The organism is Centipeda noxia ATCC 43541, from assembly GCF_000160555.1.
Taxonomy (GTDB): domain Bacteria; phylum Bacillota; class Negativicutes; order Selenomonadales; family Selenomonadaceae; genus Centipeda; species Centipeda noxia.
Map to the genome: position 1 here is coordinate 57,240 of NZ_GG749280.1, position 56,600 is coordinate 113,839.

The following is a 56,600-nucleotide window of genomic DNA, read 5'->3' on the forward strand; positions in this document are numbered from 1 at the left end:
AATGCTCGCACAAGGGCGTGACGTCTCCGGCGCACTGACGTTGACGCTTGAACGCGTTGATGCGCTCGATCCGTTTTTTCATATGGTCCTGCCGACAGTGATCGCAGGCGCAGTTCTCATCCCCCTCATCCTGATTGTATCCGCATTTGCAGATCCTCTCTCGGCGCTTCTTTTTCTGGCAACGCTCCCGATTGCTCCTTTTTTGCTCTTCCTGATCGGGCGCGCCACACGCCGTGCGAGCGAACGTCAATGGGACAAGATGCAGGCGCTGACGGACGGCTTCGGCGAGCTTATCCGCGCGGCAATGACCCTCAAAATCTTCCGCCGCACAGAGAGCGAGGGCGCGCATCTCGCACAGATGAGCCGCTCTTTCGCCGAGGCCTCCCTTTCTGTCCTCCGCCTTGCCTTTGTCTCGGCATTTGCGCTCGAGCTGATCACGACACTCTCGATTGCTCTCATCGCCGTCTCGATCGGCCTGCGCCTGCTCGAGGGGATGATGGACTTTCAAACGGCATTCTTTGTGCTCATTCTCGCACCGCTCTTCTACCAGCCTCTGCGCGAAGGCGGCATGGCCTTTCATGCAGCAATGGATGCAAAGACGGCGGAGTCAGCACTTCTGCCCTATCTGGATCTCTCTTCTCCTGCGAACGGAGCATGCGATCGCATTCTCACACCACCCGCCGTCCATACGGAACATCTCGGCTATCGCTACCCAATGACGAATGAGGCCGTACTGATTGACCTGAGTCTTTCATTTCCCGCAGGAAAAGTCACTGTTCTTGCGGGTGCAAGCGGTATCGGAAAGTCCACGCTGCTGCTCCTGCTTGCAGGGCAGATTGCACCGACAGAAGGAAGTATTTTTCTGGCCGACGGTGCAGGCACAGGGAATGCCTTCGATCTCGCACATCTCTCGGAAGGGACGAGGCAGTCGCTCATCACCTATGTGCCGCAGGAACCGCATATATTTACAGCAACACTTGCAGAGAACGTCAGTCTCTGGCTGGAAGATGCTTCGGATGCATCTGTCACAGCCGCCCTCGAGGCCGCGGCGCTCGGCGACTTCCTGCGCGCTCTGCCCGAGGGAATTCGAACGCCCCTCGGTGCAGGCGGCCATCCCCTCTCTGCGGGGGAACGGCACCGCCTCGGTCTTGCACGTGCATTTTTCCAAAACCGTCCCGTCGTTCTCCTTGATGAGATCACTGCAGGCCTCGACGGCGAGACGGAGACATGCGTCATCGAGGCGCTGACCGCATTTGCTCATCACCGCACGCTGATCCTGACATCGCATCGTCCGGCGCTGATTGCATGGGCAGATCATGTCATTGAATTAGGAGGTGATGTTTGATGACAGGAACACTTGCTCGCCTTCTTGCAATTGCTGCCCCGGCAAAGGCACTCCCTGCCCTCCTTGCGGGAGTGCTTGCGGCAGCATTCGGCATTGCGCTGATCGCTGCAGCAGCATGGATCATCGCGAGTGCGGCCCTGCAGCCGCCGCTCTCAGCACTTGCCCTTGCGATTACAATGGTGCGTGCCTGCGGCATTGGACGTGCCGTCTTCCGCTACCTCGACCGCCTTCTTTCCCATCGTCTTGCATTCTCCTGCTATGAGAAGCTGCAGCTGGCAACATACCGCCGCTCTGCCGCGGCGATTCCCCTGCGCGAGGGTAATGTCCGCGAGGGCGAGTTCCTGCACGATCTCCTAACCGGCTGCGAGGCTCTGCGCGATTTCTATCTGCGCGCCGTACCGCAGCCGTTGATCGCAGGTGCTTTGATGCTTGCGGCCTGCGCCGCGCTTCTCCCCCTTGCGCCCTTTGGCGCTGCTCTTATCCTTGTGCTCTATCTTCTCCATCTTTCCCTACCCCGTCTCCTCCAAGAAAAAGATCTGCGCATAGAGAGTGCAGCCTATCGGGGCAGCCTGCTCGATCAATTGGACGGACGTGCGGAACTCAGAGCCGCCGGCAGCATTTCCCATGCGATCCACTTTCTCGATCGGGCAGCGGCGGACTTTCAGCGGGAGCAGGCCGCCAGACGCCAACGGTGTGAAAGGCTCTTCACGTTGCTCGATATTCTGCGCGTAGCGGTCTGGATCGTGCTGATTGTTCTGCTGACACCTCTTGTCAGGGACGGTGCATTGACCGGCGTACAGTATGCCGTCTGGGTGCTCACCCTCGAAGCGCTGCTCAGCGAGTTCCGTCCGCTCCCTGCTGCAAGCATCAGTGCAGCGGAAGCAATGCAGGCGGCATCAAACATACTGCCGAAGGAGTTCAAGGCTGCCCCAGAAACAGCTTCGTCGCCTGCTGCAAAAGTACCGGAGGAAGGCGCACCTCTGATCGAAGCAAAGCAGGTTTCCTTCGGCTATCATACCTCCGTTCCCATTCTGGACAAACTCTCGTTCACGGTCCGCCGTGGTCAGCACACGGCGATCATTGGCGAGAGCGGTGCAGGCAAGACGACGCTCGCCGGTCTGCTTCTGCGTCTCTGGGAGCCGGACAGCGGTGAGATTCGCTTCGGCGGCATCCCGCATACGAGTCTCACCCCTGTGGAAACGCGTGCCCTCTTCGGGGCAGCCCTTCAGGGAAGCTATCTCTTCAGCACGTCGATCCGGGACAACTTCCTGCGTCTGCATGACGAGATAAGCGAGCAACAAATCTGGCAGGCCCTTGAAACGGCACAACTTGCCGATGTCGTGCGCGCCCTGCCTGCAGGACTCGACGAGCCGCTCGGCAAGAATGCTTCGCGTCTTTCGGGCGGCCAGCGCAGCCGACTCCTCACAGCGCTTGCCCTCGCCTCCGGCGCACCGATACTGCTCCTCGACGAGCCGACGGCAGGCCTCGATGCTGCGCGCGGTGCACGCCTGATCGAACGTGTTCTTGCTGCGCTCGACGCGCGCGGTGCGACACTCATCGTCATCACGCACGATCTCCCCCTTTTAGACCGCATGAAACAGGTGATAGAACTATGACGCAGGAACAATTTCACGAACGAATCCATGTTGTTCTGGACCGCCTCGGCGCAGCAGCACCGCCCCATGAGCTTTTTGCGGGCGGTGCAGAGGACTGGCATGCCCGCGCACGGCTCGCACATTTCCTCGCACAGATGCCGGAGCATCGGGCAGAGGCGATGGAGCTCTTTCAGAGCATCATAGACACCGATCCGAACGAGGAGCTGGCGCAGGATGTAGAGGAAAAAGTCTACGCTCTTCAAGGACTGAGTGCATTGGAAGCCCGTGAAAAGGAAACGCAGGCAGCAGCGCTCGATCATATCAATATGGCAATCGAATGCGCGGAGGCCACAGATTTTCTCTACAAATATATTCTGCGCGGCGAACTCTGGGCAGACCGCTGGAACCTCATGCACAAGCTTGGCATGACCGAGGAAGCAGAGGCAGAGGCGGATGAACGCATTGCCGTCTTTGACGGTCTTGAAGATACGGTTCCGCACAACAGCTATCTCTACTACGGCTACCGGTTCAAGGCCCATCTCGCTGCGGAACGCGGCGTCGTACTCATCGCAAAGGACTACATGCACATGGCGCTCCACGCCATGGAGATTCCCCCCGCATATGAACAGGGCCTTGCCGATGCCTTTGCGGCATCGCACGAAAATGCCTCTTGGATCCTGTGCGAAATTGACCGCGCCACGCCGAATCCCGAGCAGCTGCATTGGGATATATAAAATATTTCTTTTCGTATGATCGCGCACAAAACGGGTCAGCCGTACCCAAAATTTGGTTCGTACGGCTGACCCGTTTTTGTTGTCTATCTCTCTGCGTTCAGGGTGTTTTGCGATAACTTTCGTCCATCAAGCCAAAGAGCGCAGGATAGTTTCCCTGCGTAATAAGAGAGAAACCCGGAGCATCGATCTCTTTTCCCTCGAAGGATGCAGATTTTCCTTCCTGCTCCATGCGTTCGGCAGTCATATTGGGCGCATGAATCTTGGGCATCACTGAGATATCGTGTTCCGTCCCATTCGCCCGCCTAATGTGGAAGACAGTGTTTCCCTGTTTCTGCAGGAGCAGAAGGCGCAGTTCGTTTGGCTTGTACCAAGCAACAGATGCACCGTCAATGTGCAGGATCTCATCTCCCTCTGAAAAGGCAGCATCGCTTGATGTTTTGATAAAGAAATGATTCCCCTCATCTTTCTTATACAAATAACTGATCTCGAAGGGAAACACTGCATACGGGCTCATTTCGCGATACAGATCGTTCAGGAAGCCATCCCATTGATCCGCAAGACTTCGCCATATTCCGGTCGAAGTGACGACAAATCCTTCCGGTGTCATCATGCCGACTGTATAATATGATTTTGCAAATGACAGATATCCTTGCTGATCCTTCATCATCGCAAGAAGAGTCCCGCCATGATATGGAATCGTTTCAAACGTGACCAGAGGCCATTGGTCGCCGATACTGTCCCCTATAACGCTGACGATGTGTTCGTTCGTATTCGGAAAGAAGTGAAAGCCCCTCCACTCCGACTTCATTTCTTTGTCTTTCTTGAGTTCCTCCAAATGCCCATAGATTCGACCTTGAACCACCTCAGGCGAAACATCAGGGAGGAATACACGCGGTCTGGAATCCTCCTGTACAGAATCATCTGCATTCTGTGCACGTATATTGCCTTCCCGGAGATACTGCGACGGATCTGCGGCAGCGAGCTTCTGCATCGCCTCTGCCGTTTTTAGCTTTCCCTTTTTCTCCCATAGAATTTTGTCCCCATCGACAAGCTGGAACGAAAATTCCGCAGCTTTTCCCATTCGCGCAATATCCTCTGCCGATAGACGGTACCATCCGGAGAACCACTTGCTGTCATGCATATCGGCTTCGGAGCCGACCGGCTCCAGTGCGATCGGCTGACCATCGGCATAGGCACGCGCATGGACCGCATTTGCTTTTTTGAACGAACTCTTTTCTGCGTCAAATCGGATGTAGTACACAGGTGCCGCTCCATCGGGCGCAAATGCTTTCAGCACGGGAAGATCCGGTCCTGCGACAAAGCCGATACTGCCGTCGGGTGCACGATGTGCGAGCACCGCGTTCTTATACGGGAACTCTCCGGATGCCTCTGCACAGCTCCCCATAAAAAGAAGTCCGCACAGGAGAATGCCTGCGATTCTGATCCCCATTAAAGTATCCGCCTTTCTGAATGGAACAGCAAGAATAAATTCTCTCTCATCATACCTGCAGACGTTCTTAAATACAAGCCCTGCTGTCGGAAAATATCGCCGTGCGCTTCAAAATAAAACGGCAGAGACTCTTTTATGACGAACCTCAATTCTCTCAGCCGCGTCATTTGAAAGAATCCCTTTTTCCTGCTATAATCGTAGCTGACAGAGGAGGATCGTCGTTTGCATCAGCAGCAGATTCTCCGACCCAAAGGAGTTATTTTCAGAATGCTGTTACACCGTAAATCCGTCGAACTGCTTGCACCTGCCGGCACATGGGACGCCATGACCGCAGGCATTGCAGCCGGTGCGGATGCCGTCTACCTCGGCGGCAAACATTTCAATATGCGTCTGCATGAAGGCGACTTCAATTTCAATGACGAACTCCTCAAAGAGGCTGTTGATTATGCGCACGCGCGCAACGTCGAACTCTATGTCACGCTCAACAACCTCATCAGCAATGAGGAACTGCCGGCACTGCGGGACTACCTTTCGTATCTCAACGAGATTCGCCCGGATGCAATTCTCGTGCAGGACTTCGCCGTGCTCGAGCTTGTCCACGAGATGGGCATTACCGTCCCCCTGCATACCTCCGTCATGATGAACACGCACAATGAGCACGCCATCGAAAAGCTCAAGGAGTACGGCATCACGCGCATTGTTGTCGGCCGGGAGATGACCCTCTCCGAGCTCGCCCTCTTCCGTGCGCGCACGGGCATCGAGGTCGAGTACTTCATGCACGGCGATATGTGCATCTCGGAGAGCGGTCAGTGCATTCACTCGGGCGTACTCTTCGGACAGAGCGGCAACCGCGGGCGCTGCATGAAGATCTGCCGCTGGCCGTTTGCACTCATCAATGAGGAGACGGGCGCCGTGCTCGACGAGGACAGCCCCGGTCCGTACAAGCTTGCGCTGAAGGACATGTGTATGTACCGCTCCATTCCGGAGCTGATTCAGGCGGGCGTCTACTCGTTCAAGATCGAGGGGCGCATGCGCTCGCCCGAGTTCATCGGGCGTCTTGTCTCTACCTACCGCAGGGCAATCGACGCCTACATCGCAGACCCGAACGGCTATGCGACGGATGAGGACGGCTGGCGCACGCTCTATGACAATCGCGTACGCGACTACACGACAACGTTTGCATTCGGGCAGCCCACGGCGGTCGACATCGGCATGACGGGCGAGCGTGAACCACGCTTCTTCAGCCAGGCCGTCGAGGAAGCGGGCTTTGCCGACGAGGTTCTGCGCGCGGAGCGTCCGATTGAGAAGGAAAACGCCCCCAGCCGCCATCTGAGTGTGCGCGTCGGCACGGTCGAAGCGGCGCGTGCAGCAATCGATGCTGGTGCCGATACGATCTATGCAGGCGGCGAGGCTTTTCGTCCCAACCGTCCGTGGAAGCGCGCAGATTATGAGGACATCATCCGCTATGCAGCGGGTCGGACACGCATTGTCATCAATACGCCGCGCACGACCATGCGGCGCGCGTGCGGCGAACTGGAGCAGTTCTTTACGGAGTTGGAGAGCCTCGGAGCAGACGGCATCATGGTCGGAAACCTCGGTGCCCTGAAGCTTGCCCGTACGTGCACGAAGCTGCCCGTACAGGCCGATCACTCCTTCAACATCTTCAACCATCTCGCCGTGACCTTTCTGCGGGAAAACGGGCTCACGATGGCGGCTGCCTCCTACGAGCTTTCGTTTCAACAGCTGCGAGAAATTGTCGAAAATGCGGTACTGCCGATCGAGGCAGTCATCCACGGCTCCTACGAATCCATGATCTGCGACTACAACTTCCCCGCAATGTCGCTGCCGAATTATAGCGATCTCTCCGCGCCGGAGCTGCTCGATATACACTATGCATTCCGCGACGAGGCCGACGGGGTGCATCCGATCCGCATTGACCAGTACGGGCGCAATCACATCTACTTTGCGAAGGATCTCTGCCTCTATCCCTATCTTGAAAAATTCAACGGACTCGGTTCCTATCGCATTGAGGCACAGGATTATACCGCAGAGCAGACGGCAGAGATCGTCCGCATCTACCGTGCCGCGCTCGACCGCCTTGCAGCCGGCGGAGACGGATATCGGGCGGCGGATTTCGATCATCTCACAGAGGTATCTCCGCGTCCGCTCGGCATCGGCACCTACCGTTTCCGCCAGAGCCGTAATTCCATCTGAGTCAGAAAGCATAATTTTATGGAAACACCTTCTGCAAACGCACCGTCATACATCGGCGCTGCCGCCATCCTGGAGAAAAAGAAGAAATACATCATGCCCTGTCTCGGGCATTTTTACAGCGAGCCGCGCCAGATCGTGCGCGGGGAGATGCAGTATCTCTACGACAGCGAGGGACGGCAGTATCTCGACTGCTTCGCCGGTGTCTCCGTCATCAACTGCGGCCACTGCAATCCGGAGATCAACGCCGCCGTCACAGAGCAGCTGAATACCCTCCAGCATGTCTGCAACATCTACCTCACGGAGAATTTTGTCAACCTCGCGGAACAGCTGGCGCGCATCACGCCCGGGCACCTGCAGAAGAGTTTTTTCTGCTCCACGGGCACAGAGGCGAACGAAGGAGCCGCACTCCTCGCTCAGATTGCGACGGGCAGCAGTGAGTTCATTGCGCTGCGCGGCGGACTGCACGGCAGAACCAAGCTCACAATGAGCCTCACGGGCATCTCCATGTGGCGGACGGACCCGAATCCCGTCGGCGGCATCCACTTCGTCAAGAATCCCTACTGCTACCGCTGCCCGCATCAGCACTCCCCCGAGGAGTGCGGAATTGACTGCACGTATGAGCTTGAGGAGACGATCAAAAGCGCGACTGCGGGACGCCCGGCGGCATTCATCGCCGAAACGATTCAGGGCAACGCCGGCATCATCGTCCCGCCGAAGAACTATTTCAAGCGCGTCAAGGAAATCCTCGACCACTACGGTGTTCTCTTCATCGCGGACGAGGTGCAGACGGGCTTTGCCCGCACGGGCAGGATGTTCGCCATCGAGCATTTCGGCGTTGCGCCCGACATCATGACGATGGCAAAGGCGCTCGGCAACGGCGCACCGATCAGTGCATTCATCGCCACGCCCGAGATTGCCGACACCTACACGAAACCCGGTGCCTCGACACTCGGCGGCAATCCGGTCTCCACGACGGCGGGACTCGAGGTCATCCGTTACATCGAGGAGCATGATCTGATCGGAAATGCCGACCGGCGCGGTGCACAGCTGCGTGCAGGACTGGAGGAGATTCAGCAGCGTCATCCCATCATCGGTGATATCCGAGGCCTCGGCCTCATGGTCGGCGCCGAGTTTGTCCATGCGGACAAGTCTCCCGCCGCCGCCGAGCTTGACATCGTGATCGAAGAACTCAAGAACCGCGGCTTCATCGTCGGCAAGAACGGCATCAGCCGCAATGTTATGGCATTCCAGCCGCCTCTTGTTGTCACGGAGGAGAACATCAGCGACGTGCTGAATGCCCTCGAACTCGTCCTCACAGAGAAAGGATTCTAAAAGGTGCACTATGGCAAAACGATTCTATGATCTCACCGTCGCGGGATGCACGCGCAGACTCACAATCCTCAACCTCAACGAGAACCTCGCGATTGCCGGCTTCATCATGCTCGGCGATGTCGAACTCTGTGAAAACTGCGCGCGGGCACTCGCAAAAAAAATCCCTGCGGATACGGAGATCATCATGACTGCCGAAACCAAGGGCATTCCCCTTGCCGCCGAGCTCTCACGCCAGCTTGGCATCCACTACTATGTTACTGCACGCAAATCCGTCAAGGCATATATGGAGGACCCCATCTGGGTCGAGGACGAGTCCATCACAACCATGGGCAAACAGCGCCTCTATCTCATGAACAGTGACATTGAGCGCATTGAGGGCCGCAAGGTCCTGCTCCTCGACGATGTCATCAGCACGGGCGGCTCCATGACCGCACTCGCCCATCTCGCGGAGAAGGCAGGTGCCCACGTCATCGGACAGGCTGCCGTCCTCGCTGAAGGCGACGCCGCAAAGCGGACGGACATCATTTTCCTCGAGGCCCTTCCGCTCTTTGAAGCAGAGTAGATTATTCGTCTTTCCTAGAGAGGCAGGCTTCCTTGCATCAGTATCTCTTCTACATCGGGGACTTCCCCATCCGCTCCTATGGTATTGTCATCTCTCTCTCCATCCTGCTCGCGACAGGTGTCGGTTATTTCCTCGCAAAGGCGGACGGACGCGGCTATGAGAAATACATCCCCGACCTTGGCATCTACTGCGGCATCGCAGGACTCCTCGGTGCGCGTCTCTGGGATGTGTTCTTCTTTGACTGGGACTACTACCAGCACCATCTGACCGAGATTCTGAACGTCTGGCAGGGCGGCATGGCGATCCAGGGCGGTGTTTTCCTCGGCGTACTGGTCGGCATTCTGTACAGCAGAAAGCACAAGCTCGACACCGTTCACTTCCTCGACATTGCTGCGCCCGCGATTGTCCTCGGACAGGCGCTCGGCCGCTGCGCGAACCTTCTCAACGGCGATGCATTCGGTGCACCGACCGGCAGCAGCTTCGGCATTCTCTATCCGGAGAGCACCCTCGCCCACCACACCTACGGTGCACAGCCGCTCTGGCCGGCAGAGGTCTGGGAGGGGCAGCTGGATATTGTCATCTTCGCGCTCCTCCTCATCTTCCGTGCACGCGGGCATGCGCGCGGTCAATGCTTCGCTCTCTACGTCATGCTGTACAGCCTCGTGCGCTTTGCCCTCGAGTATCTGCGCGGCGACTACACAGAGAAATATCTTGGTCTCTTTACAAGTGCCCAGATGACCAGCCTTGGCTTTGGCCTTACTGCACTCGCCGTCTTCCTCTGGCTCGGACTGCGGGCCGTTCCTGCGCCCGTGAAGGACAACATGCCTCCGCAGGGAGACGATCGGCGCAAAAAGGGAAGACGCGGAACATAACAGCTCAAACTATCGCCCCCAAGGACACAGTGCAAATGATCAATGTATAATAAAAATCCACCCGCTATACGGGTGGATTTTTATTATTCTCCCTGCAACTCCTCAATATGTATCATACGCGTACAGATCCGCTGTGCCAGCGCCTCATTGTGCGTGATGGCAATCAGGATCATATTGTGTTTTTCAACTTCCTGCAAAATAACGGACCAGATCTGCGCCTGTGTGATCGGATCGAGACTTGCCGTGATCTCGTCGGCAATGAGCACGCGCGTCTTCGGACTGAGCGCCCGCAGGATCGAGAGGCGCTGCAGCTGCCCTCCGGACAGCTCATGCGGCCAGCGCGTCAGCCATCCCGGTTCCGCACCGATCGCCGCAAGCAGTTCCTCCGGTACATCCCACGCCTCACGCAGCGTATCACCGACCTTCCAGCGCGGATCCATCGCCTTTTCCGGGTGCTGATAAACAAGCTGAACGGGATTGTAGCAGTCCTTTGGCAGAGGTGCGCCGTCCAGCGTAATCGCCCCCTTTTGCAGCGGCAGATACCCCGCAAGGAGAAGTGCCAATGTGCTCTTGCCGCGGCCGCTCGGTCCGAGAAGCGCGAGACGTTCCCCGTCCGCAGCGCGCAGCGACACATTGCGCAGAACAGAACTGCCCTCCCCATAGCGATAGGACAGGGCCTTTGCTTCCAGCATCTCACGCACCTCCCGCCGCAGTCATCCGCGCCACCTCTGCCGCCGTGTAAACGGTAAAGTCATTCTGGGGCAGCGCATGATAGAGCGCCTTTGTATAGGGGTGCACGAGCGCAGCGCCGTCGCCGCGAAATGCAGCAGCCGGTGCCATATCCACCGTCCGCCCCTCATAGAAAACGGCAACGGTGTCTGCAACCTCAACGGCAAGATCAATGTCATGCGTAATGAGCAGAACGCCCTTGCCTGCATCGGCAAGCTCACGCAGCAGGTGCAGTGCCTCGACAGCGCTCTTCACATCCATGCCGGGCGTCGGCTCGTCAGCGATGATGAGCGAAGCGTCCGTAATGACGGCAGTCGAGAAGAGGACGCGCCGCGCCATTCCGCCTGAGAGCTGGAACGGGTACAGATGCTGCACCTTCTCCTCCAAATGCAGACGGCGGAGTGTCGCCGCCATATCGGCAGGCGCGCCGTAGATCCCGCAGACCTCTCTGCCGATACGCATGAGCGGATCGAGATAGGTCACAGACTGCGGAATCAGCGCCATCTCCCGCCCGCGCAGCTGCTCCTGGAGCGCAGCGTCGAGCGGCGCCCCGCGGTAACGCATTTCACCGCCCATCACGGCATTGTAGGGCAGGATGCCGAGCACTGCATGCGCGAGGAGACTCTTGCCGGAGCCGCTTGCGCCGACGACAGCAAGGATCTCGCCGCAGTTCAGACGCAGGTTGACATCGTGCATTCCTGCCACCATCGTATGGGTCAGTGCACTCTGATACATCCGGAAGGAGACCGACAAATTCGTTACACGAAGAAGTTCTTTTGCCATCGTCCTACTCCTGTCCGAACTGCGGATCAAACAGATCGCGCAGTGCCGCGCCGAGACGGTCAAAGATCAGCACAACGAGCAGCAGCAAAAATCCCGGGAAGAAGGCAAGCCACCACATGCCGAGCGCGAGATAGCGCATCGACTCCGAGAGGATGATGCCGATCGCCGGCATGTCAAGCGGCAGGCCGTACCCGAGAAAGCTGATTCCTGCTTCGTGCATGATCGCATGGGGAAAGAGCAGCACCAGTCCGATGATGTACTGCGGCAGCACATGCGGCACAAAATGCCGCCGTGCCACAGTCATCCACGAGTACCCGTACTGCCGTGCCGCCAGAATGTAGGGCTGCGTGCGCAGCTGCATGACCTCTGCGCGGATGATACGGGTCAGCCGCGGCCAGTGCGTGACGATGACGCCGACGGACACACCCATGATGCCGCCGCCCATCATGACCGAGATCATGAGAATGAGCAGAATGTGCGGAACCCCCATGCAGAGATCCACGAGCCAGAGTACAAACTGATCCACCTTGCCGCCGAACGCAGCCGACAGCGTCCCAAGGACGAGCGCGATGCAGGAGCTGACAAATGCCGCAGCAATTCCAATCTGCAGACTGATCGACATCCCCTTAACCGAGCGCAGGAGCATATCACGCCCCATATGATCCGTCCCAAACAGGTGTGCAGCGGACGGCACAAGGTTTTTCTGCCCATAGTCGACCGCATACGCGCTCTCCGGCATCGTCGTTCCCCAGACGAGTATGCCGAAGATAAAACAGCCCGCTATAACGGCAAAGATCAGCTGCCGCTGCCGGACGCTCATGCCGCTGTGCAGGGAAAGTGTCTCTTTCATCAAGCATCTCCCCTCCCCTCACGCAGCTGCGGATCGACAATGCCGTACAGAATATTGGCAATGAAATTTCCGACAAAGACAAACACAGCACTGAAAACCGCAATGCCAAGCAGGAGCGACAGATCACCGCGCAGTCCCGCCATCGTGACTGTACTGCCAAGCCCCGGATAGGAAAAGACTGTCTCCGCAAGCACCGCTCCGCCGAACAATTCGTTAAAGGAAGCGAACTGCAGCGTGACCACGGGCATCAGAACGTTGCGCAAACCATGCCGCCGCACGCGCTGCCAAAGATTTTCGCCGCGCGCCTTGGCAAAGAGCATATAGTTCGTCCCCATCACCTCGATCATCTTCTCCCGCGTCTGGAGCGTCATTGCGGAGATTCCCGTAACGCTCAGCGTCAGTGCCGGCAGGATCAGATGATGAATCTGCTCTGCCAGTGTAACCTCCTCATGCAGCTTCCCGATCGGAGCGGCAAGAGCAAGCGGGAACCACTGCAGTTTGACCGCGAAGATCATCAGAAAGAGCAGCCCCAGCCAGAACACCGGCACAGAGACGCACAGCAGAGAAAAGCCCTGAATCGCCTTGTCGAGACGGCTCCCGCGGTACATTCCCGCGAGCACGCCCAGCACGAAGCCGATCACGCCTGACAGCGTCCACGACGTCATCATCAAGAGAAGCGTCAGTCGGAACTTCTCTCCGATGACTTCGAGTACGGGGGCACGATAGATGAACGACGTGCCGAAATCACCATGCAGAATATTCCCCGCCCAAAACAGGAAGCGCTCAAGCGGCGGCTTGTCAAAGCCCCAGTAAGAGGCGATGAGCGCGTGCTGCTCCGCTGACGCGGCCTTATTGATGAAGTACGCATCGATGGGATCGATGGGCGAGTTGGCAAGCAGAATAAAACTGATGCCGCTCACCGCAGCAAGGAGGAGCACAAGTCGAAACAGATTGCCCCCGAGAAAGTATAATACTCCCTTATCCATTTACTTCTTCCACTGCCATTGGTCAAGCGTTATGAGGATCCCCATGCCCTGTCCGCGCTCACCCACGCGCAGCCGGCCGAGATCAAGCTGATCGTTGACGAAATACGGCACCTGAACCGTCGCGATCCAAAGATAAGGGACATCGGCCTTCGGGCCCGTCACGCCATCCCACTGCGCCGCACGGAACTCTTTCAGCATCTCCTCATCCGTCACAGCAGCAAGCGCCCGATCGATATGCGCATCGACCGTCGGATTGCGGTAGATCGCAGGATTGTGGATGACATTCACCCCAACCTGTGAGGAGTGGTAGTAATTGTAGAACATTTGCGGTGTATAGTCGCCAAACGCCCATACCGTCGGGATATTCCGCGCGATCTTGCGCGCCTCCGACCACGGCGTCGACTTTGCAATGATATTGATGCCGAGCTTCTTCGCATCCTGCGCAAGTGCCACCGCGGTATTATAGCGCTGCAGATCATTCGCCCGCCCATTGATGACAAACTCAGCCTTTACGCCGTTCTTCTCGCGGATGCCGTCACCGTCCATATCCTTCCAGCCTGCCGTCTCAAGGATCTTTACCGCTTCGTCCACGCGGTTGTCCGATTCCTGCAAATCGCTATTCGCCCATGGAAGATCTTTCGCCCAGTTCATGGTTGGCTTTCCGAAACCGCCGAGTGCATTCTCAATGATCGTCTTACGATTGATGCCGATGTTCAGCGCTGTGCGGATGGCAGGATCGCTCGTCACATTGTTGCCGACCAGCATGCCATTTTCGTCATGCTCCGGTTCCTGCGGCATATTGACGCAGAAGCTATCAATGCTGTCCATCAATACCAACTTCATATTCGGTACACTTGCCCCTGCATACTCCGTCGGGGTAAACACGAGATCCACCTGTCCCGACTGCGCTGCAGCAAGAATCGCATCATCACCGAGGTTCAGCACCGTCACCTTTTTCAGCTTCGGCTTCTCTCCGTAATAATATTCGTTCGGTTCCATCACAACCTGCTGTTCCTTTTGGAACGAGACTACTTTCCACGGGCCGCTGCCGACCGGTGCCGTCGCATATCCTTCTTTATATGCATGCTTCGGCACAATGCCCAGAGCTGCCGCCGTATCGAGGAAGACCGACCACGGCTTGGAGAGTGTGAACTCCACCTGCGTCGGGGACAGTGCGCGCACCGACTCCATTATGGTCAAATCCACAACGCTGCCCGCCTTCTTGGCCGTTTCATAGGTAAAGACGACATCCTCTGCCGTCAGCGGCTGACCATCTGAGAACTTGGCATCGCTGCGGATCGTAAAGGTATATTTCAGCCCGTCCGCCGAGCGCTGCACATCCGTCGCCAGCTCCTTGACGAGCTGATTCTTCTCATCACGTCCCATCAATGCGCTGTGGAACGGGTCAGGTCCCCAAAAACCCCAGCCCATCGTCGGATCGAACCCCTCGCCGACCATGTACTTGCCCACCGAGATCACGATCTCACCCTTCTCGGCACGTTCATTCTTCGGCTGATCCGTGCCGCCGCACCCGGCAGTGAGCAGCAGCATTGCAGCCAACAGATACATACAGAATTTCTTCACTGTCATACCTCCCTATGATTACTCTACCGTCCTTACATGCATTTGTTCACAGCCGCCCTGCACCGGCGCAAATAAAAAGCCTCTTTGCGAAAAAGCGCAAAAAGGCACACAAATCCAATGATTGATCGCGCCTTCCTGTCTCTCGCAGGGGTGATGCGGCGTTCCGATCAGGCAGTTCTTCTGGCTCTGCATCATCGCCCCTCCCTGCCTTCCCGGTTGCCCAGTGACATATTAGGGAGGGGCTCTGCATTACAGCTGCGGGACAGCGCAGGTCTCTCACCTGCTTCTCTATTAAGCGCAGCGCGCACCTCATCGGCAAATGATGTAATTGACAAAATCTTGATGTAGATTATCATATTCCAAATTAAGCGTTAAGTCAAACTCTTTCATGTGTCATTGTCTTTTAACGTACTTCCGGCAAAGGGTTAAAGAGACCCAAGAGCAATCCCTCCGCCGGTCTCCGACCTCTCTCCGGAACACGGATCCGGAGGCATGCATCTGCACAACAGAATAAGACGGGGCATGAAAAATCCGCCTCCCAAGCGAGAGGCGGATTTCCCCTTTTTAACAAATTGAAGATCAATCTTTATCGGAATACCAGAAGGGGCGCAGAAGGTGCACTGCGCAGTTCTCGCCCTCATTCGGCCCGGGCGCGCGGCGGCCCTTCTGGACGCGGAGGAACTGCTCGCCAATCCGAATCTGATAGTCGATGATCTCGCCAAGGTATGACTTGCGCGTCACAACGCCGCGCAGGACATCGGATGCCCCCTCCTCTGCGAAGTCGATCTCGGACGGACGGCTGGCGAGCGAAATTGCGGGCTCGCTGCGCAGATCCTCGGGAGGCTGGAAAGATGCATCGAGAGCCGTTCCTTCGAGCACAGGACGACCATCCTGCCATGAGGCCCTGAGGAAGTTCGACAGACCGATGAAGCTGAACACAAACTTGTTGACCGGATGGTTGTAGATGTTGAGCGGCGTATCAATTTGCTGCATGACGCCGTTCTTCATGACGAGGATGTTGTCCGAGAGCGCCATTGCCTCCGACTGGTCATGCGTAACATAGATGATCGAGAAGCCGTACTTCATCTGCAGCTCCTTGATCTCGAAACGCATCTCTTCGCGCAGATGCGGATCGAGACTGGAGAGGGGCTCATCGAGCAGCATCACATCAGGATTGATGGCAAGGGCCCGCGCAAGCGCAACGCGCTGCTTGCCGCCGCCCGAGAGGAAGTCCGGACTCTGATCTGCCGCCGAGAGGAGATTAGTCGCCTTGAGCGCCTCCGTCGAGCGCTGCTTGATCTCCTCCTCAGGGAGCTTGCGGATGCGCAGAGGGAACGCAACATTCTCATAGACCGAGAGGTGCGGCCAGACGGCAAACGCCTGGAACACCATTCCGAAGTTGCGCTTCTCCGGCGGAAGGTAATGGTTCTTCTTCGGCGAAGAGAGCAGACGGTCGCCAACCCAAACCTCACCGTCGGAGAGATCCTCAAACCCGGCGACCATGCGCAGGGTCGTTGTCTTGCCGCAGCCCGACGGGCCGAGCATGGAGAAGCAGCTGCCCTTTTCGATCTCAAAATTCAGATGGTCGACGGCAGTCACGTCGCCGAACCGCTTTGTAACATTGACTAAACGTACATACGACATGACTCACATCCCCGCCTTCTTCGTAAAGTGATTGATAATGCTCTGACCGACAATGATGATGATGAGCGCAATGCCCGCAAGCGCTGCGGACATAACGGTCTCACCGTCCTCGTTGAGTGTGTAGATCGCAACGCCAATCGTTCGCGTCGTCGGCGCATAGAGCATGATGGAGACCGTCAGCTCGCGCAGCGACGGCAGGAAGATGAGAAAGAACGCAGCGAACATGCCCGGCCGCACAAGAGGCAGAACGACGTCGCGCAGCGACTGCCACATCGTCGCACCGCAGGCACGGGATGCCTCGACAAGCGAGTCGTGCACCTGCTCGAGTGCGGCAGAGTTCGCCTTCAGAGAGAATGCCATGTAGCGCGCGATGTAGGCAACGAGGATGATCCATACCGTATTGTAAAGATTGATGCCGAACTGCCCGCTCCACGCGAGGATTACGCCGAGTGCAATGACCGAGCCGGGGACGGAGAACGGCAGCATGCCGAGGAACTCGAGAATCCCCTTCCCGCGCACCTTCATCTTGACGATGACGTAGGAGATCATGACACCGGCAAACATCGTAATGATCGCCGCGGTGAATCCCAGCGTCACGCTGTTGAAGATCGCGTCACGCGTAACCTTGTAGTCAAAGAGGATGAACTTATAGTTATCCAGCGACAGATTGCTGAGTGCAAACGAGAGCCCATACGTCTTGAGGCTGCCGACGAGGAAGATGACCGCCGTCGGAAGCAAAATTGTAAAGGCGATATACGCCAGGCAGAAAATAAGGAGTGGATAGCGCAGGCCGCGCAGTTTCAGCTCCATCGGGCGGAAGCTCTTGCCGCCGATGATCTGATAGTGCCCCGACCCGAGAATCTTCCGCTGCAGCCAGATGATAAACGCCGCCGTAACAACGAGCACCGTTGCGAGTACCGTACCCGTGCGGATCGCGTCAAAGCTGCCGCCGCTCTGATGAATGCGCTCGTAAATGAGCGTCGGAATGTTGTAGATGCCGTTCTCGATGCCGAGGACGGCAACTGTCCCGAAATGTGCCATCGAATAGAGCATGATGAGCAGCGCGCCTGAGAGAATACTCGGCAGCACCAGCGGAATCGTGATCTTGCGCGTGATCGTAAAGAGCCCAGCCCCCGAGATGCGCGCCGACTCCTCGAGCGTCGGGTCCATGCGCTCGAGCGCACCGCATACCTGAATGAATACGAACGGGAAGAGATACATGATCTCCACGCCGCTGATGCCGTAATAGCTGTAGATATTGAAGATCGGCCCCGTAAAGCCGAAATGATCAATGAAGAACTGATTAATAAATCCGGCATTCGGCGAGAGCAGCATCTTCCACGCGAGCGCGCCGATAAAGGAGGGCAGCATAAAGGGCACGAGGAACATGCTCTTCATGAAGGTCTTGTGCGGCAGATCCGTACGCGTGACAAGCCATGCGAAGAATGTGCCGACAATCGTGCTCCCGACCGTCGTGCAGGTCGCGATGATCAGCGAGTTGAGCAGCGCCTGGAATGTCTCCGGTTCCTTGAGGATATCGACCACACTCGCAAAATTAAACTCACCGTTCACCCAGAATGCATTGAATAGAATGAGCAGAACCGGGAATGCGACGACGATGACAAGAATGGCAATCGCAAGGAATAAGATCAGCTGTGCCATTCCGAAACTCTTTGGCTTGCTCATGGAGCTCATTCGATCACCCCTCTCTTCAGTGCATCTGCCTCAAACCAGAGCAGGTTGAGGAAACGAACCTTGCAGGCATCGCCCGCCTGGAACATCAGATTTTTACTGAGTGCAATGTGTGTCTCAACGCTCGTCCGGAGATGCGTGCCGTCGATCTCAATGAGATAGTCCATCATCGCACCGAGGAAGTTCGCACGCTTGACCGTTCCGGTCAGGCCCTCGCCCTCACGTGCGAGCACGACATCCGACGGCCGGAATCCGCCTGCCCAGCGCTCCGCATCCCCCTCCGGGGTCTCCCAATGGATGGGCTGGCTGCCGCTGCCGACGAGGAACGCACCGTTCTCGCGGCGCACGTCGATGAAATTCGCAATCCCCATGAAGTTGAATACGAACGGGTTCACCGGCTGCTCAAAGATTTCCCACGGCGTGCCGATCTGCTGTATCGCTCCAACCTCGTCCATGATCGCCACACGGTCCGAGATCGCAAGGCCGATCTCCTGATCGTGCGTAACGTAGAGCACCGTGACATTCAGTTTGCGCTGCAGCTCCTTGATCTCAAAGCGCATCTCCTCGCGCAGATTCGCATCCAGATTCGAAAGCGGCTCATCCAGAAGGAGGAGAGCAGGCTTGCCGACCAGCGCACGGGCCAGCGCAACACGCTGCTGCTGTCCGCCGGACAGCTCCGACGGCAGACGCTTCTCAAGGCCCTTCATGCCGACGATCTCGACCATCTCTATAACCCGTTCGCGAATCTCCTCTTTCGGGCGCTTTGCGATCTTCAGAGGATATCCGACATTATCAAATACCGTCATGTGCGGCCATACGGCATAGTCCTGGAACACAAGCCCGATGCCGCGGTTCTCCGGCGGCACCTCAACCTGCGCAGCAGGATCCGTGACAAGTGTATCGTCGAGATAAATCCTGCCTGCATCCGGCGACTCAAATCCAGCGATCAGACGAAGGAGAACGGTCTTGCCGCAGCCGGACGGGCCGAGCAGCGTAAAGCACTCCCCTTTCTTGATCGTCAGCGACAGATTGTTTAGTATGCTGCGGCTTCCATAGCTCTTGCTGACATCCTCCACACGGATAATATCCATACAGACCTCCCCCAGCCCGCGAGGCACGCGCTGTGCCGGCGGGCAGCCTTTGGCACGGCGCAGTTGCCGGCCTCCACTCAAAAGGCGACGGAACGAACGAGTTCATTCCGCCGCCTCCTTGCTTCCAAGTTTATGCGCTTATTTCTTGCCGATGATCTCCGTGAACTTCTTGATGGTCTCCTCTTTCTGCGGGAGAATTTCCGTATAGTTCACCTTGATCGCACGCCGGAGCGCCTCCTCAGGTTTTGGCAGTCCGAATTTCTCAGGAATCTCAACATCGCTGCGCACCGGCAGCGTCCCCTCATTTGCAATCATTGTCTGTGCCTCCTGACTCAGGAGGTAGTCGACGAATTTCTTCGCAGCGTCAATGTTGTTGGACTCCTTGAAGATTGCAACCGGGCTCGGGACAACGAGCAGTTCGGGCGGATATGCGAGCGCCACATGCGCGCCCTTCTTTACCTTGTTGTTCGTGATGTAGTCAACGGCAAGGCAGGCAGAGAGCTCGCCCGAAGACGTATCGTCAATGACCTGTCCGGCGCCCTTGCCGATGCGCGTCTGATTCGCGCTCAGCTTCTCAAAGAACTCCCAGCCGAACTGCTTCTGCAGGAGTGCAATGCTCATGTAGGAGGTTCCGGAGAGTGCGGGGTCAGCGATACCGAATGCATTCGTAAATGCAGGCTGCGCAAGATCGGCCCACTGCGTCGGTGCTGACTGGATCTTGTCCGTATTGTACGCAATGCCGAGCGTGCCGAGACGTGCCGCCGTGAACGTACCGTCGTAGTCATCGAACGGATTCAGCAGCTCGCCGAACACCGGCGTCTTGTAGTTCTCGAGAACACCGTCCGCCTTCATCTTGTAGAAGTCAGGCACTTCGCTCGTCCAGATGACATCGGCGAGGATGTGGCCGCTCTGCTTCTCTGCAGCGATCTTTGCCATCAGTTTTCCTGCACCTGCCGACTGGTAGTCGACTTCGATGTCGGGATACTTCTTCTTGAAGCCCTCGACAATGCCGCCGATCAACGATTCTTTCATGGATGTGTAGATCACCAGCTTGTTCTTGCCGCCGTCGGCGCCGCTCTGCTGCGGACCGCCGCCGCATCCTGCCAGCATCACTGCACACAGAAGCACGGCAAAGATTGCGAGAATGCCTTGTTTTCTCATACGCTCACCTCATCTAAAAACCTGCCATGTTCTCGTCACCGGTTCCCGCATCGTAATCAATCAATAGAAAACGCGTAAAGAATCGAACACGACAACAATACTCACAGATTTATTATAACAATCTGTATTTATATCGTCAATCACAATTGCTAATGATCCTATATCATTTTTTTATTGTAAAACTACATGACGATAAATATGCCGATTCATCTTCCACACTTGAAAATAAAATCTAAATCTCCAAAAGGTGCTGGCCTTTGCCCCCTCACTTTTCTAGGCTTCCCATCGATACCTCTTCAGATCGGCATGATGCTCGTCCTTTAGTTCAACACCTTCACCGCGCAGGAGCTCCCCCTGCTCCTGCCAGCCGGGAACCAGTCTCCCCGCATGATTCACGACGCGATGGCAGGGGTAGGCGCCGTAGTAGTATTCCGCACGGCTGAGCACCTTGCCCACGAGTCGGGCATTCCGCTCGCGTCCGATGAGACGCGCAATCTGCCCGTAGGTTGCGACTCGTCCGCGCGGAATCTCCGCGACGACGGACAGGATCTCATAGGCGAGCTCGTCCGTCAGGACGCGATCATTCCGCTCCTCCTGCGCGCCGTACCGACGGACAAAATCAAAAAACTCTATGCGGCTCATGCGAGATTCCCTCCGATCACAGCACTCCGCTCAATATCCTGCAGACTGTTTCACAAGCAGCAAAGTGCTCTCACCCTCGGATTCATTCTAACACCTTTTGAGAAAACGGCAAAGAGAAAGGCGCAATCCAATCACCGTGATTTCGAAAATACAGGTTGACAATTCGTCAATTCATCTGTTATAATCCATCTTGTCGTTTGAATATAGGCGGCAGGTTCGGGGGTTATAGCTCAGTTGGTTAGAGTGTCTCGTTGACATCGAGGAGGTCACAAGTTCGAATCTTGTTAACCCCACCATTTTTTCTTGTCCGCAGTCGTGCGGATTTTTTTATCAGTGCTTCCCTTAGGCTCACTTAGCTCAGTTGGTAGAGCATCTCCGTCACATGGAGGGGGTCGGGGGTTCGAATCCCTCAGTGAGCACCATTCGGCACAGCATCCGCCCGTTCGGGCGGTTTTTTTGTGCTCTGTTTGCACCGTGTGTTATAATGGAAGAAACTTTGGAGCATCGTAAAGGAGGCAGCATCATGAGTGTCAAAGAGATTCGTCCAACAGACATCAAAGACAATGTATTCCGGCTGATCGGTCAGGACTGGATACTGGTCAGCGCGTCACATAACGGAAAGACCAATGGAATGACGGCATCATGGGGTGGGCTCGGCATTCTCTGGGGGCGGCCGGTTGCCTACATTTTTATCCGCCCTACACGTTATACAAAGGAGTTCGTTGACGCCTCGGATCACATGACGCTGTCGGTCTTTGATGTGAAATACAAACCGATGCTGCAGTATTTCGGTACAGTATCGGGACGCGATGAGGACAAGATCGCAAAGAATGCGCTGACTTTGGAGAAGGACGGCGCTTATACGTACTTTGCCGAAGCACGCCTCACCCTGCTCGCGAAAAAACTATATGCACAGCAGCTGGAGGAACAGTTCTTCACAGCAGCTGCGGCCGACCCTGCAGATGGTCCCCGCAGCCACTACCCCAAGCAGGACTATCATACGATGTATGTCGCGGAGATTGAAAAGGTCCTTGTAAAGGAGTAAGCATGGCAACCAGCGACGAGAAAAGCGCTGCCCAGATTCTTGCAGGGACCTCCCTCGCACAGGGGATGAATGAGGAGGATCTGAAGGAGCTGCTTGCTTCCAGCGAGGTGACGCTGCGCACCTATCCGAAGGGCGCGATTGTCTTTCACGACGGAGATATGCCCCACTCGCTTTACATCCTGCTCAAAGGCGAAGTACACATCCTCAAGGATACGTATTCGGGCCGACAAATCTTCATCTCGGAGATCGATCGTCCGGGCGATATGTTCGGCGAGGTCTATGAAGTACTGCAACGGCCCTATGATATGTATGTGCGTGCCGTAACAGAGGTAAAGCTCCTCGAAGTCTCAAGCCATCTCTTTACGCTCGATATCGGCGATAAGCCGCGCCGCAGTGCGCTCATCGTGCAGAAGAATCTCATGAAAATCTTTGCGGGCAAAGCATATGGAATGCATACAAAGCTCAAAATCTTGGCGAGCGGCACGCTGCGCGAGAAAATTGTCCGCTATCTCTACCCGCATGTTGATGCCGAGGGACATGTAACTCTCACAGTCAGCCGCGCGTTCATCGCCGCCTACCTCGCCGTCAGTCGCCCGTCCCTCTCACGCGAACTCGGTGCAATGCAGCGTGACGGCATCATTCAGGCGACCGGCCGCAGCATCCGCATCACCGACATGGATCTCTTTGAATCGTATCTGTAAGAAATGACAAAACAGGGCTGTCGAACGAAGTAAACCTTCGTCCGACAGCCCTGTTTTTATATAATGTTGGGGAATTACCTTGCGCCGCAGGTGCCTGTCGATACGCTGCAGTCTTCATTCCTGTTCGTAAAGCCAAGCTCCTTGATGAGCTCCATGTCCTCGGCGATCGTCGTGCCAGAGGTCGTGAGCATATTGCCGGTGATGGACGCGGATGCGCCCGCGAGGAACGCCGTTGCACCGTTCTCGGGCAGGAGTTTGCGCCCCGCACCGAGACGGATGTTCGCCGTCGGATTGATGAAGCGGAAAATTGCGATTGTCCGCAGAATTTCATCGCCTGAAAGCGGAGTAAGATGCTCCAGAGGAGTCCCCGGAATCGCCATCAGCGAGTTAAGCGGGATGGATTCGATGCCGAGTTCCTGAAGAGCGAACGCCATATCGAAGCGATCCTCCCAGGTCTCGCCCATTCCGATGATGCCGCCGGAGCAGACGCACAGGCCCTCCGCCTGTGCCATCTTGATCGTCCGGATACGGTCGGCATAGCTGTGTGTCGTGCAGATCTCGGGGAAATAGCGCTCCGATGTCTCGATATTATGATGATAGCTTGTTACGCCGACCTCGCGCAGCCGACGAAACTGACTCCGCGTGAGGAGTCCGTGCGATGCGCAGAGATCAATGGAAAGTGTCCGACGCATTTCCTTGTAGACATCAATCGCCATCTCGAACTCCTTGCCCGAGAGTGCTCCGCCGGAGGTGACGATGGAGAAGCGGTTCGCCCCTGCATCCTGATTCGCCTTCGCATGTGCCATGATCTGCTCCTGCGGGAGGAATCCGTAGGTATCGACGCCCGTCTTATGGCAGGCTGCCTGCGCGCAGTATTTGCAGTTCTCTCCGCAGCGCCCGCTGCGTCCGTTGACGATCGTACACAGATCGATATGATTCCCGCAGAACTGCTTTTGCAGACGATATGCCTCCTCGCTCAACTCTTCGAGCGGCGTGTCCATAAAGATGGAACGATCATCTGTGGGACTGAGACGATAGCCTGCAATGATCTTGTTGGTAAGTTCTGCCACACGACTTTTTCGCATAAAAAAATCCCTGCCTCGCAATAGATTATATTTATATCGTCTATTATAAGGCAGAACTCTCTTTACGTCAACTAAATATTTATTTTATGGTTTACCTTTATATTTCTGCGAACAGATCCTTTAGGGCACGGGCCACAGAATCTCTGTGCACGCAGATTTCATCGGCAAAGTCAGCCAAATAATCATGAAATATTCCCTCGCGCATGCAAAGTGCGCGCAGAGCATCAATGCTCTCTGCCGGCGAGATACCGTATTCGATGCGATGCAGGAGACGAGCGGTCTCGCCCCTTACCTCCCGAGAAAAAAACATCTTGAGATTTGCCGCTGCAGCCGTGCTTCGCTCCGCGCGAATGAGCCACGTGCGCGTCATGAGGTCGTTGCTGACATTGGCAAAGCCCGCGCTGCTCCACGCGGCTGCCTCCGCAGGATCATCATCACGCTCTCCCGCAAAGAAGTGAATCTCCTTGTAGAGCGTATCGTTCAACAGGCGTACAATTTCGGGCTTTGCATAGAGATGACGATCACCGCGCACAGGAAAAGCCCCTCTCTTCAGCTCTCTGAGTACACGATGATAGCGGATATTCGTGTAGCCGGTATAGAGCGTGCCGGTCTCCTTCAGACAGCGGTTGAGGGTCATCAGCGCATCATATGGCTCATAGGCAGACTCAACAGCGAACGGCGAGAGAATACGATCAAACGTCCCCTCTGCAAACGGCAGCAGATCGCGCCGCCAGTCAAGCACATGGAAGTGAACGCCGAGGGACGCCGTCTCCGCATGTGCCGCGATCTCCTCATAGGGCGTGACTGCGTGGATCTCCGCATTCGGACAAAGAGCGCGCAGCTCTCGCAGCTGTGCCGAGCCGTCAATGACAAGGATCATCAGGCACTCTGTACTTCCTGGCATAAGCTCCAGGAGGGTCGTCTTCACTGCTTAGCATCTCCATATTTCGCCCATGCGGATTCAATTGCCGACCATACATTATCCGTATAGGAAGACACATCCATCAAGGGACTCTTTTCAAGCGCAGTTCGCAGCGCGCTCCGACCGCTCCGCACAGCCGCGATATCTTCCGCCAAACCAACTGCGATACGCTCATAGGCGCGCGTATCAGCAGCAATCCACTCGGTCTGTCGGGCCGCCGTCAGGATACTCGCCCCGAGCCGTCCTGCATGGGTCGTGCCTTCAAGCGTAACGATGGGAACGCCCATATAGAGGGCCGTCGCGGTGGATGCTGCTCCCGCATAGGGGAATGTATCCAGCATGATGTCGACATCTCCATAGCTGCCGAGGTAATCATTCTTCCCCTGCCGCACATAGATACGCTTCATCGGCAGCTTCAAGCCTTCGAGCATCTCGAGAATCGTCGTTACACGCAGCGGACTCTCTACCGTATCCTGCAGGATGAGCTGCGCCTTCGGCAGCTTTTTCAAAATCTGCCCCCAGACCTTCAGAACCTCCTCGTTGATCTTCATAAAATTCACAAACGCACCAAATGTGACAGGCGCATCGGCGGGGCGTGCAGAAACCGGCGCTGCACGCATATCTGCGCGCGGCCCAAAGGCAAATGCATACGGAAGACACATGACCTCTTCGCTGTAAAAGTCATCCGTGCCTTCGGGAGTCAGGATCTCATCGGTCAAAATCCCATCGACAAAGGATACGCCGGTTGTTGCAAACCATCCGATTGCCGAGAGTTGTACCGGCGCAGGACGCCGGGCGAGAATCATAAGCGTCATACCCCCCTCTGTGTGACCGCCGAGGTCGATGAGCACATCCACTTCATCGGTGCGAATCGCCTGTGCCTGCTCCTCGATAGAGAGATTAGCGAGTACATTGTAGCGAACCGAGCCGCCGCGCATTTCTTCGGTAAAATCATCCGTACGGTCGCTGAGAGAATAGGCATAGACATCACAGCTCTTCGTGAGCCCGCGCAAAAGCGGTGCGTAGAACAGCGCAGACGAAGAGGAAAGGAAATGCGGCGCAAGAAAGCCGACGCGCAGCCGCTCATGATGAACCTTTGTGCGCGGCGGAAGAGGCTCCTCGCTGCGATAAAGCGTGGCATACATATCAAACTGTGCCTTGAGCTCCTTCGGGGTCAGATTCGGAACGGCATGGCAGAGATAGAGATAGTTCGAGAAATGCTGTCGCTGGCTGCGCAGGAATTTATCCTCCGTCGCAGCTTCAAAGTAGGCCGCGAGCGCGCCCTCTGTATCCGCAAGTGCACCGCAGCATGCGCCCATCATCTCAGAGAAACGCCACTGTTCATCATCAGGAATTTCCTCGTGGGCACGCAGATACAGAATCGCCTCAATTGCTTCGTAGATGTAGCCCGTATGAATATCCTCGCGAATTGCGCTGTAATCCTCCATCCAACTCATTATGCTTTTCTCTCCAATCTAAAATATGCGATTTCGGGCGGACACCCGATCCGAAGAGGGAACCAGCTGCCGTTCCCCGTATGCACGTAACCGTAATTCTCTCCGATGCGCACCATCCCGCGCGTATACTTAAAAACGGGGAACAACGGCTGACCGAAGATACCGAACTGGCTGCCGTGCGTATGCCCCGACAGCGTCAAAGGGACTCTGCCGTGCGCAGCCGCATCGTCGATGAACTCGGGATGATGCGCGAGCAGTATAGTCACGGCATCATCCGGAACATCCTGCATCGCCGCAGCGAAATAGGATTCCTTTTGTGCGTAGAAGGCATCGCCGCGTCCAAACGGGTAATCAACGCCTGCGATATAGAGGCTGCCGCGCCCCTCGACATGCTGTGCCCCATTCAGTACGACGCGCACCTTCTTCTCACGCTGCATGCGCTCTGCGATGAGGCGTCCGTTGTGATAGTATTCATGATTGCCGATACAGTACCAAATGCCGTTCGGATAGTCCTCCGCATGGGATACAAGCACCTTCTCCGCGGCTTCGTTCAGTCGTTCATCATCAAAGATATCGCCGGTCACCGCGAGAAGGTCCGCACCGCTGCCTGCAACCTCCGAGAGCAGCGCCTCAAATTCCTCCACAGAGAAATATGCGCCCAGATGCACATCGCTGATCTGCGCGATCAGCATCCCGTCCGCCTCGTCGGGCAGGCCGCGTACAGGGATTTCATAGTCTCTGCGCACGGTATGATGCCGCTCGACAAATGCGCCGTAGCTGCTGAGCAAAAGTCCTGCCGCAGGATAAAGCGCCGCATTTTTGAGAATGCGCCGCCGCACGGGATCGTACGGAATCTGCCTCGTTTTTCGCATGAGGAAACGCAGCCCAGCTGCAGTCATCACGGCAGCGAGTGCGATCAGCTGCCCGACAAAGAGCAGGATGATCGGCAGTATGAGTTCCCCTGCCCAGCCGTCTGTCCGATGCGTACTGAACAAAAAGAATAGGCCCCCGATGCTGCCGATGTCAAAGGCGGCAATGCCGGTGCGCACTGCAATCAGGCGCCGTCCTTCTGTCAGATACCGCAGGAAATAGACGGACAGTCCGAGGATCAAACCGACTGTACCAAAAACGATCAGGATGAAACCGGGCAAAGGAACCTCCCTTCGGGCACAAGCATCATATCAAAGCCCTGTAATCATAGAAACAAATGGAATTGTCGCCACCGAGATCAGTGTCGAGAGCGCGATGATCTCCGTCATCAGAGGATAGGCGACCTTATTGTAGAGCAGCGCTACCATCGCCACCATACCGCCCGTCGGCGCAGCGACAATGACAAGACTGCAGCCGAGGATGTAGGGGTTTGTGACAAACATCTTCATCGCAAACAGAATTGGAATCGGCAGCACGACCGCCTTGAGGAATGTATAGACCAAGAGTTTGCGGTCCGTGAGCATGTGACGCACATGGATATCCTTGAGCGATGCGCCGATCATCATCATCGCAAGCGGAGCCGTCAGTGCGCCGATCATCGTAAATGCCTGCATGACGAGAGGATGCGTAGGGATCTCGCCGAAGTAGATGACGCAGGCGATCAGCGACGCGATGATGCCGGGGTTGAGCAGCATGCGGAACATCTCGCGTCCGCGGCGCTTATGAATGCTGATGGAAGAAACGCCGTAGACAAAGAACAGCAGGTTGGCCGGAATGAAGAACAGCGTCATGTAGACAACCGCCTGATCGCCGTAGACCCCTTGAACAAGCGGCAGCCCCATAAAGAGGGAATTGTTGAACCAGAACGACAGATTTACAGCGCCGCGCAGGCGTCCGCGAAAACGCAGAATGAGCGGCAGGAGGAATCCGACAAAACACATCATGGCGAGCAGCGCAGCGTATGCCGCATAGGTCTCGATAACCTGCGTCAGCCCCATATGTTCCTCCGCATGCATGGCCGCAGAGATGATGAGCGACGGGCATGCAATATTGACGATCAGAGAGGAAAACTGCTCCTGGTTGTTCGGAATAATGATGTTGTAGCGGCGTGCGAGCGCGCCCGCAAAGATCATCAGAAAGAATACGACCATCTGACCTAAAATCAGCATCTCAAGATTACCCTCTTTTCAGTTCATATATTTTCCCCTTTCCCCGCTTTTTGTGGAAGCAATGCAGGGACGAACGAGCCGACGGGGCGTTTATCTGTGTTTTTCTTCGAGCAGCGGCTTCAGGAAATGGCCCGTATAGGACTCTGCCGTCTTTACAATCTGTTCCGGCGTTCCCTTCGCGACGACAGTCCCGCCGCGCACGCCACCCTCGGGTCCGAGGTCGATCACATAGTCCGCAGCCTTAATCACGTCGAGATTGTGCTCGATAACGACAACCGTATCGCCGCCGTCCACGAGGCGCTGCAGAATGACGAGCAGCTTGTGGATATCCGCCGCATGCAGTCCCGTCGTCGGCTCGTCGAGAATGTAAAGTGTCTTGCCCGTGCTGCGCTTGGACAGCTCCGTCGCGAGCTTGACGCGCTGTGCCTCACCTCCCGAGAGCGTCGTCGCGGGCTGGCCGAGACGGATATAGCCGAGCCCCACATCGCGGATGACCTCGAGTTTGCGTGCAATGCGCGGTACATTTTGAAAGAAGGTCACCGCTTCCTCGATGGTCATATCGAGCACCTCAGCGATGGTCTTTCCTTTGTAGTGCACCTCGAGCGTCTCACGGTTATAGCGCGCTCCTTTGCAGACCTCGCAGGGAACGTAGACATCGGGCAGGAACTGCATCTCGATCTTGAGGATGCCGTCGCCGCGGCACGCCTCGCAGCGTCCGCCCTTGACGTTAAAGCTGAACCGCCCCGCCTTGTACCCGCGCATCCGCGACTCGGAGACCTGGCTGAACAAATCGCGGATGGCATCGAAAACGCCCGTATACGTCGCTGGATTCGAACGCGGCGTGCGCCCGATCGGCTGCTGATCGATATTGATGACCTTGTCGATGTGCTCGAGGCCCTTGATCTTCTTGTGTTTTCCGGGTTTCCCCTTCGCACGGTACAGACGCGAGGCGACGCCGCGATAGAGGATCTCATTGACGAGCGTCGATTTGCCCGAGCCGGAGACGCCCGTGACGAGCGTCAATGTACCGAGCGGGAACTTTACGTTGATCTCTTTGAGATTGTTCTCCGCGGCGCCCACGATCTCGAGGAAATTCCCGCTGCCCTTGCGCCGCGTCTTGGGCACGGGAATGAACTTCTTGCGTGCGAGATACTGCCCCGTGATGGAGGCGGGGTTCTTCATGATCTCCTTCGCTGTCCCCTCGGCGACCACCTCGCCGCCGTGCTCTCCTGCGCCGGGACCGATGTCGATGATGTGATCGGCGGCGTACATCGTATCCTCGTCGTGTTCGACAACGATCAGCGTATTGCCGAGATCGCGCAGATGGCGCAGCGTCGCGAGCAGGCGGTTATTGTCGCGCTGATGGAGGCCGATGCTCGGTTCATCGAGGATATAGAGTACACCCATCAGTCCCGAGCCGATCTGCGTTGCCAGACGGATGCGCTGTGCCTCTCCGCCCGAGAGGGTTGCTGCAGCGCGCGAGAGCGTGAGGTAGTCCAGGCCCACATCGAGGAGGAAGTGCAGGCGCGCGTGAATCTCTTTCAAAATTTCTGCAGCAATCTTCGCCTCACGCGGGCTGAATTCCTTCTCCGCCTCTGTCAAAAATGCGTCCGCATCGCGGATGGTGAATGCCGTAAGATCGGCGATATTCTTCCCGCCGACTGTCACGGCAAGCGTCTCTGGTTTCAGCCGCGCCCCGTGACACGCCGTACACGGCGTATCCGTCATATAGTCCTCATAACTCTCGCGCATCTCCTCGGAGTCCGTCTCGCGGTAGCGGCGTGCAAGCGCCGGCAGAACACCCTCATAGGGCACATTGTACTCCTTTTCCTCGCCGAACATATTTGTATATTGGAAGGAAACATATTCCTCCGAGCCATAGAGAAGTGCATGCTGTGTTTTCTTGTCCATGCGGTTCCACGGCGTATGCTCGTCGTAATCATGCTCGCGGAGAAGCGCCGTGATCGCGCGCATCCCGTAGGAGTTCGGATTTTTCGAGAGCGGCGCAAAGACGCCGTCCGCAACGCTGAGCGTCGGGTCAGGCAGGACAAGTTCGGGATCGAACTCCTTATGACTGCCGAGTCCCGTACAGACAGGGCATGCACCGAACGGGCTGTTGAACGAGAACATGCGCGGGGCAATCTCAGGAAGCGAGATGCCGCAGTCCACGCAGGCAAAATTCTCACTGAACATGAGGAGATCCCCGTCCACGATCTGCACATAGACCACGCCGCCGCCGGCGCGGAGCGAGGTCTCAAGTGAGTCCGTCAGTCGGCTCTCCATCCCTTCGCGCACAACAAGGCGATCGACCACGATCTCGATCGTATGCTTCTTCTGCTTCTCGAGCACGATCTCTTCACCGAGATCGCGCAGTTCCCCGTCAATGCGCACGCGCACATAGCCGTCGCGGCGAATCTGGTCGAGGATCTTGCGGTGTTCCCCCTTCTTTCCGCGCACGAGCTGCGCCATGATGAGCAGCTTCGTTCCCTCGGGCAGGGCCATAATCGCATCCGCCATCTGATCGACGCTCTGCTGCGTGATGGGCTTGCCGCAGTTTGGGCAGTGCGGACGCCCCGCGCGCGCATAGAGCAGGCGCAGGTAGTCGTAGATCTCCGTCACCGTGCCGACCGTCGAGCGCGGGTTGTGGCTCGTCGTCTTTTGATCGATTGAGATCGCAGGAGACAGCCCCTCGATGTTGTCCACATCGGGCTTGTCCATCTGTCCGAGAAACTGCCGCGCATATGCGGACAGGGACTCCACATAACGGCGCTGTCCCTCGGCGTAAATCGTGTCAAACGCGAGTGAGGACTTGCCCGAGCCGGACAGCCCCGTCACCACAACTAATTTATCGCGCGGAATCTCCACGTTGATATTCTTCAAATTATGGGCGCGTGCCCCTTCAATTTTAATACTTTCGTTCATGTTGTTCCTATTTCTTCTTTTTCTTTGGCAGTTCGCCTTCGAGTTCCACAATCATATCGCGCAGCTCTGCCGCGCGCTCGAATTCGAGCGCACGCGATGCCTGCTGCATTTCACGCAGAAGGCTCTTGACGAGATTTTCGCGGTCCTTCTTCGCGAGTTTCTTCTTCGCCTTAGAGTCCTGCCTCCCGTAGGGCTCTTTGCCCTCGGCGGCGACAAGGGTCATCTCAATCAGCGGAACAATGGGCTTTTCGATGGTCTTCGGCGTGATGCCGTGCGCTTCATTATATTCATTCTGGATCGTACGGCGGCGCTCCGTCTCCTCGATCGCACGCTGCATCGAACCCGTAACGACATCACCGTACATGATGACATGCCCCCCTGCATTGCGCGCGGCGCGTCCGATGGTCTGGATGAGCGCGGTGTCGGAACGCAGGAAGCCCTCCTTATCCGCATCGAGAATGGCGATGAGCGAGACTTCCGGCATATCGAGCCCCTCGCGCAGGAGGTTGATGCCGACGAGCACGTCGAACTCACCCGCACGCAGGTCGTGGATAATCTCCGCACGCTCTATAGTCGCAATGTCCGAGTGGAGGTAGCGCACCTTGACCCCCGCTTCGCGCAGATAGTCTGTGAGATGCTCTGCCATCCGCTTCGTCAGGGTCGTAACGAGCACGCGCTCATTGCGCTCAATACGGAGGCGAATCTCTGAGAGCAGATCGTCGATCTGCCCGTCAAGCGGGCGCACCTCGACCACAGGGTCAAGGAGCCCCGTCGGGCGAATGATCTGCTGCGTGACCTGCTGTGCCTGCTGGATTTCATATTTTCCCGGCGTCGCCGAGACGTAGACGATCTGATTGACGCGCGCCGCGAACTCCTCGAATGTCAGCGGACGGTTGTCGAACGCGGACGGCAGGCGGAAGCCATTGTCCACAAGTGAGATCTTGCGGCTGCGGTCACCGCCGTACATGGCGTGGATCTGCGGTAGGGTCACGTGGGACTCGTCGATCATGATGAGGAAGTCCTCGGGGAAATAATCGAGGAGTGTATATGGCGTATCCCCTGCGTTCCTGTGCGTAAGGTGGCGCGAGTAGTTCTCAATGCCGGAGCAGTAGCCCATCTCCTCCATCATCTCGAGGTCGTAGTTCGTACGCTGTTCGAGCCGCTGCGCTTCGAGGAGTTTGCCCGCGCCCTTGAGTTCATCCAGGCGCTCCGCAAGCTCCGTACGGATATCCGCCATTGCGATTTTCATATCCTCATCGTCCGTGACATAGTGAGACGCAGGAAAGACCATCGAATGCAGACGTTCACCGTAGACCTCGCCCGAGGTCACATCAAACTCGATGATGCGTTCGACCTCGTCGCCGAACATCTCGATGCGCACTCCCCGGTTGTTGTAGCCCGCAGGATAGATCTCGACTACATCACCGCGCACGCGGAAACGTCCGCGCTCGAAGGCGATGTCGTTGCGTTCGTAACGAATGGAGACGAGTTTCTGCAGGATCTCCTCGCGCGGGATCGTCTGTCCCTTGTGCACGGAGAGCACCATCTCGTGGTAGCTCTCCGGTGAGCCGAGGCCGTAGATGCAGGATACGCTCGCGACGATGATGACGTCACGCCGTTCAAACAGCGAGCAGGTCGCTGAGTGACGCAGCTCGTCGATCTCGTCATTGATGGAGGCGTCCTTTTCGATGTAAGTGTCCGTCTGCGCAATATATGCCTCAGGCTGATAGTAATCATAATAGCTGACGAAGTACCCGACATAATTATCAGGAAAGAACGACTTGAACTCACTCGCGAGCTGCGCAGCAAGCGTCTTGTTGTGCGCGATGACGAGCGTCGGCCGCTGCACGCGCTCGATGACCTTTGCCATCGTATAGGTCTTGCCCGTGCCCGTCGCGCCGAGCAGCACCTGTGCGGTCATCCCGTTCTCGATGCCGCCTGCAAGATCGGCGATTGCCTGCGGCTGATCGCCCATCGGTTCAAAGGGAGCAGCGACTTTGAACGGAAGCTCCGTATCGAACCGCGTTGTATTGAGTTTTGGAACCATCGCCATCGGCCGCTCTCCTCCGATCTGTTAAAAAGTCATTCTTGTATTATAACGCATTCGGCGTACGATGGAAATAGCATGCGAAAAGAAGCACCCCGCAGGGTGCTTCGAACAACCGCATCTCAGAGTTTGCTGACATCGGTCGCCGTCATGATCTCGACAACTGTGAGATCCTTGACCGTATTGAGATCGATGAAGCCTCCGTCCGCGAGCTGGACAACCGGCATAGCCGTGACGCGCGATTCATCGATGTAGACGATGCGTCCTGCTGTACCATCCGAAAGACGCAGCCAGCAGCCATTGAGCGCAGCATTGAGCTTTCGCATAAAGAGTACAGCGTACTCCGAATCGAGTTTTCCGTCAAGCACATCGGCATAGAGGATCTTGAACACCTCGAACGGCGAGCGCTTCTCTGCATAGCTGCGGCTCGACGCCATCGCATCGTAGCTGTCGAGCACAGCGAGCACCTTGCCAAACGTACAGATTTCCATATCCACCAAGCCGAACGGATAGCCCGAACCGTCGTTGCGCTCATGGTGCTGAAGAACTCCGTTCATGAGATCCGTACGCGTGGAGAGATCGCTGGCCTCGAGAAGCTTAAAGCTGTCGACAACATGATTTTTAAGAATGTCGAACTCTTCCTCGGTCAGAACGCCCTTCTTCTCGAGCAAGTCCTTCGGGATCATCTGCTTGCCGATGTCGAGGAAGAGTCCGGCCAGGACCATGTTCTGCCGATCAATTCCGGTGAGTCCCATCCACTTTGCCATGAGTCCGCCGAGAATGGCGAGATGGACACAGTGATGGAGGTTGTAATCCCCCTCCTGGTTCATGCTGTAAATCATAGAGATCGCCGTTGCGCCCTCTTTGTACAGATCGCGCAGGCGACCGCTGGACATCACGTTCTGCAGGATCTCCATATTGAGTTTCCCGGTCTCTGCTGCCTCGTGAAAAAGTTTCTCCATCTCGGCATAGACGTAACGGTAATTCTCCTCGTATCTGATATCCAGCTTGACATCGCGCTCGGGCATCACCGTTCCCTCAAAGATGGGCATCGCTCCCCGCCGCGTCGCTTTTTCCTTTTGAACAGCGGCAAAAATACTGTCCTCATCGACATAGACGGATGCAATTCCCTTCTCCTTGAGGAGCTTAATCGTCTCTCGGTCCAGAACGGTGCCGCCCTCTACGAGAACGACTTCTGACTCCCCTTCGTAAACCGTACGCCCGATCAGCATCTCCGGCAGCAGGCTCCGGACAGCAAACGCTTTTAACATAGACTTTCTCTCCCTTTTTCATCCTTGATTTGTGCCTTACTTCACAACAATGTTGACGAGCTTCTCGGGCACACAGACGACCTTCACAATGGTCTTTCCCTCGGTGAGCTCCTTCGCACGCGGCAATTCGGTCACAATCCGCTCCATCGCCTCTCTGTCCAGATCAGCGGCAATCTTCACCCGGCCGCGCACCTTGCCGTTGATCTGCAAGACCACCTCAATCTCATCCCGCGTGAGCGCGAACGCATCGCAGGCAGGCCATTTCTGGGCGTGCACGCTGCCCGTAAAGAGCCGTTCCCAGAGTTCCTCCGTGATGTGCGGAGCAAAGGGAGCGAGCATGCGCAGCAGCGCACGCGCCGTCTCACGCGCCAGCGCCGGAGAGAGTTCCTTCTCCTGAAATGCGTAGAACGCGTTGACCAGCTCCATAACGGAGGAGATCGCTGTATTGAACATGAAGCGATCCCGTACGTCCTCCGTGACCTTCCTGATGGTTATATGCAGAACGCGGCGCAGATCGACCTCCTCCGCGCTGAGCGATGACACATCATAGACATCGGATGCGCCCTTGATCACCTTCTCAAACTGTAGGAGGATGCGCCAGACACGATTGAGGAAACGGAACGCGCCCTCGACCCCCTGATCGCTCCAGTCCAGATCGCGGTCCACCGGAGCCGCAAACAGGATGAAGAGACGCGCCGTATCGGCACCGTAGTGCTCAATGATCTCCTCAGGCGAGACAACGTTGCCGAGGGACTTCGACATCTTCGCACCGTCCTTGATGACCATGCCCTGCGTGAGGAGATTCGTAAACGGCTCATCAAAGTCCAGCATCCCCGCGTCGCGCAGCACCTTCGTAAAAAAGCGCGCATAGAGGAGATGCAGAATCGCATGCTCAATGCCGCCGATGTACTGATCGACGGGCGCCCAATAGTTCACCTTGTCCCGGTCAAACGGGCGCTCCGTGTTGTGCGGGTCGGCGTAGCGGTAGTAGTACCACGAGGAGCAGATAAAGGTGTCCATCGTGTCCGTCTCGCGCGTCGCGTCGCGGCCGCACTTCGGACATGTGCAGTGAAGGAAGTGCTCGCTCGATGAGAGCGGCGAAACCGAGCCGCCATCAAACGACACATCCTCCGGCAGACGTACGGGAAGCTCCTCCTCCGGGACGAGCACTTCTCCGCATTTCTCGCAGTTCACGATGGGGATGGGGGCGCCCCAGTAGCGCTGGCGCGAGATGAGCCAGTCGCGCAGGCGATAGTTAACGCGGCGCTTGCCGAACCCCTGCGTCTCTGCCTCGTCGATGATGGCGCCCATCGCCGCTTGCATCTCCATCCCCGTGAACTTGCCGGAGTTGATGAGGATGCCTTCCTTCTCAACGTAGGCCGCCGTCATGTCCTCCAGGCGCAGTTCCCCCTCAGGCGGACGGATGGTGAGGATCTTGCGGATGCCGTATTTCTCCGCGAACATCCAGTCGCGCTGATCCTCGGACGGTACCGCCATGACCGCACCCGTACCGTACTCAAAGAGCACGTAGTTCGTAATCCAGATCTCGACCTGCTCGCCATTGAACGGATTCGTGCAGAAGAGGCCGGTAAAGATGCCCTCCTTCTCCGACTCGCTCGAGGAGCGCTCGATGTCCGACTGCTTACGGACGCGTGTGCAGAACGCGCGAATCTCGTCTGCCTTGTCGCTGATGGCGCAGATCTTCTCCACGAGCGGATGCTCGGGTGCGAGTGCAAGGAAGGTGATGCCGAAGACGGTATCGGGACGCGTCGTGTAGACGGATATCTCTGTATCGAGCGCAGGCGCGGGCAAACGGAACTCGAGGCCCTCGCTTCGCCCGATCCAGTTCTCCTGCATCGTCTTAACGCGCTCGGGCCAGCCGGGCAGCTTTGCAAGATCGGCGAGCAGCTCGTCGGCATAGTCCGTGATCTTAAAGAACCACTGCGCGAGGTTTTTCTTTTGTACTTCGGATTTGCAGCGCCAGCATTTCCCGTCCTCGACCTGCTCATTGGCGAGCACCGTTCCGCAGGTCTCGCACCAGTTGACAGAGGCCGCCTTTTTATACGCCAGCCCCTTTTTATAAAAGAGTTCAAAGAACCACTGCGTCCAGCGATAGTAATCCTCGCGGCAGGTGATGACCTCGCGGTCCCAGTCGTACGCGAGCCCGAGCGCACGCTGCTGGCGCTCCATATTCTCAATGTTCGCATACGTCCACTGCGCAGGATGTACTTTGTTCTGGATCGCCGCATTCTCGGCGGGCATGCCAAAGGAATCGAACCCCATCGGGTGCAGCACATTGTATCCTTCCATCGTGCGGAAGCGCGCGATCACATCTCCGATCGAATAGTTGCGGACATGCCCCATGTGGAGTTTTCCCGACGGATACGGAAACATCTCAAGCACGTAATACTTCGGTTTCGTATCGTCCTCCTCCGTGCGGCAGCGGTGCTCTGTCTCCCAGATTTTCTGCCACTTCGCTTCAATCTTCTGCGGGCAATATCTCTCCACTATGCTCTTGCTCCTCCCGGTCTATTTTACTTAATATAGCTGTCATATATTATACATGATCAGAGAAAATGGTCAATCGTTATTCATATTGTTCCTAAAGATTTTTTAGGACTTATTGCCCCCCTATGTGTAACAGAATACTATGACAAAACATATACAAACATATGTCTTCTATGTTAATATAAAATACAATTGCATGCTGGGAAAGGAGCTGCACTTTTGGAACACTATCTCTCGGGTGTCGCCGCTCATATGGGGCCGACGCTTGCCGTTTTTTTTGCCGCGTTCATTCAATCCATTACAGGTTTTGGACTCGTCATCATTGCGGCGCCTCTGCTCATGTTCTTCTACGAGCCGAAACTCACCGTGCCTGTCATGCTGCTCCTCGCGTGCAGCGGCAACGCCGCACAGGGCTTTCTTATGCACCGGCAGGCCAACTTCCCTCTTATTCGCTCGATGTATCTTGGCATGCTCGTCGGACAGCCCATCGGCTTCTTCTTCTTCACCTACATTTCCAACGATGCGCTAAAGGTCTTCATCAACGTTGTCGTCCTTGCCACGCTCCTCCTCATGCAGATTTCACACCGCCGCATCGAGGAACGCCGGCGGAACACCGTCATCACCGGAATGCTCTCGGGATTCACCGCGATTACAACGGGCATGGGAGGACTCCCCTTTCTCATCTACCTCGCCTATTCGAAGATGCCCCCTGACGTATTTCGCGCCACCTGCTTCGTCTATTTCTTTCTTGGCAACGCCACCTCGCTTGTCAGTTATCTCATCGGCGGCTTTCCGCTCGCGCCGGCATTCAGCGAGTTTATCTATCTCCTGCCCGCGCTCATCTTCGGCATTATCTGCGGACGGGAGAGCATGCGCTTTATTCCCGCGGCTCTCCTGCGCAAACTCATCTTCGTGATCCTCTACGTTGCGTCTACTTATACCATCATCTCGATCCTCATAAAAAATTTCTGATGCATAGAAAAAAGCGCGGCCATACGGCCGCGCTTTTTCATGTACGCACATGCCTTTGCCGGAGGCGGTAGACAATCATCGGCACGATAAGCAGCGGAACACCGAGATAGAAAGCAGAGCGAAGTCCGGGCGTAAACACCATGAACGCGAGGCAGAGTACCTGCGCCCAGATCCCAAACAGCGTCACATAGGGGAAAAGCGGCGTGCGATAGCGCAGCTGTTCAACCGTCCCCTCCGCCTCGTGTCTGCGCCTGCACCGATACTGACTCCAGCAGATGGAGATCCATGCCGCAGCGCCCGAAAATCCCGAGAGAGCGAGCAGATATGTATAGAGCGCCGCATTCGGATACATTGCATAAATGCCGATCACAATCCAGCAAAAGACAATGGACGCACAGATGGCGCGCGAGGGCACCCCTCTGCGGCTCAATCCCTCGAGCGCACGCGGCGCCATCCCCATCGTCGCCAATGCATGCACCGTACGTGCTGCGCCGTAGAGGCCGGAATTCGAGCAGGAGATTGCCGCCGTAAGCACAACGAACGAGAACAGTGCGCCGAGATGCGACAGCCCATGCTCTGAAAGCGCTGCGGCAAAAACGCTCTTTGTGAGCGTCGCATGATCCCATGGGAGGATCGAGATAAGCAGCGTGATCGGAATGATGTAGAGCGCAATGATGCGCCATGTCACATTACGCACAGCAGTCGGAATACTGCGTGCGGGATCGGCGGTCTCCCCTGCTGCCAATCCGATGATCTCCGTTCCCTGAAAGTTGACGAGAATAATGACCATCGTAAGCGCGATGCTCCAATAGCCGTTCGGCGCAAAGCCTCCGCTGCCGAGCAGGATGCGCGTTCCAATATAGCCCTCGTCGCCGATCAGGCCGAGACAGATGAGGAGCGCCACTGCGCTGAACGCCACAAGCGCAATAATCTTGATAAGCGCGAGCCAGAATTCGCTCTCGCCAAATTTATCGACACGAAACAGATTGAGAAGTGTCACAATCAATCCGAAGAAAACCGCCCACCAAATCGTCCCGATATCCGGAAAGAAGCCGTTCATAATAATGCCGGCAGCAATCATCTCCGAGGGCACATAGGAGACCCACGTCACCCAATACGACCAGCCGACCCCGCACGCCCATGCGGCCGAAATATTCTCCCGCGCATAGATGACAAACGAGCCCGAGAGAGGCTTCTCCACGGCGAGCTCCGCTAAACAGAGCATGACCGCAAGAACGATCATGCCGCCGAGGAGATAGGAGAGTACGGCTGCAGGCCCTGCCTGCTCGAGTACATAGCCCGTCCCGAGGAAGTATCCGCTCCCGATCACACCGCCGAGAGAGATGAACTGAAGGTGTCTGTGCTTCAGCTTCCGTTTCATTGTCGATTCGCCCATGGGCTCCCTAACACGACCTTTCCGTATTTTTTCACGATTTAAAACTGCGCTCTCATCATACTACAAGAACATGTGAATTACCATGTTTTATTTGACAAAGACGTAAATTTTTATTATCATTTGATTAGCAATATAAAGGAGGAGCATTCATCATGAAATTCAAAGCCTTGCTGCTCGCCCTCGCCTTCGCTGTCGGTGTTTCCGGCACTGCGGATGCAGCCGTCACCGAGCACCGGGAGACAACGATCAACCTCTCGATCGCCTACCCTGTTCTCAGTCTCGATAATGCGGCTGTCGCCGACCGCATCAACGCGGATATCCAGATGCTTGCGGCGAACTTCCGCGCACAGTTCGAAAGCGGCGCATTCTACCGCGGCGAGCTTGGCTACCGCGTGCACCTCGACGACGACAACTTCCTCTCCGTCACCTTCACCGATCTGCGTTATGCGCTGCACGGCAATCAGCCAGCACGCCGCGACTACGGCTTCGTCTACTACAAAAAGACGGGTCAGCGTCTGCCGCTTGCCTTCTTTGTCCATATCACTCCGTCCGATCTCGACGGAGAAGCGGTCAGCGGACATCTCTACAACGAGCAGGGCCGCAATACGCCGATTCAGCCCGAAAAAACCGTGCGTCAAGTGCCGGCAGACTACTTTCTCGGCGGGCGAGGCTTCGTCTGTCCGATCTTCCAGCCGGGTGAGCTGACCGCGAGCACCGGGCCGACTTACATTCTGCTTGATGCGAGTGTTGTCGACTACTTTAACCGCAAGAACAAATGAGCCGGGATCGTGGTTACACGACCATCACAGGGGAGATACCGAAGGGCGGTGTCTCCCCTGTTTCGTATGAGATCCAGCGCTCCCGCTTCCTCGCCTATGTCTTGCACGCAGAGGACGAAGATACGGTGCGCGCATGGCTTCAGTGTGTGAAAAAGGAGCATTTTGAGGCGCGTCATGTGCCCTATGCGATGGTTCTGGGCGCGAACGCCGACCATCAGCGCTCAAGCGATGACGGCGAGCCGGGCGGTACGGCCGGCAGTCCCATTCTCGAAGCGATCAAGATGCGCAGCATCACAAACGCAGCTGTCGCCGTCGTGCGCTACTTTGGCGGGATCAAACTCGGTGCAGGAGGTCTCATCCGAGCCTATGCACATGCTGCAGGACTTGCGCTGGATGCCGCCCAAAAAGTGCGCATGACGCCCCTTCAAACGTTGTGCGTTGTGATCGACTACGATCTCCTCGCCGCCGCAGAACGCTATGTCCGCGATATGGCACTGCTTACCGGCGAGACCTCCTATGCAGAGGCAGTCACCCTCACCCTGCTCGTTCCGCCCGACGACATCGAGATGCACCGAAGCGCACTGACGGACCTCACCGCCGGACGCGCCAAATATTTGCTTGGCAGCAAAGACTATACTGCTGTACCACTCCCGTAGAATAGAAAAGCGCTCCGATCGGAGCGCTTTTCTATTCTATTCTATATTGCAGATATCCTTGCCGCAGTTTTCGCAGTGAATTGCTTTCTTGAGATACCCAATATCCTTGATGAAAATGAGGTGTCCGCGCATTTCGATGATCCCCTTCTTTCTGAGTTCCGAGAGCATCTGATTCAGACTTTCGCGCGCCGAGGCGGAGTAGTTTGCGAGCTCCTGATTCGTAAGCGGCACGGAGATCAGAATGCCGTCCTCCGTCTCCATCCCGTAACTGTTTGCAAATCGGATGAGCGTTGAATAGAGTGCCCCCTTCTTTCCGTAAAGCACGAGATCGCGGAACTTCAGATGCTGCTTGCGCATGTGCTGTCCGATCAGCTTGAGGAGTGCAATGGAGAGATGCGGATGCTTCTCGAGATGTGCCTGAAGCACCGGAAACTCGATCGCATACACCTCCGCCGCACTGCGTGCAATCGCACTGAAGATATAGGTCGGCGTCTCCTCATAGAGCGGCAGCTCGCCGATGAGGCTGCCCGTCGTCGCAAGGCGCAGGGACAGAACACGTCCCGACGCACCGTACTTCATGATAAAGATATGCCCCGAACGCACAATATAAAAGTAATGTGCCGGCGCACCCTCGCGAAAGAGGTATGCACCGTCATGCAGCGAAATAAGTTTTCCCGGAATCGACTCCATCTCTCGGATGAGCATTTCCTGATCCACAGCACGCTCCCCCTCTCATTGCAGCTATTATGTATTTCTATTATATTTTTAATATTATCGGAAAAAGCCGAAAAAACCTGTGATCTTGATCACATGCAAAGTAAAATTTTTTCTCTATACTTTTTTTATATAGAAATTATACATAGGAGAGATGCAGATGAAAAGCAAGGATATTCTCACTGTACTCGGCGAGAACCCATCGCGGCGCGAAATACTCGCCCACTGGGATCCGGAGAATGAAGTGTTCTGGAAGCGCTGGGGAGAGCGCATCGCAAAGCAGAATCTCTACACGTCGACATGGGCACTGACCCTGTCCTTCGTTGCATGGACAATGTGGGCAACGATCGCCGCCCAGCTCAACCATGTGGGATTTCACTTCACAGACAATGAGATCTTTACGCTTGCGGCGCTGCCGGGTCTTGTCGGTGCAACAGGGCGCCTGATCTACACCTACCTCCCTGCCGTCGTCGGCGGCCGCAACTGGACGTTCATCTCGACGGCGCTGCTGCTCGTCCCGCTCATCGGTCTCGGCAATGCCCTGACCGACACGACGACAAGCTATGACACCTTTGTCCTCCTTGTAGCAGGCATCGGCATCGCGGGTGCAAACTTCTCCTCCTCGATGGCAAACATCGGCTTCTTCTTTCCAAAAGCACAGAAGGGGCTTGCCCTCGGCATCAACGCGGGCATCGGCAATCTCGGCGTATCCCTCATCTACCTGACAGCACCTATGCTCCTCGGCGCGAGCTTCGGCGGACTCTTCGGCGCCCCGCTCATCAATGCGGCAGGAAAGGAAGTTTATCTGCAGACCGTCTGCTACTTCTGGGCCATTCCGACGGCATTAACCCTCGTTCTTGTCTGGATGTTCATGGACAATCTCCCCATCCCGAAGCAAAGTCCGCGCAGCATGATGTCCATCTTCGGCAATAAGCACACATGGCTCATCACCATCATCTACACCTGCGGCTTCGGCTCATTCATCGGCTACTCTGCCGCACTCGCCCTGCTCGTCAACCGCGAGTTCCCGGAGGTCTCCTTTGCCTATGCGGCGTTCGTCGGTCCCTTCATCGGCGCAGGCGTCCGCCCCATCGGCGGCTGGGTAGCAGACAAGGTCAACAGCGGTGCAAAGGTCACCTTCTACTCGCTGCTCCTTATGCTGACAGCTTGTATCGTCACCGTCATGGGCATTGAGGCACACAACTTCGCACTTTTCTTCGGCGCATTTCTTGTACTCTTCTTCTCGACCGGCTTCATCAATGCGGCATCCTTCCGCATGATCCCGTTTGTCTTCGACAGCCCGGTGCATGCCTCGCTTGTCACAGGCTTTACGGCAGCGATTGCGGCATACGGTGCGTTCTTCATTCCGAAACTCTTCGGACTCTCGTATGCGACACAGGGCAGTGTGATCCCCGCATTCTATTTCCTCATCGGCTTCACGGTCCTGACCATCATCATCACCTACGTATTCTACGCACGCAAAGGTTCCGGCATCCGCTGCTGACCTGCCGCCTCTGCTTCATCCATCAAAAAAGCATCCTTCGCATACAGCATATGTGAAGGATGCTTTTTTGCTATTTCTTCCGATAGATGATCGGGCTGCGCACAAGGTACTCAAACGGTGCGCTGAGGCAGTGGACGAGGCGCGTGAACGGGAAGAGGAACGCGACCGCCATCCACGCGAACATATGGATACGGAACATGAGCGGCACGTTCTCCATGTAGTCGATCTCGGGGCTGAGTGCGAGAACCGAGCGGAACCACGGCGAAATCGTCTCGCGGTAGTCAAAACCGCCCTGCACGGCGTTCAGCGTCGTGGACGCGCAGCCCGTAAAGATCGCAAGGAAGAGGAACAAATAGAGCCACTTGTCCATTGTCGACGTGTTGACCGCCATACGGTCCTTACCGAAGCGGCGGATGAGGAGCAGGACAAAGCCTCCGAAGAAGAGGATACCCGCAGGTGCTCCGCCGCCGAGCGCAATCATGTGGTAGAGGTGCTCGTCGATGCCCGCCGCCTCGGTCATGAACTTCGGGATGAGCACGCCGATGACGTGTCCGCCAAATGCCATGACGAGACCGAGGTGGAACATGGGACCCGCGATCTTCAGGTCGCTCTTGGAGAGGAACTGACTGGACTTCGTCGTCCAGTTCCGCTCAGAGACGGTGTAGCGCACAATCGTCCCCACGATGAGGAACGTGAACGCGATGTAGGGGAGTATGCCCCATGCGAACTGTTTCATCATGCTGTCCTCCCTTCGAGAGCGGATGCCTCCGTGAGCACGACATCGAGGAGAAATGCGTAGGGCAGCTTCGCCTCGATCAGACGGTCACGCAGCAGCTCCAGTTTCGGCTGAATCTCATGCAGAATGTGCAAAGACGTGCGCTCGGGCACGGCCGCCGCGAGCTCGAGGAGTGCGGGCAGATAGTCCGGCAGTTCGCGTTCGAGGTCATAACCCGCATCGAGGAAGAGCTGCTTGTAGCGCAGCATCTCCTCGGACTGCTTGCCGAAATCCGTGCGGTTGTGCGTTGTGAGGTAGAGGTTCGTGTTCTGCGAGAAGTCAAAGGCACGCACGTATGCGTCCTCGAACTCCTGCCGCTTCGTCTCGCCGATGTAGCCGAAGAATTCCTCGAACACCTCGCGCGACTGCGGGCGCTCGACATCCGCAACAGCGGCAGCGTGCGTGGGCACGCCCTCCCACCAATCCGCCGAGGGGTACTCGAACAGATAGGAGGTGAGGAGGAGCGGTGTCTGTATGCGATTCGTCTCCATCAGCAGCACCCCCCGGGGCAGGCGTAGCCGACCGAGCCCTGCAGCTCGCGCAGCTTCTCATGCGTCACATCCTGCATTCCCGCAGGGATGTTGAAACGCTCGCGGCGTTTCGCAAGCCCGAGGAGGCGGTACATCGCCTCGTAGGTTTCCACATCGTGCGTCAGATTCGCAGGCAGAGCATCGCCCGTCTGCTTTGCACGCATGACGGCGCGCAGCTCGAGGAGGACATGCAGCACGCGCTCGATTGCCGCCTCATCGCCCGCCGTGAGGAGCTGTGCGAGGTAGGCGACAGGGATGCGCATCTCCGCCGCACCGGGGAAGAATACCTCCTCCTCGACGCGCCGCGCAATCGGGCTGAGGGGCGGGACGTACCAGACATTCGGCAGCGTACGGTACTCCGGATGGAGCGGAAACGCGATCTGCCACTCCGCGATCAGCTTGTGCGCGGGCGAGTTCTGTGCCGCACGCATCCAGCGGTCGGGGATGCCCGCCTCCTTTGCCGCCGTTGCGACCGCAGGGTCGTTCGGGTCGCAGAGCGCACTGAGATATGCCTTGTAGATGTCCTTCGGATCGGGCGTCGATGCCGCCGCCTTCACTTTATCTGCATCGTAAAGTAATACGCCGATATAGCGCATGCGCCCGACGCAGCCGTCGCTGCACACGGTCGGCAGACCGTTCTCAAGGCGCGGGAAGCAGAACGTGCACTTCTCCGCCTTGTTCGTCTCCCAGTTGTAGTAGATTTTCTTGTACGGGCAGGACGGAACACAGTGCCGCCAGCCGCGGCAGCCGTCCTGCGAGATGAGCACCACGCCGTCCTCGTCGCGCTTGTAAATCGCACCCGAGGGGCACGCCGCGACGCACGCGGGGTTGAGGCAGTGATTGCACAGGCGCGGCAGATGCTTCATGAAGATGTCGTGGAACTCGAGTGTGATCTCCTGCCCCATCTTGCTGAGGTTGTAGTCTTTGCGTGCGGACGCGCCGTCGGCGAGGTCGTCCTCCCAGTTCGGCCCCCACTTGATCTCCATACGCTTCTGTGTAATCAGCGAGCGCGGACGCGCCACAGGCTGATGGTTGCGCCGTTTCGTGTGAATCAGCGTCTCGTAGTCGTACGTCCACGGCTCGTAGTAGTCGTCCATCTCGGGCTGCTGCGGATGATAGAACAGCTTTGCAAGACGCGTCGTCATGCCGCCGGTCTTGAGTCCGAGCTCGCCGTCACGCAGCTCCCAGCCGCCCTTCCACTTCTCCTGGTTCTCCCACTGCTTCGGATAGCCGATGCCGGGCTTGGTCTCGACGTTGTTGAAATACATATACTCCGCGCCGCGCCGGTTCGTCCAGACGTTCTTGCAGAGGATGGAGCATGTGTGACAGCCGATGCACTTGTCGAGATTCATGACCATCGCAATCTGTGCTTTAATCTTCAAGCCAATCTACCTCCTCCATGCGCCGCACGACAACGTACGAGTCGCGCTGATTGCCCGTCGGGCCGTAGTAGTTGAAACCGTAACTGAGCTGCCCATAGCCGCCGATGAGGTGGGTGGGCTTGATGTGGATGTGGGTCGGCGTGTTGTGCGTGCCCGCGCGCGTCCCCGAGATTTTCGAGCCCGGCACGTTGATGTGGCGATCCTGCGCGTGGTGCATAAAGACCGCACCGTGCGGGATACGCGGCGAGACGACGACGCGCGAAGCGACGACACCGTTGCGGTTGTACAGTTCGATCCAGTCGTTGTCCTTCACGCCGATCTCCGCCGCATCCTTCTCGCTCATCCAGACACTCTGTCCGCCGCGGAACATCGTGAGCATCTGCTGCGCATCGAAATACATACTGTGCGTGCTCCACTTGTTGTGCGGCGTGAGGTACTTCAGCGTGATTTCCTTCTGCGTGCCGTTCAGCGACTTGTTCATCGGACGGAAGTCGAGGATCGGGCGATAGATCGCCTGCGCCTCGCCAAACTCGCGCATGACCTCGTGATCCATGTAGAAATGCTGCCGTCCCGTCAACGTGCGGAACGGAATGAGTTCCTCCACGTTGTTCGTAAAGGGGGTATAGCGGCGGTTCTGGTTGCTGCCCGTAAAGGTCGGTGCCGTGATCGTCTCACGCGGCTGCGCGATGACCTGATCGTAGGTGAACCGCTCGTCCTCGCGATCCTTTGCGAGGCGCGCGAGGTTGTCGAGACCCGTGCGCTTCTCCACCGCCTCCCATGCGCGGACTGCCGTACGTCCGCAGGTCGTCGGCGAGAGCCCGAGCACCGCCTCAATCGCCTGCCGCGCCTCGTAGATGGAGGGACAGCCGTAGGACACATAGTCCTTGTTCTGGATGATACCGTTGCGCTGACGAATCTCCTCGTAGTCCTCCGCCGAGTCCCACGTATTGCCATGGCTCGCCGTCTTGCCGCCCGCATTCGGGCCGAGCGCGATCCACTTCTCATAGAGCTTCGTATAGTCAATCGTATTCGATGCAATGTTGGGCATGGTCTTGCCGGGGATCGGCTCGCTCTCGCCCTTGCTCCAGTCGCGCACGATGCCGTCCGGCTGCGCCAGCTCCGCCTCGCTGTCATGCCCGAGCGGGGTCGCAGCGATGTTCGTGTACGGCGTGAGCTTTGCGTCCTTTGCCACCTCAGACACCGCCTGTGCCAGCGTGCGGTAGATGTCCCAGTCCGTCCGCGACTCCCAGAGCGGATCGACCGCCGGCTGGAAGGGGTGGACAAACGGGTGCATATCCGTCGAGGAGAGGTCGGTCTTCTCGTACCACGTCGCCGTCGGCAGCACGATGTCGGAGTAGAGCGCGTTGCCCGCCATGCGGAAATCGAGCGAAACGAGGAGGTCGAGCTTGCCCTCGAGCGCACCGCCCGGCTGCATGAGCTCCTCCTTCTCGCGCCACTTCACCTCCTGCGGGCGCGTCGCACAGTCCTCCTCCTGGAAGATGCTGTTCTCCGTGCCGAGGAGGTATTTGAGGAAGTAGTCGTTGCCCTTCGCGGACGAGCCGAGCAGGTTACACCGCCAGACAAAGAGGTTGCGCGGGAAATTCTCCGGTGCATCGGGGTCTTCCCATGCGAACTTCAGGCTCTTGTCCTTTAGGCTCTTGACGATGTATTCCTTGATGCCATCCGCGCCCTCGAAGCCCGCCGCCTTTGCATCCGCAGCGAGGTCGTTCGAGCCACGGTTGAACGTCGGGTAGGACGGTGCCCACCCGAGACGCGCCGCGAGCACAGCATAGTCCGCCGCGTGGTTGTAGCGTGCGTTTTCGTTCGCCGCCGTCAGTGCGTCCGTCTGGATCTCGTCGCTGCGCCACTGATCCGTCGCAAAGTAGTAGAACGAGGTGGAGTTGAGCAGCTTCGGCGGTGCCTGCCAGTCCGTGCCCGTCATGATACGCGCCCAGCCTTCGCTCGGACGGAGCTTCTCCTGTCCGACGTAGTGCGCCCAGCCGCCGCCGTTGCGCCCCTCGCAGCCCGTGAAGAGCAGGAGGTTGATGATCGTGCGGTAGACCGCATCTGCGTGGAACCAGTGGTTGATGCCGCCGCCCATGATAATCATGGTTCTGCCGTTCGTCTTGATGGCGTTGTCCGCGATCTCGCGTGCCGTCTTGATGACGAGATCGGGCGAAATACCCGTGTACTTCTCCTGCCATGCGGGCGTATACGGCGTGTCGTCCTCGTACGAGCCTGCGCTCTCGCCGCCGATGCCGCGATCAATCGCATAGTTCGCGAGCGTGAGGTCGTAGACCGTCGTGACGAGCACCTCGCCGTCCGCCGTCTTCACGCTGCGCACAGGCAGAGCACGCGTCAGTGTGCGCTCCCTGCGGTCGTTGCCGAAGTACGGCAGCTGCACCTCAACCGTCCCCGTCTTGTCGTCCCAGACGGAGAGACGCGGGCAGATCTCCGCGCCCGTGTCGCGGTTCTCCTCGCGGATGTTCCACTTCTCCTGCGTCGACCAACGCTCGCCGAGCGTGCCGTTCGGGATGACGATCTCGCCCGTCTTGTCGTCCACGACGTAGTAGCGGAAGTCCGCGTGCTTCTCGTCACGCCCCATGTCGCGCGAGGAGAGCATACGCCCGGGGATGTACGTGCCGTCCTCTTTCTTCTCGATGCGCACGAGGAACGGGAAGTCCGTATACTTCCGCGTGTACTCGAGGAAGAACGGCGTTGTTTGATCAACGTAGTATTCCTTGAGAATGACGTGCCCCATCGCCATCGCCATTGCGGAGTCGCTGCCCACCTTGAGCGGGATCTACGTATCCGCGAACATCGAGGACTCGGCGTAGTCGGGCGCAATCGACACGACCTTTGTACCTTTATAGCGGACTTCTGCCATAAAATGCGCATCCGGCGTGCGCGTGAGCGGTACGTTCGAACCCCATGTGATGAGGTAGCCCGCGTTGTACCAGTCGCTCGACTCGGGCACATCCGTCTGCTCGCCCCAGATCTGCGGGCTCGCGGGCGGCAGGTCGGCGTACCAGTCGTAGAACGAGAGGCCGACGCCGCCCATCAGCTGCATGAAGCGGATGCCCGCCGCATAGCTCAGCATCGACATCGCCGGGATAACGGAGAAGCCGAAGATGCGGTCGGAGCCGTAGGTATACGCCGTGTAGAGCACGGACGCAGCGATCAGCTCGCTGACCTCCTGCCAGTTCGAGCGCACAAAGCCGCCCATACCGCGCGCCTGCTTGTACTGCTTCTTCTTTGCGGGATCGGAGGCAATGCTCTTCCATGCCTCGTACGCGTTCGGATGCGCCGCACGCGCCTCGCGCCAAAGAGCCGCGAGTTCCCCGCGCATATACGGGTACTTCACGCGGTGCGGACTGTAGAGATACCACGAGAACGTCGTCCCGCGCGGGCAGCCGCGTGGCTCGAAGTCCGGCATATCCGGCGCCGTCTCCGGATAGTCGGTCGCCTGATTCTCCCACGCCACAATGCCGTTCTTGACGTGGACGTTCCAGCTGCACGAGCCCGTGCAGTTGACCCCGTGCGTCGTGCGGACCGTCTTGTCGAACGACCAGCGGTCGCGATACATGTTCTCCCATGCGCGCCCGCCCTCGTGCGTCTCATTGTGACCGTCTGCGGATTTCGACGTCGGAATCAGATACTTAAACTTTTGAAAGATACTGCTCACGCCTTCACCCCTCCACTATATTGCCTCTTATGAAAAAGACTTATACACATGATATAATTTTACGATAAGCTGCATCCGATGCATGTGAACAAGATCACAGGAGGTCAATTTTTTATAACTGAAAATTATTCTTTTGATCGCTTTTCTCTATAAATTGATTGAGACGGATTGCCGCATGGCACTTCATTTCTTATTTCATCGGAACAGCAGTCTATGTTATAATGTAAAAAATTGTGAGCAGATGAAGAAAGGCAGCGCGGTCCCGCATGGAATCAAATCCGATCAAAGGCGTCTCGGAAGACAGCAACAAGGCGCTCAATCACAAGATGAAGATCCTGCTCGACATCGGGCAGACGCTGATGGAGAACGGTGCAGACTGCGCACGCATCGTCCGTGATATGCGCCGCGCCGCCGTCCAGCTGCGCATCCCCGCTGAGCAGATCCAGTCACACGTCACATATACCACCCTCATGCTCTGCGTCAGTGACGGAGAACGTTCCTTCACACAGTTCCGCAAGTGCATGAAGCACGGCGTAAATCTCTCCGTCATCGCCGCCGTCAGCAAGCTCACATGGCGCATCCTGCGCGGAAACACTTCGATCACCCCGATCGAGCGCGCAATCAATCGCATCCGAGAGCGTCCCCTCTGCTATCCTGACTGGGGCATCGCACTCGGTGCTGCCGTTGGTTCCGGCGGATCGTGCAAGCTCTTCGGCGGCAGCTGGCTTGAGGCGCTGATCGCGATGATTGCAGCACTCATGGGATTTATCGCACACCGCATGAGTACAAGGTATGCATTCAACCCATATGCCTGTGCAATGATTACAGCATTTGTCGCAACGCTCTTCGCATGGATGATCCCTGCCGCGTTTGGCCTCGGAACTATGTGGTACGCTCTCGTCGCGTGTACCATCTTCCTCATGCCCGGCTTTCCGTCCATCAATGCGGCGAGCGATATGCTGAACCGCTTTATCACCTCCGGCATGACACGCGCGATGGATACCATGCTCATCATCGGCGGCATGACCTTCGGCATCGCGTTCGCCATCCTCGTTGCGGGCGTTCACAACATCTCCGACGTGCACATACAGCCAACGGACACCTACTTCACTCAGGCACTTGCCGCCATCCTCGCGGCGGGCGGTTTCTCCATCATGTTCAACACACCGAAGAGGCTGCTCGCTATCGTCGCTGTCGAGGGAATCGTAACCATGCTGATCCGCAATGTACTCATGCTCGAGTTTGGCGTGCCGCAGGCGATCGGTTCCTTCGCCGCCGCCGCAGTCGTCGGCATTGCCGCACTCAAGGTCATCCATATCGTACACACCCCGAACACCCTGCTCATTATCCCGCCCGTCATACCTCTCGTCCCCTGCGTTCTCCTCTACCGGCTGCTCTTTGCTGTGCTGCATATCCAAACCATCTCCGTGGAAGAGCTCTTAGAAGCTCTGCGGTTTGGCGTGGACGGCGTTACCATCATCCTCGCCATTGTCGTCGGCGTCTCCATCCCGAATATCTTCATCCAGCAGCGCATCGAGGCGCAGCAGCAGCGCGAGATCAATGACATTATCGCATGCCGCAAAGCTGAGGGCTAAAAATACGCCGATCACAGCCGCGTTGAAGATACTCTCCTTATCTGCAAACCATCCCTGTCGCAAGAGAATGCTTGCACAGGGATATTTTTTTGGATCACGCTGAGCGGGTATGAAACAATCGTCGGCGAAGCCGGCATCTACGCCGACTTCATCACGATGCGAAAGGTCGCTGTCGGCTGGAACGTCAAGAAGACCGCCTGATATCCTGCGGTTATAAACCCCACAAAGATAAAAGATGTCCGATTCCCAATACGGCATTCATCGGGCGCACTTGTAAAAGAATATCATCTCCATAATAGTTTTGGGCTGCCGCACGAAGCAAAACGCTTCTGCAGCAGCCCGAAACTGCGTGCAAGCGCCCTCTCTCAATCGATATAAACGCGTGAAACATGCTTTGATACGAGACAGAGGACTTCGTAGCTGATCGTATTCGCCCACTCCGCAAGATCGTCTGCAGGCAGCGTATCCGAGCCAAAGAGCGTGACGACATCCCCTATTTTCGCCTCTGGGATATCGGTAATATCGACCATGCACTGATCCATGCAGATACGTCCGGCAATGGCGGCACGCTTGCCCCGTATCTCGACTGCACCGCATGCATAGGCGCGAATGTACCCGTCCGCATACCCGACCGAAATTGTTGCGATACGCGTCTCGCGTTCTGCGATAAAATGGCGCCCATAGCCGATTGATGTGCCGGGCGAAATGGTCTTAATGTAGACAATACGCGCGCAGAACTTCATCGCCGGGCGCAGATAAAACGGATGAGCAACTTCATTGGAGGGCCAAAGCCCGTACTGAAGGATCCCCGCACGAACCATGTCAAAATGTACATCCGGCAAATCAAGAATGGCGGCAGATTCAGCAATATGTCGAAGAGGGATATGAATTCCAGCCGCTTCGACCCCGGTGCAGGCAATTTGAAAAAGTTTGATCTGATGCCGCGAAAAACTTTTGTCTTCGATATCGGCAAGGGCAAAATGGGAGAATATTCCCTCCAGCTCAATCCCCGGAAGCGCCGTGATCTTCTTTGCGAAGTCGGCAGCATCCTCCGGGCGGACGCCAATGCGTCCGAGCCCCGTGTCGACGGCAATGTGCACCTTAACCCTCTTGCCCTGGGCAGTCGCTTCGGCTGACAGTGCCTGCACGAGATCAATGCGGCAAACCGTCTGCGTGAGATCCGCATCGACAATATCAAACGAGCTTTCCGGCTTGGTCAGGCCAAGGATGAGAAGCGGCGTTGTAAAGCCTGCCTCACGCAGCTTCAACGCCTCGGAGATCGTCGCAACCGCCAAATACTCCGCCCCTGCCGCGATCGCTTTGCGCGCTACGGCAATCGCACCATGTCCATAGGCATCTGCCTTCACCACAGCACAGAGCTTTGCCTCGTGTCGGATGTATTTTCGAATCTCTCCGTAATTGTGGGCGATCGCACCAAGATCGATTTCGACCCACGCCGCGCGGCTTGGCATAGGGCACTTCCTTCCGCTTCTGCATCAAACGAAAACCTCTTATGTAACGCTATTATTTTAGCGGATGCAAGATCTTTATGCAACGTATTCTTCTTTTGAAAACGAATGTACAAGATCTTTTCAGACGAAAACAGCCCGTCCTTTGGGACGGGCTGTTAGCTTGCTTGCCGTACAATTATTTACTTCTTTTCCCAGCAGCGATGCTCGGTTGCGTAGAGGTTGTAAAACACAAGGCCGAGCAGCATCAGCACGATGAAGGTGATGTTCGTTATGAACGAAAGCGCCCAGATAAGGTAGAGGCAAACGGCCATGCCGATCGGCGCGAGCACGTAGAGCATCGGGAAAGTGAAGGTGCGCGGCAGTTCAGGTGCATTGCGGCGAAGCGCAATCAGTCCGACAAATACAATGAAGAAAGCCGCCAGAACGCCCGTATTTGCCAGCTCAACAATGTAGAGCATCGGGACGCAGCCTGCAATGAACGCGATGAGAATCGAACCGCCGAGGGTGATGAAGTACGGCGTACCGTGTTTCGGATGAATATTCGCCATGACCTGCGGGAGGAATCCGTCGCGTGACATTGCGTAGAAGACGCGTGCCTGACCGAAGATGTAGACGATGAGCGTCGTAATCATGCCGAAGAGGATGCCGACCGTCACAAAGTTCGCAAGGCCCATGTGGCCGATGAGGCGCAGACAGTAGGCAACCGGGTCCGCACGGTCAAGATCCGTGTAGTTGACCGTTGCCGTGAGCACGAATGCGACGACGGCATAGATGCAGAGGCAGACAAAGACGGAAGCGATGATGCCGATGGGGAGACTCTTCTCCGGTGTTTTGCACTCCTCGGCAGATGTTGCGACCGTATCAAAGCCCATAAAAGAGAAGAACACAACCGCCGCGCCGGTCATGATGCCGCCGGCACCGAACGGAAGGAACGGATTCAGATTCTCGGCAATGTTCATCTCAGGAGCAGTGACAAGGACGAATGCAACGATGGCGCACAGTGTGATCGAAATGAGGATCGTATTGAGACGCGAACTTTCCTTCGTGCCGTGCGCGAGGATGAAGCCGATCAGCAGCGTAATGACAACGGCCGGCAGATTGATAATACCCCCCTCCGGCATCGTTGTAAGCCATTCCTTTGGTATCTCCATTCCAAGAGACGCCATCATTCCTGAGAAATAGGCCGAAAATCCGACCGCAACCGCACTCGCGGTAACGATATAGCCGATGATGAGCGACCATCCGCAGAGGAACGCCATCCCCTCGCCGAGGGATGCAAACGTATAGGCATAGGCACTGCCTGCGGCGGGGATGAGCGATGCCAGTTCGGCATAGGCAAGCCCGACCAGCATGCAGAGGAGTCCTGCAGCTATAAAGGATAATACGATGCCCGGCCCTGCATAGCGCGCGGCACCAATTCCCGTCAGGACGAACACGCCCGACCCGATGATGCCGCCAATCCCAAGGAAGGTCAGATCAACGGTACTCAGCGTGCGGTGCATCCCGCTGTTTTCACGCTGTGCACTGAAGTCTTCCAGTGTCTTCTTCTTAAAAAACATAAAAACCATACCTCCAAGCGTTTCCTCGATAAGTAAATTAGGAAAAGGGCTATTTCACAGCGCATATGGAAGCATATGGGAGTGAAACAGCCCCTTAGCAATCAGCGTGAAGAATTACGCAAGAAAATCATCAATGGGCTTAAATGGGAGGTTCAGTGCCTTTGCAACCGCCTCGTTGGTGAGGTGACCATCGATGGTGTTGAGGCCGAACTTGAGGCCGGGAACTTGCTGAAGGGCTGCCTTATAGCCCTTGGTTGCAATATCAACCGCATAGGAGATCGTTGCGTTCGTAATACCGAGCGTAGAAGTACGGGAGACGGCCCCCGGTATGTTGGCGACGGAGTAATGAACAACGCCGTGCTTTTCGAACGTCGGGTTCTCATGCGTGGTGACATGGTCGCAGGTCTCGATCGAACCGCCCTGATCGATTGCAACATCGACGATGACGGATCCTTTCTTCATGGTCTTGACCATTTCCTCGGTGACGAGGATCGGGGTGCGGGCACCCGGGATGAGAACCGAGCCGATCAGGAGATCTGCCTCGCGCACCCACTTTGCGATATTGTAGCTCGAAGAATACTCCGTAACAATGCGGCCGCCAAAGATATCGTCGAGCTCACGGAGGCGCTCGATCGAGAGATCAATGACCGTGACGCGCGCACCGAGACCAACGGCAATCTTCGCCGCATTCGTTCCAACGTTGCCGCCGCCGATGATAACGACCTGGCCTGCAGAAACGCCTGCGATTCCGCCCAGAAGGACGCCGCTTCCGCCGTAACGGCTCTCAAGGAACTGCGCGCCGATCTGAACCGACATACGCCCTGCGATTTCGCTCATCGGAGCGAGCAGCGGAAGACCGCGCCCGCTCTTGCCGAGAACCGTCTCATATGCAATACCGACGACCTTCTTTTTAAGAAGTGCTTCCGTAAGTCCCGGCTCAGCAGCAAGGTGGAGATATGTAAAGAGAATCTGTCCCTCATGGAAGAGGTCGTATTCAGATTCAAGAGGCTCTTTTACCTTAACAATCATTTCGGAACGATCGAACAGAGCTTTCTTGTCCGATACAATCTCAGCTCCGACTGCCTTATAATCAGCATCTGTAAAACCGCTGCCGACGCCGGCGCCTTCCTCAATCAGAACCGTGTGGCCTGCGCGGCGCATTGCCTCAACACCTGCGGGGGTCATACCGACGCGGAATTCATTATTTTTGATTTCCTTTGCAACGCCAACAATCATATTTTTTCCTCCTACTATAGATAGATAGAAATACAGAAGGTATAAAACGACTTGGGTTTTTTCTAAAGTTATACCCTATTTGCGATTTTATTATAATTCAGACACTTTTGTCAAGTAGGAAATGTGATTTCTTTTAAACCATCATACATGCGAATCAATCTTTTACAGACGATTTCGCGTGCGTTCAGTATTCTTATTTGTGAAATTCAATTCTTTGTGATAGAATAAAAATGTTTTGAGATATCGCGGGAGGGCAGGCATGAACAGTGAGAAGAGAGTTCTGTATGCGCCACTCTGCGATGCTTTTATATTGGTCTTCGTCGCCGCCCTCGCTCTCGTTCTGACTGCGTCGCTCCTCGCGCGCACAGGCATGCCGTTCACAGCGGCGTATCCATGCGGCATTGTTGCCTGTGTCATTGGAACGCTCATGGCTTCGCGCGGCGGAAGGACGCTGATTGCGCTCCCCTCTCCGTCCATTACGGCATGGTTGGTCTATGAGGAGATCATCGCACGCGGCATTGCGTGGCAGGAACTGCTCGGCATCGCCGCGGTCGTCTCCTTCTCAGGCGCTCTGCTCACACGCACAAAATATGCAGCTGCACTGCAGGCGTCGCTTCCTCCGATCATACGGACGGGTCTCATCTTTGGTCTGGGACTTACGATGCTGATAACAGCAGCCCTCTACGCACGTATCCTGCTGCCTTCCCCATGGGCACTGACCATGGGAGGCTCACTCTCCGACCCGCTGACTTACTACACACTGATCGGCGTCCTGCTGGTTCTTCTCCTGCATGCAATGCGCGTGCGCTTTGCTCTGCCGCTCGGAATGGGAATTGTCACTGCCCTCACATGGGCGGAGGGTTTTTGGGAGATTCCTGCAGTGCCGTTTCTCCAACCGGATATACTGGCCACGGCATTTGTCCTGACAGCACCGGACGCAGGTGATTTTCTTTCGGCCGCTGCTCTTGGTCTGACGCTCCTGTTCACACTTGCACTCGAAAGCACAGTCGTACTCTCGGCGC

At 56.7% G+C, this 56,600-nt stretch carries 43 protein-coding genes, 2 tRNA genes, 2 pseudogenes and 1 riboswitch (1 of these 48 only partly in view); of the genes and pseudogenes, 17 read left to right on the forward strand and 30 right to left on the reverse strand.

Going from position 1 to position 56,600, the window contains the following annotated elements:
• The 3 genes in view from cydD to HMPREF7545_RS04200 are tightly spaced (each overlapping or abutting the next) and all read left to right on the forward strand, a layout consistent with a single transcriptional unit that may run on beyond the window.
• On the forward strand, positions 1 to 1,345 hold the 3' portion of the coding sequence (gene cydD, locus HMPREF7545_RS04190; protein WP_006694436.1) for a thiol reductant ABC exporter subunit CydD. It extends 329 nt beyond the left edge of the window; the window shows 1,345 of its 1,674 coding nt (coding positions 330–1,674); its start codon lies beyond the left edge, outside the window; the stop codon is at positions 1,343 to 1,345.
• Positions 1,345 to 2,961: a thiol reductant ABC exporter subunit CydC gene (gene cydC / locus HMPREF7545_RS04195; RefSeq protein ID WP_006694437.1), complete on the forward strand. Its 1,617-nt coding sequence runs from the start codon at positions 1,345 to 1,347 to the stop codon at positions 2,959 to 2,961. The genes cydD and cydC overlap by 1 nt, the downstream gene beginning before the upstream one ends.
• Positions 2,958 to 3,674, forward strand: coding sequence for a hypothetical protein (locus HMPREF7545_RS04200; protein WP_006694438.1), 717 nt, complete (start codon positions 2,958 to 2,960; stop codon positions 3,672 to 3,674). Before cydC ends, HMPREF7545_RS04200 begins: the two co-directional genes overlap by 4 nt.
• A gap of 97 nt (positions 3,675 to 3,771) precedes the next feature.
• Here HMPREF7545_RS04200 and HMPREF7545_RS04205 read toward each other — a convergent pair whose 3' ends face one another.
• Positions 3,772 to 5,124: a hypothetical protein gene (locus HMPREF7545_RS04205; protein ID WP_006694439.1), complete on the reverse strand. Its 1,353-nt coding sequence runs from the start codon at positions 5,122 to 5,124 to the stop codon at positions 3,772 to 3,774.
• Positions 5,125 to 5,391: 267 nt separating this feature from the next.
• Between HMPREF7545_RS04205 and HMPREF7545_RS04210 the strand changes: the two genes are divergently transcribed.
• From HMPREF7545_RS04210 to lgt, 4 genes are read left to right on the forward strand one after another with little or no spacing between them, the layout of a single operon-like run.
• Complete coding sequence (locus tag HMPREF7545_RS04210; RefSeq protein ID WP_006694441.1) at positions 5,392 to 7,338, forward strand: peptidase U32 family protein; 1,947 nt, start codon at positions 5,392 to 5,394, stop codon at positions 7,336 to 7,338.
• An 18-nt stretch (positions 7,339 to 7,356) separates the two neighbouring features.
• Positions 7,357 to 8,670, forward strand: a complete 1,314-nt coding sequence (locus HMPREF7545_RS04215) for an aspartate aminotransferase family protein (RefSeq protein ID WP_006694442.1) — start codon at positions 7,357 to 7,359, stop codon at positions 8,668 to 8,670.
• A gap of 10 nt (positions 8,671 to 8,680) precedes the next feature.
• A complete protein-coding gene (locus HMPREF7545_RS04220) occupies positions 8,681 to 9,232 on the forward strand; it encodes a phosphoribosyltransferase family protein (RefSeq protein ID WP_006694443.1) in 552 nt (183 codons plus the stop codon).
• Positions 9,233 to 9,264: 32 nt separating this feature from the next.
• Positions 9,265 to 10,104, forward strand: coding sequence for a prolipoprotein diacylglyceryl transferase (lgt, locus tag HMPREF7545_RS04225; RefSeq protein ID WP_006694444.1), 840 nt, complete (start codon positions 9,265 to 9,267; stop codon positions 10,102 to 10,104).
• 83 nt (positions 10,105 to 10,187) lie between these two features.
• Here the strand turns inward: lgt and HMPREF7545_RS04230 are convergent, their stop codons facing one another.
• The 11 genes from HMPREF7545_RS04230 to HMPREF7545_RS04275 form a co-directional block, all read right to left on the reverse strand.
• A complete protein-coding gene (locus tag HMPREF7545_RS04230) occupies positions 10,188 to 10,796 on the reverse strand; it encodes an ABC transporter ATP-binding protein (RefSeq protein WP_006694445.1) in 609 nt (202 codons plus the stop codon).
• A 1-nt stretch (position 10,797) separates the two neighbouring features.
• The gene (locus HMPREF7545_RS04235) at positions 10,798 to 11,616 is read right to left on the reverse strand and encodes an ATP-binding cassette domain-containing protein (RefSeq protein ID WP_006694446.1); all 819 of its coding nucleotides are present in this window, start codon (positions 11,614 to 11,616) and stop codon (positions 10,798 to 10,800) included.
• Positions 11,617 to 11,620: 4 nt separating this feature from the next.
• Positions 11,621 to 12,466 (reverse strand): ABC transporter permease, encoded by an 846-nt coding sequence (locus HMPREF7545_RS04240; protein ID WP_006694447.1) that lies wholly within the window; start codon positions 12,464 to 12,466, stop codon positions 11,621 to 11,623.
• A complete protein-coding gene (locus HMPREF7545_RS04245; RefSeq protein WP_006694448.1) occupies positions 12,466 to 13,452 on the reverse strand; it encodes an ABC transporter permease in 987 nt (328 codons plus the stop codon). The genes HMPREF7545_RS04240 and HMPREF7545_RS04245 overlap by 1 nt, the downstream gene beginning before the upstream one ends.
• Positions 13,453 to 15,042 (reverse strand): ABC transporter substrate-binding protein, encoded by a 1,590-nt coding sequence (locus HMPREF7545_RS04250; protein ID WP_006694449.1) that lies wholly within the window; start codon positions 15,040 to 15,042, stop codon positions 13,453 to 13,455.
• 12 nt (positions 15,043 to 15,054) lie between these two features.
• Complete coding sequence (locus HMPREF7545_RS10145) at positions 15,055 to 15,231, reverse strand: hypothetical protein (protein ID WP_006694450.1); 177 nt, start codon at positions 15,229 to 15,231, stop codon at positions 15,055 to 15,057.
• Positions 15,190 to 15,363: riboswitch (cobalamin riboswitch) on the reverse strand. It overlaps the preceding gene by 42 nt.
• A 252-nt stretch (positions 15,364 to 15,615) precedes the next feature.
• Entirely contained in the window at positions 15,616 to 16,680 is a 1,065-nt protein-coding gene (locus HMPREF7545_RS04255) for an ABC transporter ATP-binding protein (RefSeq protein ID WP_006694451.1), read from the reverse strand.
• A 3-nt stretch (positions 16,681 to 16,683) separates the two neighbouring features.
• Entirely contained in the window at positions 16,684 to 18,078 is a 1,395-nt protein-coding gene (locus tag HMPREF7545_RS04260) for an ABC transporter permease (RefSeq protein ID WP_389711563.1), read from the reverse strand.
• A gap of 293 nt (positions 18,079 to 18,371) precedes the next feature.
• Complete coding sequence (locus tag HMPREF7545_RS04265) at positions 18,372 to 19,463, reverse strand: ABC transporter ATP-binding protein (protein ID WP_006694453.1); 1,092 nt, start codon at positions 19,461 to 19,463, stop codon at positions 18,372 to 18,374.
• A 138-nt stretch (positions 19,464 to 19,601) separates the two neighbouring features.
• Entirely contained in the window at positions 19,602 to 20,624 is a 1,023-nt protein-coding gene (locus HMPREF7545_RS04270; protein WP_006694454.1) for an ABC transporter substrate-binding protein, read from the reverse strand.
• A 273-nt stretch (positions 20,625 to 20,897) separates the two neighbouring features.
• Positions 20,898 to 21,266: an MGMT family protein gene (locus tag HMPREF7545_RS04275; RefSeq protein ID WP_006694455.1), complete on the reverse strand. Its 369-nt coding sequence runs from the start codon at positions 21,264 to 21,266 to the stop codon at positions 20,898 to 20,900.
• A 219-nt stretch (positions 21,267 to 21,485) separates the two neighbouring features.
• On the opposite strand from HMPREF7545_RS04275, the gene HMPREF7545_RS04280 reads away from it, so the two are divergent.
• The 4 genes from HMPREF7545_RS04280 (at position 21,486) to HMPREF7545_RS04295 (ending at position 23,012) form a co-directional block, all read left to right on the forward strand.
• Positions 21,486 to 21,562, forward strand: a tRNA-Val gene (locus HMPREF7545_RS04280).
• A 50-nt stretch (positions 21,563 to 21,612) separates the two neighbouring features.
• Positions 21,613 to 21,688 (forward strand) — tRNA-Val (locus tag HMPREF7545_RS04285).
• A 101-nt stretch (positions 21,689 to 21,789) separates the two neighbouring features.
• Positions 21,790 to 22,311 carry a flavin reductase gene (locus tag HMPREF7545_RS04290; protein WP_006695679.1) on the forward strand — a complete coding sequence of 174 codons (522 nt, stop codon included), beginning with the start codon at positions 21,790 to 21,792 and terminating at the stop codon, positions 22,309 to 22,311.
• A 2-nt stretch (positions 22,312 to 22,313) separates the two neighbouring features.
• Positions 22,314 to 23,012 (forward strand): Crp/Fnr family transcriptional regulator, encoded by a 699-nt coding sequence (locus tag HMPREF7545_RS04295; protein ID WP_006694457.1) that lies wholly within the window; start codon positions 22,314 to 22,316, stop codon positions 23,010 to 23,012.
• 74 nt (positions 23,013 to 23,086) lie between these two features.
• Here the strand turns inward: HMPREF7545_RS04295 and bioB are convergent, their stop codons facing one another.
• From bioB to leuS, 9 genes are all read right to left on the reverse strand, one after another.
• A complete protein-coding gene (gene bioB, locus HMPREF7545_RS04300; protein ID WP_006694458.1) occupies positions 23,087 to 24,097 on the reverse strand; it encodes a biotin synthase BioB in 1,011 nt (336 codons plus the stop codon).
• Positions 24,098 to 24,194: 97 nt separating this feature from the next.
• Positions 24,195 to 25,025 (reverse strand): class I SAM-dependent methyltransferase, encoded by an 831-nt coding sequence (locus tag HMPREF7545_RS04305; RefSeq protein ID WP_006694459.1) that lies wholly within the window; start codon positions 25,023 to 25,025, stop codon positions 24,195 to 24,197.
• Positions 25,022 to 26,476 (reverse strand): O-linked N-acetylglucosamine transferase, SPINDLY family protein, encoded by a 1,455-nt coding sequence (locus HMPREF7545_RS04310; protein WP_006694460.1) that lies wholly within the window; start codon positions 26,474 to 26,476, stop codon positions 25,022 to 25,024. Before HMPREF7545_RS04310 ends, HMPREF7545_RS04305 begins: the two co-directional genes overlap by 4 nt.
• The gene (locus tag HMPREF7545_RS04315; protein WP_006694461.1) at positions 26,476 to 27,627 is read right to left on the reverse strand and encodes a metallophosphoesterase; all 1,152 of its coding nucleotides are present in this window, start codon (positions 27,625 to 27,627) and stop codon (positions 26,476 to 26,478) included. The genes HMPREF7545_RS04310 and HMPREF7545_RS04315 overlap by 1 nt, the downstream gene beginning before the upstream one ends.
• A gap of 30 nt (positions 27,628 to 27,657) precedes the next feature.
• Positions 27,658 to 28,575 carry an AEC family transporter gene (locus HMPREF7545_RS04320; protein WP_006694462.1) on the reverse strand — a complete coding sequence of 306 codons (918 nt, stop codon included), beginning with the start codon at positions 28,573 to 28,575 and terminating at the stop codon, positions 27,658 to 27,660.
• 90 nt (positions 28,576 to 28,665) lie between these two features.
• Complete coding sequence (gene uvrA / locus HMPREF7545_RS04325) at positions 28,666 to 31,497, reverse strand: excinuclease ABC subunit UvrA (RefSeq protein ID WP_006694463.1); 2,832 nt, start codon at positions 31,495 to 31,497, stop codon at positions 28,666 to 28,668.
• Between the two features lie 7 nt (positions 31,498 to 31,504).
• Positions 31,505 to 33,550 carry an excinuclease ABC subunit UvrB gene (uvrB, locus tag HMPREF7545_RS04330; protein ID WP_006694464.1) on the reverse strand — a complete coding sequence of 682 codons (2,046 nt, stop codon included), beginning with the start codon at positions 33,548 to 33,550 and terminating at the stop codon, positions 31,505 to 31,507.
• Positions 33,551 to 33,666: 116 nt separating this feature from the next.
• Positions 33,667 to 34,815 carry an HD-GYP domain-containing protein gene (locus HMPREF7545_RS04335; protein WP_006694465.1) on the reverse strand — a complete coding sequence of 383 codons (1,149 nt, stop codon included), beginning with the start codon at positions 34,813 to 34,815 and terminating at the stop codon, positions 33,667 to 33,669.
• 36 nt (positions 34,816 to 34,851) lie between these two features.
• Positions 34,852 to 37,323: a leucine--tRNA ligase gene (leuS, locus tag HMPREF7545_RS04340; RefSeq protein ID WP_006694466.1), complete on the reverse strand. Its 2,472-nt coding sequence runs from the start codon at positions 37,321 to 37,323 to the stop codon at positions 34,852 to 34,854.
• Between the two features lie 219 nt (positions 37,324 to 37,542).
• Here leuS and HMPREF7545_RS04345 point away from each other — a divergent pair, with 219 nt between their 5' ends.
• Complete coding sequence (locus tag HMPREF7545_RS04345; protein WP_040571213.1) at positions 37,543 to 38,295, forward strand: sulfite exporter TauE/SafE family protein; 753 nt, start codon at positions 37,543 to 37,545, stop codon at positions 38,293 to 38,295.
• Between the two features lie 37 nt (positions 38,296 to 38,332).
• Here the strand turns inward: HMPREF7545_RS04345 and HMPREF7545_RS04350 are convergent, their stop codons facing one another.
• Positions 38,333 to 39,691 (reverse strand): amino acid permease, encoded by a 1,359-nt coding sequence (locus HMPREF7545_RS04350; RefSeq protein WP_006694468.1) that lies wholly within the window; start codon positions 39,689 to 39,691, stop codon positions 38,333 to 38,335.
• 152 nt (positions 39,692 to 39,843) lie between these two features.
• On the opposite strand from HMPREF7545_RS04350, the gene HMPREF7545_RS04355 reads away from it, so the two are divergent.
• Both HMPREF7545_RS04355 and HMPREF7545_RS04360 read left to right on the forward strand, forming a co-directional pair.
• Complete coding sequence (locus tag HMPREF7545_RS04355; RefSeq protein ID WP_006694469.1) at positions 39,844 to 40,470, forward strand: polysaccharide deacetylase family protein; 627 nt, start codon at positions 39,844 to 39,846, stop codon at positions 40,468 to 40,470.
• Positions 40,467 to 41,126 (forward strand): IMPACT family protein, encoded by a 660-nt coding sequence (locus HMPREF7545_RS04360; RefSeq protein ID WP_006694470.1) that lies wholly within the window; start codon positions 40,467 to 40,469, stop codon positions 41,124 to 41,126. Before HMPREF7545_RS04355 ends, HMPREF7545_RS04360 begins: the two co-directional genes overlap by 4 nt.
• A gap of 36 nt (positions 41,127 to 41,162) precedes the next feature.
• On the opposite strand, the gene HMPREF7545_RS04365 is transcribed toward HMPREF7545_RS04360, so the two are convergent.
• Positions 41,163 to 41,843 (reverse strand): Crp/Fnr family transcriptional regulator, encoded by a 681-nt coding sequence (locus HMPREF7545_RS04365; protein ID WP_040571214.1) that lies wholly within the window; start codon positions 41,841 to 41,843, stop codon positions 41,163 to 41,165.
• Between the two features lie 151 nt (positions 41,844 to 41,994).
• On the opposite strand from HMPREF7545_RS04365, the gene HMPREF7545_RS04370 reads away from it, so the two are divergent.
• Positions 41,995 to 43,344, forward strand: a complete 1,350-nt coding sequence (locus tag HMPREF7545_RS04370) for an MFS transporter (protein ID WP_006694472.1) — start codon at positions 41,995 to 41,997, stop codon at positions 43,342 to 43,344.
• A gap of 70 nt (positions 43,345 to 43,414) precedes the next feature.
• On the opposite strand, the gene narI is transcribed toward HMPREF7545_RS04370, so the two are convergent.
• The 4 genes and pseudogenes from narI to HMPREF7545_RS04390 form a co-directional block, all read right to left on the reverse strand.
• Entirely contained in the window at positions 43,415 to 44,080 is a 666-nt protein-coding gene (gene narI, locus HMPREF7545_RS04375) for a respiratory nitrate reductase subunit gamma (RefSeq protein ID WP_037372119.1), read from the reverse strand.
• Positions 44,080 to 44,610, reverse strand: coding sequence for a nitrate reductase molybdenum cofactor assembly chaperone (gene narJ, locus HMPREF7545_RS04380; RefSeq protein ID WP_006694474.1), 531 nt, complete (start codon positions 44,608 to 44,610; stop codon positions 44,080 to 44,082). The genes narI and narJ overlap by 1 nt, the downstream gene beginning before the upstream one ends.
• Positions 44,610 to 46,031 carry a nitrate reductase subunit beta gene (gene narH, locus HMPREF7545_RS04385; protein WP_006694475.1) on the reverse strand — a complete coding sequence of 474 codons (1,422 nt, stop codon included), beginning with the start codon at positions 46,029 to 46,031 and terminating at the stop codon, positions 44,610 to 44,612. Before narH ends, narJ begins: the two co-directional genes overlap by 1 nt.
• Positions 46,021 to 49,716 (reverse strand): annotated as a pseudogene (locus tag HMPREF7545_RS04390) (nitrate reductase subunit alpha). Before HMPREF7545_RS04390 ends, narH begins: the two are co-directional and overlap by 11 nt.
• Positions 49,717 to 49,982: 266 nt before the next feature.
• Here HMPREF7545_RS04390 and HMPREF7545_RS04395 point away from each other — a divergent pair.
• Positions 49,983 to 51,311, forward strand: coding sequence for a threonine/serine exporter family protein (locus HMPREF7545_RS04395; RefSeq protein ID WP_006694478.1), 1,329 nt, complete (start codon positions 49,983 to 49,985; stop codon positions 51,309 to 51,311).
• A 365-nt stretch (positions 51,312 to 51,676) separates the two neighbouring features.
• On the opposite strand, the gene alr is transcribed toward HMPREF7545_RS04395, so the two are convergent.
• From alr to ald, 3 genes are all read right to left on the reverse strand, one after another.
• Positions 51,677 to 52,783 carry an alanine racemase gene (gene alr / locus HMPREF7545_RS04400; RefSeq protein WP_006694479.1) on the reverse strand — a complete coding sequence of 369 codons (1,107 nt, stop codon included), beginning with the start codon at positions 52,781 to 52,783 and terminating at the stop codon, positions 51,677 to 51,679.
• Between the two features lie 179 nt (positions 52,784 to 52,962).
• Entirely contained in the window at positions 52,963 to 54,342 is a 1,380-nt protein-coding gene (locus HMPREF7545_RS04405; protein WP_040571215.1) for an amino acid permease, read from the reverse strand.
• Between the two features lie 114 nt (positions 54,343 to 54,456).
• A complete protein-coding gene (ald, locus tag HMPREF7545_RS04410; protein WP_006694481.1) occupies positions 54,457 to 55,578 on the reverse strand; it encodes an alanine dehydrogenase in 1,122 nt (373 codons plus the stop codon).
• A gap of 259 nt (positions 55,579 to 55,837) precedes the next feature.
• On the opposite strand from ald, the pseudogene HMPREF7545_RS10370 reads away from it, so the two are divergent.
• Positions 55,838 to 56,600, forward strand: a pseudogene (locus tag HMPREF7545_RS10370) (nitrate reductase); the annotation flags it as partial.

Coding starts and splice junctions, on each gene's coding strand:
- cydC (WP_006694437.1), top strand. CDS start 1,345: ATGACAGGAACACTTGCTCGCCTTCTTGCAATTGCTGCCCCGGCAAAG.
- HMPREF7545_RS04200 (WP_006694438.1), top strand. CDS start 2,958: ATGACGCAGGAACAATTTCACGAACGAATCCATGTTGTTCTGGACCGC.
- HMPREF7545_RS04205 (WP_006694439.1), bottom strand. CDS start 5,124: ATGGGGATCAGAATCGCAGGCATTCTCCTGTGCGGACTTCTTTTTATG.
- HMPREF7545_RS04210 (WP_006694441.1), top strand. CDS start 5,392: ATGCTGTTACACCGTAAATCCGTCGAACTGCTTGCACCTGCCGGCACA.
- HMPREF7545_RS04215 (WP_006694442.1), top strand. CDS start 7,357: ATGGAAACACCTTCTGCAAACGCACCGTCATACATCGGCGCTGCCGCC.
- HMPREF7545_RS04220 (WP_006694443.1), top strand. CDS start 8,681: ATGGCAAAACGATTCTATGATCTCACCGTCGCGGGATGCACGCGCAGA.
- HMPREF7545_RS04230 (WP_006694445.1), bottom strand. CDS start 10,796: ATGCTGGAAGCAAAGGCCCTGTCCTATCGCTATGGGGAGGGCAGTTCT.
- HMPREF7545_RS04235 (WP_006694446.1), bottom strand. CDS start 11,616: ATGGCAAAAGAACTTCTTCGTGTAACGAATTTGTCGGTCTCCTTCCGG.
- HMPREF7545_RS04240 (WP_006694447.1), bottom strand. CDS start 12,466: ATGAAAGAGACACTTTCCCTGCACAGCGGCATGAGCGTCCGGCAGCGG.
- HMPREF7545_RS04245 (WP_006694448.1), bottom strand. CDS start 13,452: ATGGATAAGGGAGTATTATACTTTCTCGGGGGCAATCTGTTTCGACTT.
- HMPREF7545_RS04250 (WP_006694449.1), bottom strand. CDS start 15,042: ATGACAGTGAAGAAATTCTGTATGTATCTGTTGGCTGCAATGCTGCTG.
- HMPREF7545_RS10145 (WP_006694450.1), bottom strand. CDS start 15,231: ATGATGCAGAGCCAGAAGAACTGCCTGATCGGAACGCCGCATCACCCC.
- HMPREF7545_RS04255 (WP_006694451.1), bottom strand. CDS start 16,680: ATGTCGTATGTACGTTTAGTCAATGTTACAAAGCGGTTCGGCGACGTG.
- HMPREF7545_RS04260 (WP_389711563.1), bottom strand. CDS start 18,078: ATGAAGAGCATGTTCCTCGTGCCCTTTATGCTGCCCTCCTTTATCGGC.
- HMPREF7545_RS04265 (WP_006694453.1), bottom strand. CDS start 19,463: ATGGATATTATCCGTGTGGAGGATGTCAGCAAGAGCTATGGAAGCCGC.
- HMPREF7545_RS04270 (WP_006694454.1), bottom strand. CDS start 20,624: ATGAGAAAACAAGGCATTCTCGCAATCTTTGCCGTGCTTCTGTGTGCA.
- HMPREF7545_RS04275 (WP_006694455.1), bottom strand. CDS start 21,266: ATGAGCCGCATAGAGTTTTTTGATTTTGTCCGTCGGTACGGCGCGCAG.
- HMPREF7545_RS04290 (WP_006695679.1), top strand. CDS start 21,790: ATGAGTGTCAAAGAGATTCGTCCAACAGACATCAAAGACAATGTATTC.
- HMPREF7545_RS04295 (WP_006694457.1), top strand. CDS start 22,314: ATGGCAACCAGCGACGAGAAAAGCGCTGCCCAGATTCTTGCAGGGACC.
- bioB (WP_006694458.1), bottom strand. CDS start 24,097: ATGCGAAAAAGTCGTGTGGCAGAACTTACCAACAAGATCATTGCAGGC.
- HMPREF7545_RS04310 (WP_006694460.1), bottom strand. CDS start 26,476: ATGAGTTGGATGGAGGATTACAGCGCAATTCGCGAGGATATTCATACG.
- HMPREF7545_RS04320 (WP_006694462.1), bottom strand. CDS start 28,575: ATGCTGATTTTAGGTCAGATGGTCGTATTCTTTCTGATGATCTTTGCG.
- uvrA (WP_006694463.1), bottom strand. CDS start 31,497: ATGAACGAAAGTATTAAAATTGAAGGGGCACGCGCCCATAATTTGAAG.
- uvrB (WP_006694464.1), bottom strand. CDS start 33,550: ATGGCGATGGTTCCAAAACTCAATACAACGCGGTTCGATACGGAGCTT.
- HMPREF7545_RS04335 (WP_006694465.1), bottom strand. CDS start 34,815: ATGTTAAAAGCGTTTGCTGTCCGGAGCCTGCTGCCGGAGATGCTGATC.
- HMPREF7545_RS04350 (WP_006694468.1), bottom strand. CDS start 39,691: ATGGGCGAATCGACAATGAAACGGAAGCTGAAGCACAGACACCTTCAG.
- HMPREF7545_RS04355 (WP_006694469.1), top strand. CDS start 39,844: ATGAAATTCAAAGCCTTGCTGCTCGCCCTCGCCTTCGCTGTCGGTGTT.
- HMPREF7545_RS04360 (WP_006694470.1), top strand. CDS start 40,467: ATGAGCCGGGATCGTGGTTACACGACCATCACAGGGGAGATACCGAAG.
- HMPREF7545_RS04370 (WP_006694472.1), top strand. CDS start 41,995: ATGCAGATGAAAAGCAAGGATATTCTCACTGTACTCGGCGAGAACCCA.
- narI (WP_037372119.1), bottom strand. CDS start 44,080: ATGAAACAGTTCGCATGGGGCATACTCCCCTACATCGCGTTCACGTTC.
- narJ (WP_006694474.1), bottom strand. CDS start 44,610: ATGGAGACGAATCGCATACAGACACCGCTCCTCCTCACCTCCTATCTG.
- HMPREF7545_RS04395 (WP_006694478.1), top strand. CDS start 49,983: ATGGAATCAAATCCGATCAAAGGCGTCTCGGAAGACAGCAACAAGGCG.
- alr (WP_006694479.1), bottom strand. CDS start 52,783: ATGCCAAGCCGCGCGGCGTGGGTCGAAATCGATCTTGGTGCGATCGCC.
- HMPREF7545_RS04405 (WP_040571215.1), bottom strand. CDS start 54,342: ATGTTTTTTAAGAAGAAGACACTGGAAGACTTCAGTGCACAGCGTGAA.
- ald (WP_006694481.1), bottom strand. CDS start 55,578: ATGATTGTTGGCGTTGCAAAGGAAATCAAAAATAATGAATTCCGCGTC.